This is a genomic window from Pseudomonas sp. MG-9 (genome assembly GCF_018729515.1).
Classification (GTDB): Bacteria; Pseudomonadota; Gammaproteobacteria; order Pseudomonadales; family Pseudomonadaceae; genus Aquipseudomonas; species Aquipseudomonas serboccidentalis.
Window position 1 is genome coordinate 399,443 of sequence record NZ_JAHHZH010000006.1, and the last position, 57,671, is coordinate 457,113.

39 protein-coding genes and 2 pseudogenes (2 of these 41 running past the window's edge) are annotated in these 57,671 nt (G+C 60.8%); 14 read left to right on the plus strand and 27 right to left on the minus strand.

Annotation, left to right across the window (positions count from 1 at the left end; translation table 11 throughout):
• Window positions 1–1,295 carry the 3' portion of an ArnT family glycosyltransferase gene (locus tag KKQ10_RS18355; RefSeq protein ID WP_215501893.1) on the plus strand. It extends 145 nt beyond the left edge of the window, so the window shows 1,295 of its 1,440 coding nt (coding positions 146–1,440); its start codon lies beyond the left edge, outside the window; its stop codon occupies window positions 1,293–1,295.
• Window positions 1,296–1,371: 76 nt separating this feature from the next.
• Here the strand turns inward: KKQ10_RS18355 and pmrG are convergent, their stop codons facing one another.
• Complete coding sequence (gene pmrG, locus KKQ10_RS18360) at window positions 1,372–2,043, minus strand: lipopolysaccharide core heptose(II)-phosphate phosphatase PmrG (protein WP_215501894.1); 672 nt, start codon at window positions 2,041–2,043, stop codon at window positions 1,372–1,374.
• Between the two features lie 287 nt (window positions 2,044–2,330).
• On the opposite strand from pmrG, the pseudogene KKQ10_RS28810 reads away from it, so the two are divergent.
• From KKQ10_RS28810 to KKQ10_RS18385, 6 genes and pseudogenes are all read left to right on the plus strand, one after another.
• Window positions 2,331–3,359: pseudogene (locus KKQ10_RS28810) on the plus strand (methyl-accepting chemotaxis protein); the annotation flags it as partial.
• 261 nt (window positions 3,360–3,620) lie between these two features.
• A pseudogene (locus KKQ10_RS28815) lies at window positions 3,621–4,217 on the plus strand (methyl-accepting chemotaxis protein); the annotation flags it as partial.
• A gap of 166 nt (window positions 4,218–4,383) precedes the next feature.
• Window positions 4,384–6,948 carry a Tc toxin subunit A gene (locus KKQ10_RS18370; RefSeq protein WP_215501896.1) on the plus strand — a complete coding sequence of 855 codons (2,565 nt, stop codon included), beginning with the start codon at window positions 4,384–4,386 and terminating at the stop codon, window positions 6,946–6,948.
• Between the two features lie 29 nt (window positions 6,949–6,977).
• On the plus strand, window positions 6,978–11,516 hold the full coding sequence (locus tag KKQ10_RS18375; RefSeq protein WP_215501897.1) for a Tc toxin subunit A-related protein: 4,539 nt from the start codon (window positions 6,978–6,980) through the stop codon (window positions 11,514–11,516).
• Window positions 11,513–15,997 carry a SpvB/TcaC N-terminal domain-containing protein gene (locus KKQ10_RS18380; protein WP_252191657.1) on the plus strand — a complete coding sequence of 1,495 codons (4,485 nt, stop codon included), beginning with the start codon at window positions 11,513–11,515 and terminating at the stop codon, window positions 15,995–15,997. The genes KKQ10_RS18375 and KKQ10_RS18380 overlap by 4 nt, the downstream gene beginning before the upstream one ends.
• Window positions 15,994–18,828 carry an RHS repeat domain-containing protein gene (locus tag KKQ10_RS18385; protein WP_215501898.1) on the plus strand — a complete coding sequence of 945 codons (2,835 nt, stop codon included), beginning with the start codon at window positions 15,994–15,996 and terminating at the stop codon, window positions 18,826–18,828. Before KKQ10_RS18380 ends, KKQ10_RS18385 begins: the two co-directional genes overlap by 4 nt.
• A 62-nt stretch (window positions 18,829–18,890) precedes the next feature.
• Here the strand turns inward: KKQ10_RS18385 and KKQ10_RS18390 are convergent, their stop codons facing one another.
• From KKQ10_RS18390 to KKQ10_RS18415, 6 genes are all read right to left on the minus strand, one after another.
• Entirely contained in the window at window positions 18,891–20,264 is a 1,374-nt protein-coding gene (locus tag KKQ10_RS18390; protein ID WP_215501899.1) for a DUF1329 domain-containing protein, read from the minus strand.
• Between the two features lie 163 nt (window positions 20,265–20,427).
• Window positions 20,428–22,383 carry a DUF1302 domain-containing protein gene (locus tag KKQ10_RS18395; RefSeq protein WP_215501900.1) on the minus strand — a complete coding sequence of 652 codons (1,956 nt, stop codon included), beginning with the start codon at window positions 22,381–22,383 and terminating at the stop codon, window positions 20,428–20,430.
• A gap of 47 nt (window positions 22,384–22,430) precedes the next feature.
• Window positions 22,431–23,726: a phospholipase C/P1 nuclease family protein gene (locus KKQ10_RS18400; protein ID WP_215501901.1), complete on the minus strand. Its 1,296-nt coding sequence runs from the start codon at window positions 23,724–23,726 to the stop codon at window positions 22,431–22,433.
• Between the two features lie 229 nt (window positions 23,727–23,955).
• Complete coding sequence (locus KKQ10_RS18405) at window positions 23,956–25,524, minus strand: FGGY-family carbohydrate kinase (protein ID WP_215501932.1); 1,569 nt, start codon at window positions 25,522–25,524, stop codon at window positions 23,956–23,958.
• 20 nt (window positions 25,525–25,544) lie between these two features.
• A complete protein-coding gene (locus KKQ10_RS18410) occupies window positions 25,545–27,137 on the minus strand; it encodes a glycerol-3-phosphate dehydrogenase/oxidase (protein WP_215501902.1) in 1,593 nt (530 codons plus the stop codon).
• Window positions 27,138–27,142: 5 nt separating this feature from the next.
• Window positions 27,143–28,738, minus strand: a complete 1,596-nt coding sequence (locus KKQ10_RS18415) for an FAD-binding oxidoreductase (RefSeq protein WP_215501903.1) — start codon at window positions 28,736–28,738, stop codon at window positions 27,143–27,145.
• Window positions 28,739–28,949: 211 nt separating this feature from the next.
• Between KKQ10_RS18415 and gliR the strand changes: the two genes are divergently transcribed.
• Both gliR and KKQ10_RS18425 read left to right on the plus strand, forming a co-directional pair.
• Window positions 28,950–29,966 (plus strand): AraC family transcriptional regulator GliR, encoded by a 1,017-nt coding sequence (gene gliR, locus KKQ10_RS18420; protein WP_215501904.1) that lies wholly within the window; start codon window positions 28,950–28,952, stop codon window positions 29,964–29,966.
• Window positions 29,967–30,447: 481 nt separating this feature from the next.
• On the plus strand, window positions 30,448–30,813 hold the full coding sequence (locus KKQ10_RS18425) for a DUF6124 family protein (protein WP_127650120.1): 366 nt from the start codon (window positions 30,448–30,450) through the stop codon (window positions 30,811–30,813).
• Between the two features lie 60 nt (window positions 30,814–30,873).
• Here KKQ10_RS18425 and KKQ10_RS18430 read toward each other — a convergent pair whose 3' ends face one another.
• From KKQ10_RS18430 to mdaB, 7 genes are all read right to left on the minus strand, one after another.
• Entirely contained in the window at window positions 30,874–31,242 is a 369-nt protein-coding gene (locus tag KKQ10_RS18430; RefSeq protein ID WP_127650122.1) for a glyoxalase superfamily protein, read from the minus strand.
• A 151-nt stretch (window positions 31,243–31,393) separates the two neighbouring features.
• On the minus strand, window positions 31,394–32,851 hold the full coding sequence (locus tag KKQ10_RS18435; protein WP_215501905.1) for an N-acyl-D-amino-acid deacylase family protein: 1,458 nt from the start codon (window positions 32,849–32,851) through the stop codon (window positions 31,394–31,396).
• A gap of 1 nt (window position 32,852) precedes the next feature.
• Window positions 32,853–33,713: a MurR/RpiR family transcriptional regulator gene (locus KKQ10_RS18440; RefSeq protein WP_215501906.1), complete on the minus strand. Its 861-nt coding sequence runs from the start codon at window positions 33,711–33,713 to the stop codon at window positions 32,853–32,855.
• 15 nt (window positions 33,714–33,728) lie between these two features.
• Window positions 33,729–35,078: a GntP family permease gene (locus KKQ10_RS18445; protein ID WP_215501907.1), complete on the minus strand. Its 1,350-nt coding sequence runs from the start codon at window positions 35,076–35,078 to the stop codon at window positions 33,729–33,731.
• 366 nt (window positions 35,079–35,444) lie between these two features.
• Window positions 35,445–36,338 carry an NAD-dependent epimerase/dehydratase family protein gene (locus KKQ10_RS18450; RefSeq protein WP_215501908.1) on the minus strand — a complete coding sequence of 298 codons (894 nt, stop codon included), beginning with the start codon at window positions 36,336–36,338 and terminating at the stop codon, window positions 35,445–35,447.
• 103 nt (window positions 36,339–36,441) lie between these two features.
• Window positions 36,442–37,353 carry a LysR substrate-binding domain-containing protein gene (locus KKQ10_RS18455; protein WP_215501909.1) on the minus strand — a complete coding sequence of 304 codons (912 nt, stop codon included), beginning with the start codon at window positions 37,351–37,353 and terminating at the stop codon, window positions 36,442–36,444.
• A gap of 125 nt (window positions 37,354–37,478) precedes the next feature.
• Entirely contained in the window at window positions 37,479–38,069 is a 591-nt protein-coding gene (gene mdaB, locus KKQ10_RS18460; protein ID WP_215501910.1) for an NADPH:quinone oxidoreductase MdaB, read from the minus strand.
• 182 nt (window positions 38,070–38,251) lie between these two features.
• On the opposite strand from mdaB, the gene KKQ10_RS18465 reads away from it, so the two are divergent.
• The gene (locus tag KKQ10_RS18465) at window positions 38,252–38,566 is read left to right on the plus strand and encodes a putative quinol monooxygenase (protein ID WP_215501911.1); all 315 of its coding nucleotides are present in this window, start codon (window positions 38,252–38,254) and stop codon (window positions 38,564–38,566) included.
• Here KKQ10_RS18465 and KKQ10_RS18470 read toward each other — a convergent pair.
• Complete coding sequence (locus KKQ10_RS18470) at window positions 38,556–39,320, minus strand: sulfite exporter TauE/SafE family protein (protein ID WP_215501912.1); 765 nt, start codon at window positions 39,318–39,320, stop codon at window positions 38,556–38,558. The two genes, KKQ10_RS18465 and KKQ10_RS18470, sit on opposite strands and share 11 nt — an antisense overlap.
• A 214-nt stretch (window positions 39,321–39,534) precedes the next feature.
• On the opposite strand from KKQ10_RS18470, the gene KKQ10_RS18475 reads away from it, so the two are divergent.
• The 3 genes from KKQ10_RS18475 (at window position 39,535) to KKQ10_RS18485 (ending at window position 41,658) form a co-directional block, all read left to right on the plus strand.
• On the plus strand, window positions 39,535–40,416 hold the full coding sequence (locus KKQ10_RS18475) for a LysR family transcriptional regulator (RefSeq protein ID WP_215501913.1): 882 nt from the start codon (window positions 39,535–39,537) through the stop codon (window positions 40,414–40,416).
• 55 nt (window positions 40,417–40,471) lie between these two features.
• Window positions 40,472–41,047 carry an NAD(P)H-dependent oxidoreductase gene (locus tag KKQ10_RS18480; protein WP_127650140.1) on the plus strand — a complete coding sequence of 192 codons (576 nt, stop codon included), beginning with the start codon at window positions 40,472–40,474 and terminating at the stop codon, window positions 41,045–41,047.
• A 200-nt stretch (window positions 41,048–41,247) separates the two neighbouring features.
• Window positions 41,248–41,658, plus strand: a complete 411-nt coding sequence (locus tag KKQ10_RS18485; RefSeq protein WP_215501914.1) for a MerR family transcriptional regulator — start codon at window positions 41,248–41,250, stop codon at window positions 41,656–41,658.
• Window positions 41,659–41,727: 69 nt separating this feature from the next.
• On the opposite strand, the gene KKQ10_RS18490 is transcribed toward KKQ10_RS18485, so the two are convergent.
• From KKQ10_RS18490 to KKQ10_RS18540, 11 genes are all read right to left on the minus strand, one after another.
• The gene (locus KKQ10_RS18490; RefSeq protein WP_215501915.1) at window positions 41,728–44,343 is read right to left on the minus strand and encodes an efflux RND transporter permease subunit; all 2,616 of its coding nucleotides are present in this window, start codon (window positions 44,341–44,343) and stop codon (window positions 41,728–41,730) included.
• A 33-nt stretch (window positions 44,344–44,376) separates the two neighbouring features.
• On the minus strand, window positions 44,377–45,213 hold the full coding sequence (locus KKQ10_RS18495; protein WP_215501916.1) for an outer membrane lipoprotein-sorting protein: 837 nt from the start codon (window positions 45,211–45,213) through the stop codon (window positions 44,377–44,379).
• A gap of 72 nt (window positions 45,214–45,285) precedes the next feature.
• Window positions 45,286–46,581 carry a DUF1302 family protein gene (locus KKQ10_RS18500; RefSeq protein WP_127650148.1) on the minus strand — a complete coding sequence of 432 codons (1,296 nt, stop codon included), beginning with the start codon at window positions 46,579–46,581 and terminating at the stop codon, window positions 45,286–45,288.
• Window positions 46,582–46,583: 2 nt separating this feature from the next.
• Window positions 46,584–47,348 carry an SDR family NAD(P)-dependent oxidoreductase gene (locus KKQ10_RS18505; protein WP_215501917.1) on the minus strand — a complete coding sequence of 255 codons (765 nt, stop codon included), beginning with the start codon at window positions 47,346–47,348 and terminating at the stop codon, window positions 46,584–46,586.
• Window positions 47,345–48,082 (minus strand): 3-oxoacyl-ACP reductase family protein, encoded by a 738-nt coding sequence (locus KKQ10_RS18510; protein ID WP_215501918.1) that lies wholly within the window; start codon window positions 48,080–48,082, stop codon window positions 47,345–47,347. The genes KKQ10_RS18505 and KKQ10_RS18510 overlap by 4 nt, the downstream gene beginning before the upstream one ends.
• 9 nt (window positions 48,083–48,091) lie before the next feature.
• On the minus strand, window positions 48,092–50,962 hold the full coding sequence (locus tag KKQ10_RS18515; RefSeq protein WP_215501919.1) for an aminotransferase class III-fold pyridoxal phosphate-dependent enzyme: 2,871 nt from the start codon (window positions 50,960–50,962) through the stop codon (window positions 48,092–48,094).
• Between the two features lie 54 nt (window positions 50,963–51,016).
• Window positions 51,017–52,225 carry a beta-ketoacyl synthase N-terminal-like domain-containing protein gene (locus KKQ10_RS18520; protein ID WP_215501920.1) on the minus strand — a complete coding sequence of 403 codons (1,209 nt, stop codon included), beginning with the start codon at window positions 52,223–52,225 and terminating at the stop codon, window positions 51,017–51,019.
• Complete coding sequence (locus tag KKQ10_RS18525) at window positions 52,222–53,517, minus strand: beta-ketoacyl-[acyl-carrier-protein] synthase family protein (RefSeq protein WP_215501921.1); 1,296 nt, start codon at window positions 53,515–53,517, stop codon at window positions 52,222–52,224. Before KKQ10_RS18525 ends, KKQ10_RS18520 begins: the two co-directional genes overlap by 4 nt.
• Window positions 53,514–54,572: a beta-ketoacyl-[acyl-carrier-protein] synthase family protein gene (locus tag KKQ10_RS18530; RefSeq protein WP_215501922.1), complete on the minus strand. Its 1,059-nt coding sequence runs from the start codon at window positions 54,570–54,572 to the stop codon at window positions 53,514–53,516. Before KKQ10_RS18530 ends, KKQ10_RS18525 begins: the two co-directional genes overlap by 4 nt.
• A 1-nt stretch (window position 54,573) precedes the next feature.
• Complete coding sequence (locus tag KKQ10_RS18535; RefSeq protein WP_215501923.1) at window positions 54,574–55,848, minus strand: beta-ketoacyl-[acyl-carrier-protein] synthase family protein; 1,275 nt, start codon at window positions 55,846–55,848, stop codon at window positions 54,574–54,576.
• Between the two features lie 8 nt (window positions 55,849–55,856).
• Window positions 55,857–56,426 carry an acyl carrier protein gene (locus tag KKQ10_RS18540; protein ID WP_215501924.1) on the minus strand — a complete coding sequence of 190 codons (570 nt, stop codon included), beginning with the start codon at window positions 56,424–56,426 and terminating at the stop codon, window positions 55,857–55,859.
• 522 nt (window positions 56,427–56,948) lie between these two features.
• Between KKQ10_RS18540 and KKQ10_RS18545 the strand changes: the two genes are divergently transcribed.
• Window positions 56,949–57,293, plus strand: a complete 345-nt coding sequence (locus KKQ10_RS18545) for a cupin domain-containing protein (protein ID WP_003177747.1) — start codon at window positions 56,949–56,951, stop codon at window positions 57,291–57,293.
• Between the two features lie 277 nt (window positions 57,294–57,570).
• On the opposite strand, the gene mmsB is transcribed toward KKQ10_RS18545, so the two are convergent.
• Window positions 57,571–57,671, minus strand: partial view of a 3-hydroxyisobutyrate dehydrogenase gene (mmsB, locus tag KKQ10_RS18550; RefSeq protein ID WP_127650167.1) — the 3' portion only. Its footprint extends 787 nt past the window's final position; 101 of the gene's 888 nt are visible here — the last part of the coding sequence; its start codon lies off the right edge, out of view; its stop codon occupies window positions 57,571–57,573.

Genomic DNA, 57,671 nt, shown 5'->3' on the forward strand with positions numbered 1-57,671 from the left:
CGCGCCTGTTCGGCGAGCCGTTTCTGGAAAAACCGCCGCTGAGCCTGTGGCTGGACGCCGGCGCCATGCGCGTGTTCGGCGTTTCGCCGTGGGCGGTGCGGCTGGCGTCCGCGGTGGCCGGGCTGCTCAGCATAATGCTGCTGTACGGTATGTTGCGCCGCTTCGGACGGCCGAAAGCGGTCGCCTGGACGGCGGGGATTCTGCTGGCGACCATGGCCAGTTACTGGAGCAACGTGCGCGGGGTCGGCGAAGATGCTTTGCTCGCCCTCGGTGTGAGCATGGCGTTGCTGGCGTTTTTTCAGGCGCAACGGGCTTCGACGCCAAGCAGTTCGCTGCTGTTTATCGCCGGCATCGCGATTGCCACGTTGAGCAAGGGCGTACTCGGGCTGGCGATGCCGGGGGTGGTGATTTTCGCCTACCTGCTGGCCGATAACCTGATCGACAAACGCCTGAAGATCGGCGCCTGGCTGCGTCCCGGCCTGCTCACGGCGGTGGGTCTGATTCCGCTGCTGATCTGGCTCGCCGTGCTCTATCAGCGCGGCGGTTCGCACGCCGTCGCGGAAGTGCTGCTGACCAACAGCGTCGGTCGCTTCAGCGGCTCATTCGTCGAGGCGGGGCATTACGAGCCGTTCTATTACTACCTGGCCAAACTGCCGGAAGCGTTCCTGCCGTGGAATATCCTCGTGTATCTAGGGCTGTGGCATTTGCGCAAGGAACTGAAGACCAACCGTTACCTGTTGTTTTTCAGCCTGTGGATCGTGGCGCAGTTCATCATGCTGACCCTGGCCTCCAGCAAGCGCACGGTGTACCTGATGTCGATGACCCCGGCCGCCGCCGTGATCGCTGCCGAGTACGCGCGGGTGTTGTTTGATCGCTTGCGGGCGCATGAAAACGCCAGCCGCTTTATAGGAAAAGTCGCCCGTCATCGTCAGGCGATTGCCGCTGGCCTGCTCACGGTGGTGATCGGCAGCTACCTGGGCGCCGCTCAGTGGGCCTTGCCCAACGCCGATAAAGAACTGTCGTTCCTGCCGCTGACCGAGCACATTCAGACCCTGCAAGCCAACGGCCAACAGGTCGCGCTGTTCCAGGCCAATGAGCGGGTCGGCGGCGCCAGCGTGTTCTACACCCAACGTGTGCTCAAAGGGCTGGATACCGACGCGCAACTGCACGACTTCCTCAGCGCGTCGCCCTCGAACGTCGCGGTGATCTCGGCAGACAGCGAACCCGTCGCGCCGCTCAAAGTGCTCAAGACCATGATGGTCGGGCGACAGGCGTACTACTTCGTCGGCTACTGACGCCCGTCGCGCCAGACAAAAAAAACCCGCCATCACTGGCGGGTTTTGTTTGTGCTGACGCTATGGAAATGTCGGTTCATCGGGTGGTCACTGAGTGCCAGTCGGAGGCTTCGATAAAGCCAAGTATGCGCGGGTCCGCCTTATTCGCGGCGGAGACGAACAGCGAGGAGCCGTAGCCAGGGGCCGAAACCGGTACATTCAAGTCCTTTTCCAGCTCCGCCATGCATTCGCTGTGGGTCACCAGGATCAGATTGCGCCCCGGAAGCTTGTGCGCCAGCGCTTCCTGCAATATGCGGTCCTTGCAGCTGATCAGCCAGTCTTCGCCGGTGGCCGCACGGTTGAACATGTAACCGGCGGTCTGCACGGTGCGCAGCATCGGGCTGTTATAGATATCGGCGTGGTTCAGGCCCAGATGCTCGAATTGCGCACCGACACTGACCGCAATACTGCGCGAACGGTCAGTAATGCCATCATCGCCGCTCAGGCACGGCGCCGGGGAGTGGTCGCAGCGCTCGACGTGACGCACCAGCACAATCATGTCGCCCTTGGCCCACCCGGCCGCCAGCGCCCGGGCACCGGACACATTGCCATGGGCCAGGTCCGGCACCGCCGCCGGGGCGAGCAGCCACAGGGTCAGCGGAATCACCAGCAGCAAGGCGCCGAGCACGACCCAGGTGTTGCGATATCGGGCCAACCCGCTCAGGGAGAACGAGCGTTTGACGCCGAACAGACTCAGTCTCAATTCCACATCGGGCCGCCTCGTCGGCATGCATCACAGTCAATACGATGCGGCGAGGGTAGAAAAGAGCGCGTAAGTGGTCGGTGAAACGTATGTGAAAAAAGTCTTTAACAGCCCTTGTTACAAATTCCGCGGGACAAAATCCTTTCAGCTCTCGTGTTTGCGGCCGATACAGACCTGTTAACACCCTTGCTGGCTCAAAAAACAACAATCTTCCAGCCTGACCGACGATCAAGTAGCTCTACGTTCCTGGAGGAATTGTGATGAATAGCTGGTTCGGCAACATCAGCGTGAACATGAAATTGGGTCTGGGCTTCGGCCTGGTCCTGGCCCTGACCTGCGTACTGGCTCTGACCGGCTGGACCAGCCTTGGCGGTCTGATCGACCGCAGCAACTGGATGAGCGACATCACCCAGCTCAACGCCGGCCTGACCAAGCTGCGCGTGGTTCGCCTGCAATACATGCTGACCAACGGCGACGAAACCGCCGCGCAGAACGTGCAGACCACCCTCGAAAGCTTTGCCGCGCAACAACAGGCGCTGATCAACAAGTTCAAGAGCCCGGAAAACGTCAAACTGCTCAAGGAGCAGGCGGCGACCATCGCCGAATACCAGGCGTCGCTGAACAAGATGCGCAACGCCTACCGCACCGGTAACAGCGCGCGCGACGTGATGGGCACCAACGCCGATACCGCCTACGGCCTGATCGAAACGATCAGCAAGCGCGTGCAGCAGATGGACATGAGCGAACAGCGTTTCGAGCAGTTCCAGGCCATCACCGAGGCCAAGGAAGCGTTCATCCTGGCCCGCTATGAAGTGCGCGGCTACACCGCCACCACCAATGCTGAAACCGAGCAGAAAGCCGTCCGTCAGCTGGACGTGGCGATTGCCAGCCTCAAGCAACTGAACGTGCATTTCGCCGCGACCCAACAAGACGCCCTGCGTCAGTTGGAAACCGCCCTGACCAACTACCGCAGCGCGTTGCAGGCGTACAAAAACGCCAACAGCGAAGCGGTGCAGGCGCGTAAGGAGATGACCGATCAGGGCGCCGCCATCGTCACCACGAGTGAGCAGCTGTACCAGATCCAGCTCGACCGCCGCGACATCGAGAGCGCTCAGGCGCGTACTTTCCAGTTGATCAGCACCCTGCTGGCGCTGTTGGTTGGTGTGATTGCCGCGGTGATCATCACCCGTCAAATCACCCGTCCGCTGCAAGACACCCTGGCCGTGGTCGAGCGTATTGCCAGCGGCGACCTGACCCAGAACGTGACGGTCACCCGCCGCGACGAACTCGGCGTGCTGCAACAAGGCATCGCACGCATGGGCGTCACCCTGCGCGACCTGATCAGCGGCATCCGCGACGGCGTCACCCAGATCGCCAGCGCTGCCGAAGAACTCTCGGCCGTGACCGAGCAGACCAGCGCCGGCGTGAACAGCCAGAAGGTCGAGACCGATCAGGTCGCCACCGCCATGCACGAGATGACTGCCACCGTGCAGGAAGTCGCGCGCAACGCCGAGGAAGCCTCGCAAGCCGCTGCCGCCGCTGACGGCGAAGCCCGTGAAGGCGACAAGGTGGTGAATGAAGCCATCGCGCAGATCGAGCGTCTGGCCAGCGAAGTGGTGCGTTCCACCGAAGCCATGAGCGTGCTGCAACAGGAAAGCGACAAGATCGGCAGCGTCATGGACGTGATCAAGGCCGTGGCCGAACAGACCAACCTGCTGGCGCTCAACGCAGCCATTGAAGCGGCGCGCGCCGGTGAAGCCGGTCGTGGTTTTGCCGTGGTCGCCGACGAAGTCCGCGGCCTGGCCCAGCGCACACAGAAATCCACCGAAGAAATCGAAGGCCTGGTCGCCGGTCTGCAGAACGGCACCCAGCAAGTGGCTGCCGTGATGAACAACAGCCGCGCCCTGACCGACAGCAGCGTGGCCCTGACCCGCAAGGCTGGCGACTCCCTGGAAAACATCACCCGCACGGTGTCGAACATCCAGTCGATGAACCAGCAGATCGCCGCCGCTGCCGAACAGCAGAGCGCTGTGGCCGAAGAAATCAGCCGCAGCATCATCAATGTGCGCGACGTATCGGAACAGACCGCTGCGGCCAGTGACGAGACCGCCGCGTCCAGCGTTGAACTGGCGCGCCTGGGTGGTCAGTTGCAGCAGATGGTCAGCCACTTCCGCGTCTGACACTCGTTCAGCGCTGAAACATCAAACCAGTCGCGGGCTTGCCCGCGATTGTGTTGCCCCCCATCAATCGACATTTCGTACACCCATCCAGCCGTCTCCCTACTGCTCCGCTTCGATAGCCGTCGATAAGATCAACTCCTGCTCACCCACAGGAGATTGGTAAGACATGGATGTTTCGAAACCTTCACACCTGCAGCGACTGATTGATTTCAGGGGCAGTACACAAGACGCCAGAATCGATTTCGAGCTGGCGATGCAAGACCTGAAAATAACCTCAGTCTTCGACATTGTGCGCCGCAGCAAAGAGCAGTTCATCCGCGAATGTGTGCTGTACAACGCCAGCGATGCCGAGCGCATTTATCACCGTGCCTGCAATCACGCCCGGCAGGTCGGGCGTCTGTATCAACAGCGGCAAATATCATCCGACAGTGCAAAGGGCCGTGAGCGCCGCAGTTCTGCTGCCGGCTCGACATCAGCTGTGACCTACCAGAACCTGTTCAAGGAAAACTGGAAGCAATTCTGTGAAGAAGGCGATGTCGCGGCCATCGACTCACCCGTTGCCTATCTCAACGCCCTTTATCTGTTTGCCGGACAGCTGGAGAACACCTCCATACAGACAGACAGGATCACGCTGGATAAACGACGTCCGGATATCCAGACCCTGCTGATGGATCATCAGAGCGCGTTCGTGGCACAGCCGATGCTCAACATCGTCAATAATGTGTTGAGCAAAAACATCGAGACCTACCTGAGCCATCAGGCTGAAAGAACCAGCCTCCATCAGGCCCTGGCCAGCGCGCATTACCCATTCTCGCTACCTTACGACATCCATCATCAACAATGCCTTGCCGGCCTGGGCGTGGACAAACCCGCGCTGGGTGCCTTGAACTACCTCATCAGTCCGGCCCTGCCGTTTTCACCGGATAAAATCCAATACGGTTACATTGAAAAGTCGCGACTGCACGCGCAAGAAATGCTCTGCGGCCTGAGCCCCGAGCAGCAGAAAATATTGCTCAAACCGCTCGCCTCCGATACTGACGATGCGGCGTTGAAAAAAGCATTTGGCGTCAGTCAGCTCGCGGGGCTGGAAGAGGTAAAGACTTTCAAATCAAAAACAGGGCTCACAAATGACCAACTTGACCAACTGTTGGCCCGAGGCAAACACAGCCCTTGCCAATCGCGCCATGAAACGAATCCTGCGGCTACTTACGCCACGGCATACATCAACGGGGATTCGTCAGGCACTCGCCTGACAATCACGAAAGGCAAAGACGGCGAGCTGCTGTTGAGTGACGGCTCAAAGCCACGCCTTGATCGCCTGCAGCGCATGATCCGACTGCAGCGCTGGGTGGCCACTCCCTTCGCTGAACTCGACACCCTGATCGTCAATGCCATGCGTTCGGAAGGCAATGTTTCGCGGGTGCTCAACCAGAACACCCTGCGCACTCTGGGCGTCTATCGGTACCTGGCGCAGCGTTATCCGATTGCTCCAGAGGAGTTCGCCGCTTTTTTGCACGACATGCCGACCCAGGCCTGCGGTGAACGAATGCCGTTGTTTGATCAGGTTTTCAACCACAGCGCGATATTCATCAATTCGTTGCAAGCGTCTTCTTCCAGGTCATTGGACAACGTGGACGCCAGTTCGCAGGTGATCTACAGCCAACTGAGCGCGGGGCTGGCATTGACGCAGGACGAATTGATGGCGCTGATACAGCAGACCCGAACCTGTTTCCCCACGCTCAAGCAGGACTTGCCCTCGATCTCATCACTCTATCGTCAGGCGCGGATTGCAAGGATGTTCGGCTTGTCGCCCAGGGAGTGCACATCGTTGGCGAAGCTCATCGGTGGGGAAACGTTCTACACGTTGCTGGTTCACGGGACCCTGTCTGCAACGCCCGCGGCAAACATCGACATCCTGGATGTGTTGATGGCCCTGGACTGGGCTGTCGAGTGGTTCAAACATACCCGGCACGACGTTCCATCAATCCAGCGAGTGCTGGATCCTGCGCCAGGCGACTGGACGTTCGATCAGTCGTTGCAAGATCGCCTGAGCTCTATCGCGCACCAGGCCGACGCCAATGCAGCGCAGCAAGTACGGCTGCTGGAGAACCTTCTGTATGAAATGACGGAAGTGCCCGCCTCGCACTTGCCCTGCGTACTGAAGCTGGCAGGGACTACCCATGCTCAGGTTTGGCAGAACCTCAAGTCCCCCGTCTCCGGTGGTGCAATGCCAGACTGGTTGCTCGATATTCTTCGCGCGGCCATTGCCTGCCGTGATCTGCAACTGAGCGGCCGCACCCTCACCCGGTTACTGGACAAGCCCGAGTGGCTGGCATCCGGTAATACGCCGACGCTGACCCTGCAAAACGTTTACTTGCTCGAAAGCGTCAGCCATTGGGTCCATACCAGGGGACAGTCCGAAGAGAGTCTTCTGCACTTCCTTCAGCTCGCCCATCAAACCGAGCAAAACCTCTCACCGGCTGAACTCGACCAGATGCTGGCGCGGTTGCTCGACTGGACTGCCGATCAAGTTACGGTACTGATAAATGCCTCGGACGCCAGGGACGTGATGTCGATGGCGGTACTGGACTGGGTCATGCGCTGTCAGGCGTGCTGCAACGCCACCGGTCTGTCGGCAGCAACCTTGATCAAGGCCTGCGCATTGACGTCCGATAGCCCTGCAACGGATTGGCACACGGTGGGCGCAGCATTGATCGCTGCCCGCCACTGAGATTCTCCCTCTATATTCAAGGACCGAATATGACCATTGCTCTCAAGCAGCAGCTTGATGAAAGCCTGCGTGATGCCATGCTCGCTTACTGCCTGCACCACGTAATAGCCAGCGACGCCACCGCCGCAAACCTCGACATCAAGACTGCGCAGGATCTCTACGATTACTGGTTGCTGGATGTACTGATCAGCCGAGATGTACCCACGACTGCGGTCGCGTGTGCAACTTCCAGTCTGCAACAGTACATCAACCGGATTCTGATGAATCTGGAACCCGGCTATGACTCAGTGGCATCGATGCCGGAACTCACTCGGGCATGGCAAGACGAGTTGCACCAGTACTCGACATGGGCCGCTCATCAGCGCCTGGAGTGTTTCCCTTCGACGTACCTGAACCCGGACCTGAGAACCAACAAGAGCGATAACTTCCGGCAACTGGAAAACGACCTCAGCCAGAACCGGATTCAACCCGACGCCGTGCAGGCTTGCGTACTGGCCTATCTCACCCGGTTCGAAGCCATCACCAACCTGAACATTCTCAATGGTTACATCGACGGCGAAACATTTGCCGAGAGTACCTATTACCTCGTTGGCAAATCCCGCTCGGAAAACAGTTATTTCTGGTGTTCGTTGAACATGGCTGCACGGCCACTCGTCATGGATTCTTCGACACCCACCGCACCTCAACCCAAACAGGATCAACCGGTCCCTTATGCCTGGTCGCAATGGCAGAAAGCTGACATTCCGATCCCTGAAAATGCCATTGAGCACACCATCCGCCCGGTGTGGTTCAACAATCGTCTGTTTATTGTCTGGGCTGAGCTGATCTTTCAGAACTCGGCGCAGGCCGGGGCGTCGTTATCCGGTAACAGCGCCACAACACCCCAAAACCCACTGGCGCGTCTGAACTTCTGCTTCCGCCGCCACGACGGCAATTGGAGCGCAGTGCGAACTCCCATAGAGGATCACATCGAGATTGGCAGTCTCGTGGACAAGTCCCCCGCTTCGCTAAAAAAACTGACAGACACCGTTGCGATCAATCACAAGGAAAACAATCAGGACTTCCTGTTCATTTCCCTGCAGGTCAAAGCAGGCAACAACAATAACGTGACGCACGTCCTGCGCACGGACAGGTATATGGATAAAAACCTCTCCATTTACCTCGACCTCAGTCAGACCGAAAACACACAGCAGAAGCTGTTCCTGACCAGTCAAATAAAAAAATTCACCGAGAAGACTGACTCGCGACTTTTTCAACATACAACGCGCGCGTCTGACAAGTTCAAAGTCAACTACAGCGCAACCTACCTGTCGCCTGGGGCATCGTCGCAGATCAGAAAACTGCGGAATCATATCCTGTTACCCAAGGAACAGTTCGTGGAGGACAGCCTCAATCTGGACTTTCGATTCGCCGCTCTTCCAGAGGAAATATTGGGGCTGACATCAAGAACACTCAGCATCAAATTCGCAGATGCAGACCTGACGCTGGTTATTCCCCACACTCTACCCAGCACACCGTTTATGCCTTTGCTTCGTGGCTCGAGCCTCAAACATCCCCAGCTCATCTCGGGAGCCCTCTATGTGCTGGCGTTAGAAAGGGCTTGGGAAGTAAACGATACCGAAAGCACCAACCTCAGGTTCGCGCTCAAAGATCGAATCAACTCACTGAACTTTACCTTTGCAAACGATGGAGATCTTGAGAACAAGCTTATTTCGACACTCGCCTTGAAGGCGTTGATTGGCTTCGCCGACCGTAACAACCCCGGACAGGTAGTCATTTACAGTCGCGACCGCGAGGCGCGCATTGTCGGCGCCCCTGCACATACGACCTTGCGCAGCAGCAGACTGAACGTGGAATTCGTCGTTGCCGAGTCCTCGACAGACACACCCTCAGATTTCACCGAAACTATCAAAGCCATCCCGCCGCCCCTCTCGGGCCAATCCAGTTTCAACTACAGCTGGAAAACATCGCAGCTCACTTCGAAACCAGCATTCATCTTTTATGGGTTCAAGGTTAGCTCGCTTGATACAGAAGACGGTTTCCCGGTCTTCATTTGCAAAACCATAGAGCTCACGGAAAACACCACAAAGAACATTCCGCCGGCAATCAAAACCACGCCGGACCTGAACGGTGCGCAATACATCGACTTCTCCGGCTCTGCGATCGCCAGAAGCGACGACGACCAGCAAGCGCGTCAGCCGATAAGACTGACGACCACGTTTGCCGCCGAACTGATCAAACGCAGCGAAAACAGCCTCGATGAGCTGTTCTCCCTCGACACTCAACAGCTGTCGGAGCCGGCGATAAACGACGAGACACGCCAGACTCTCGACTTCCATGGACCCTATGGCCGTTATTTCACCGAATTGTTTCTTTACCTGCCGTGGCTGGTCGCTCATCGGCTGAACGCCGAAGAGCAATACGACGCAGCACATCGTTGGCTGGGCCATGTTTTTTCGCCTCGGCACCGACTTGCCGATTGCTGGCGCGCGATTCCATTACTCGACGCGCACGCCTCTGCCACCTACTCGGTTCAAGCGCCGCACGACCCTCATCAGATTGCCCTCAGCCACCCCGTACACTTTCGCAAGGCGCTGTATTTCCTGTATCTGGATATTCTGATCAATCGAGGTGACAGCGCATTTCGCGAGCGGACGCCCGACAGCCTCGCCCAAGCCAAACTCTGGTACATGCAGACCCTGGAGCTACTCGGGCAGCGTCCTGCGGTCGAGCTGGTCGACCAATGGAAGCCGGTTTCACTGCCAAAACTCAGTCTGGCCGGCAACGCAAAACTGCGCCGCTTCGAAAGTCTTCTGGACAACGTGGCGGGCAATGAAATCCAGCCTACTGAAGACATCCCCTCGGCCTCTACCCCCTCGGTTGACAACCCGCGTTGGCGCATCCCTTTCCATCCACATCTGCTCCGACGTTGGGATATCGTCGAGAGTCGCTTGCATAACCTGCGGCATAACCTCGACATCGCCGGACGGCCTCTGCACCTGCCCCTCTATGCGCCCCCCAGCGATCCTCGGGGCTTGCTGACGGTGCGCGCCTACGCCAGCGCAGTCAACGACAAAACCGGCAGGCAAGCGGTGCAGATCCCCCACTATCGCTTCAGTGCCATGTATGGCCAGGCGTTGAACGCCGTGGAGACCGTCATTCAGTCCGGAGCCATGTTGCTCTCATTGATTGAACGCAGGGAGCAGGCCCAATTGCAGGAAATGCAGCAAGAGCAGTTGTGGCGTCTGGCAGGTACGGCTGTTGATCTGCACAACCAGACACTGCAGGCCGACCGGGCGAACAGAGAAGCGTTGCTGGCCAGTAAAGCCATCGTGCAGAAACGCCTGGAGCATTACCGCCAGTTGCTCGAGCAAAACGTCAACGCGCACGAATCCGCCGCCGGTGAACTGTATCTGCAAAGTGGCACCTTCGAAGAACTGGCCTCGGCCTCTCAAGCTGTTGCAGGGGGCATCATGTTGCTGCCCAACATCGCCGGTACAAGCTTTGGCGGCTGTCGTTTTGAAGGGACGGCGCACGCCGCCAGCGCGCTCATGCAGGCCGGCGCCTCGAATGCACGGACACAGGCCGGTCAACGGGATCGATCCGCCCAGTTCCAGCGCCGCCGGGAAGAGTGGCTGCTGGCTCGTGAACAAGCAGAACTGGAAATTTCCCAGATCGACAAACAACTGCAATATCTGGGTGAAGTCGAAACCGGCACCCGTCTGCAATTGCGTCAGGCGGAAACGACCCTGAGTCAGGCCCGCGCGGTACACGAGTTTCTCGGCAAGCGCTTCAGCAACGCGCAAATGTACCAATGGCTGAACAGCCAGTTCAGCGCGATGTTCTTCCAGGCCTTCGACGCGACACTTGCGCTGTGCCAGGAAACGGAAGCCTGTTGGCGTTACGAAACCGCCGACTTCGATACTGGTTTTTTCCAGCGTGGTGTCTGGAACGCATCCTGCCGCGGCTTTGGCGCTGGAGAACAGTTGAAAATGAGCCTGCTGCACATGCAGTCCGCCTACGTGCAGCGTCATCAGCGCGACCTGGAAATTCGCAAGACCCTGTCGTTGCGTACGCTCAAGCAACAGGACAGCAACAGTACAACGAACAAGGTGTGGGACGAGATTGCGAAGAGCCTGAAATCGGGAGTGTGTGATTTCGAACTGACGCAAGCCATGTTTGACAGCGACTACAAGGGCCAGAGTCATTATTTGCGCCGCATCAAGACCCTCAGTATCTCCTTGCCGGCAGTGCTCGGCCCCTATGAGAACGTTCGCGCGACGCTGACCCAGACCTCAAGCCAGGTACATCTGGACACAACCATGGCGCCGCAGATCATCGAGGGCCGGCGTGCCAATCAGCAGATTGCGTTGTCCGGCGGTGTCGATGACAGCGGCATGTTCACGTTGAACTTCAACGATGAACGTTATCTGCCTTTCGAATACACCGGCGCGATTTCCACATGGCGTCTGACCTTCCCGAACCCGCAGGCCCAGCAGCAACTGCTGACTTCGCTGAACGACATCATCGTGCACCTCTGCTACACCGCTCGGGCAGGTGCGGCATGAAGACCACGCAAAAGCCAATGGCCTTTTCCGCCCCGTCGCTGCCCAAGGGGGGCGGTGCCATTCAAAGTATCGGCAAGGGTCTCGCAGAGCTCGGTACTCACGGTACGGCTGGCTATGAGATTGCCTTGCCGATTTCTCCCGGTCGCGGTTTCTCTCCCGCACTCTCCCTGAATTATGCAAGCAATGCCGGCAACGGCGTCTTCGGCATTGGCTGGGGCATTTCATTGCCCACCGTCGCTCGTCGTACCAGCAACGGCGTACCGGCCTATGAACCCGACGATGAAATCGCCGGGCCGGGCGACGATCTCTGGATGCCCGAACGCGATACCAAAGGGAACGTGATTCGCCAAACTGTCGATGCCTACAAGGATCTTCAGCTCGCAAACACCTACAGCGTCGTGCGCCACTTCCCGCGCGTGGAAAGCACGTTTGATCGAATCGAGCACTGGAGTTCAAATCAAGACACGCCTGGATTCTGGCTGGTCCACGGTGCCGACGGCAGCCTTCACCTGTATGGAAAAAGTGCCGACGCCCGACGGTCAGACCCGCAACAGCCAGAACGGGTCGGCGAGTGGTTGCTGGAAGAAAGCATGAATGCCCATGGCGAGCACATTCGCTATCAGTACGAGACCCGGCATGGCCAGTGCTATTTGCGGCGTATCCACTACGGCAACTTCGAGGCTCAGGCGAACTTATATGCATGGGCAACCTCAGGCACCGCTGATGTGCAGTGGCATTTCGAGTTGCTGTTCGATTACGGCGTCTTGAGTACCCGTCTGACCGAGAAACCCGTTCCTGTGCAAAAGGCCTGGCCGGAACGTAGCGACACGTTTTCAAGTTTTGTCTTTGGCTTCCAGTCAGACACCCGACACCTGTGCCGACAGGTATTGATGTATCACCATTTTCCCGAAGAAACCGGCACTGATCCGACGCTGGTCAGGCGCCTGTTGCTGGAGTATCGCCAATCGCCGCTCGGCTACCAGCAACTCAGCGCCGCCCACGACCAGGCCTTCGACGAATCCGCCAGGATCGACAGCCGCCCACCGGTCGAATTCGGCTACAGCGAATTCAAATGTCCTGATCCGGCGCAAGCCTGGCAACCGTTTGCTCATATGCACGGGCTCAACGACGGGCAGCACTATCAACTGCTTGACCTGTATGGCGAGGGAATGCCTGGCATCCTCTATTGCGCCGAGGAGGACTGGCACTACCGCGAGCCTTGTCGGGTCAAGGGTACAAGCGATGAAGTGGCTTACGCTCAGTGGCATTCTCTGCCGCGATTACCCGACCGCCACAATGCAGAACGCGGGCGAATGTCCCTGTGCGACCTGACAGGTGACGGTCGACTGGACTGGCTGATCGTAGAGCACGGGATTGCGGGTTTCATGTCGCTGCAACCGGGTCGCGGCTGGTCAGGATTCGTCCCGTTTGATGCGTTTCCCTTAGAGTTTTCAAGCCCTCAGGGGCAACTGGCCGATGTGATGGGCAACGGCCTGAATGACTTCGCCCTGATCGGCCACCGCAGCGTGCGTCTGTATGCCAATCGACGAGCGCAAGGTTTTGCTCCGCCGCTGGACGTGCTCCGCGGCGACGACGATGACGAATTGCCAGTGATCAGCGCCTCATTGTCAGAACTGGTGGCATTCAGCGATGTGCTCGGCAGTGGTCAACAACACCTGTTACGCATTCGCCCCAACGAGGTGAAGTGCTGGCCAAACCTGGGCCGTGGGCGTTTCGGCAAAGGGATCGTACTGGGCAACCTGAACCTGAATGCTGAAACGTTCGACGCGTCGCGGCTGCGTCTGGCGGACCTTGATGGTTCTGGCGCCGTCGATGTGGTGTATCTGCTGGGAGATCAGCTCCAGATATTCATGAATCGTGGCGGCACCGGTTTTGCTCCCCCGGTATCGGTGCCCTGGCCGCAAGGCACCCGTTACGACAGTCGCTGCCAGGTCAGCGTGGCCGACTTGCAAGGTATCGGTTGTTCGAGCCTGATTTTCAGCGTCACTCAGGGTCAAACCCGGCATTGGCGCTATGACTTTGTCGCGCAGAAACCTTATTTGTTGACGAGCACGAACAACAACATGGGGCTTGCCGAACAGGTTCTGTATCGCAGCTCGGCACAAGAGTGGCTGGACGAAAAGGAACAACTGCCCGACGAGGAACAAACGCCCGTCTGCCACATGCCCTTTGCCATGCATCTGGTTTCGCAGCAGATACGTCTGGACGAGGTCAGCGGCAATCGGCTGACGCAGTGCTTCCGCTATCGGCAGGGCTACTATGACGGCATCGAGCGTCAGTTCCGAGGCTTCGGCCTGCTGGTGCAGACCGATCGGGAAATCGGTGAACACGCCGATTCGACCTCCGGTACAGCACCCTGTCTACTGAAGAAATGGTTTCATACCGGACAATCGGTAGTCCCCCCCCATCGCGGGTACGATCGCTCTGACAAAAATGCCCTGACACCCGGCAAGACGCTAGTCACCCGTCATACCCCCGACGACGGCGACAAACCCGTTGAGGCAGCGAATGCCTGCAGCGAAACTGAACTCGCACGCGCCCTCGGCGGGCGTCTGTTGCGCACGGAACTGTTCGGGGCAGACTCACAATCCAACCCCACGACACTCTATCGCGTCGAGCAGTACCGCTACGCCGTTCGAGTCCTGCAACCTGCCGTGCATCCCCAGCGGCACGCCAGGCTGCTGCCGCTGGCGTGCGAAGCCGTGTCATATCAGTACGATGGTTTCACCGACGACCCGCAAGTCGTGCATACCTTCAATCTGCAGCACGACACCTTTGGCTGCGTCACTCACTGCGTCAAGGTCCACTACGCCCGGCGCCTGACCACCGGCGATACCTCGCCCTTTACCGACGCTGACGAAAAACAGTGGTGGCTCGATGCTCATGATCCGGCTCAACAGCACTTTTATGTGAGCGAGACACTGGCCGAGTTCATTCATCTGGAAGAGTCCCAGGGGTGGCGTCCAGCTCTGCCCTGGCGACAGCGAACGAACGCGCTGAAGTTCTCCGCAGTTCCTCTGGATGGCGGGCTGCAGGCGGCAGACATGAGTCTCGAAAAGCTGCTGGAGCGGGTCAAGACAGACGCCTGGGTGAACGGCCGCGCGCTCACTTCAATGACCGCTCAACGCTATCGCGACAGCAAGACAGGCGCGGTTCTGGCTGATGGTGTCGCGCATTTTGAAGCGTTGGTCGATCATCTCGAATCGGCCGAACTGGATGAAGACGCTCTCGGCGCCTTCGATGTATTGGTGGAAAAAGATCGCCCTGGAAAAACCATGCTTGAGGCCAGCGGTTATCACCGCATGGCGTTTTTCTTGCCGTCATCGGCGTCAGGTTCAACCGTCTGGTCGGTCAAGAGTGGCTTCCAGACCTATTCAGGTCTGGCAGGCTTTTATCGGGCAATAACCCTGCAGACGCATAAAAGCGTCGGGGTCACCGAAATCACCTACGACGCCTACTGGTGCTTGCCGACGCAATTCAAATTGCCTGATGGCTGCAGCACTCACGTCACTTACAACTATCGGACCTTTCAGCCCAGGCAAATCACCGACCCGAACGGCAACATCGAGGAAGGTATTTTTGATGGCTTTGGCCAGATGCTCGTCAGAAGCTTCTATCGGAAAAAAGATCAGACCCTCATCGGCTTCAAACCCGTCGCCGAGTACCGGCAACCGGTTTCAAGCGATCCGGCCAGCGTTATCGAAAACCCACAAGAGGCACTGCAAGGCATGGCCAGCGCGATGTTTTACGCACCCTGTGGCTGGATGGGCCGATTGTCCGCCGAAGCCCGGGCGGATAAGGCGTGGTTCAAGCGCTGTGTGACCCGTCAGGACGTCCTGCCAGACGGGCATGTCCGCGCAGCGACCCGATCGCGTCTGACGACGGCGCAGAGCCGAAATGCCGATGAGGAAAAACTGTACCGGGAACTCCTCATCTCGACCCGGACACCTGTGCGAATTATTTGCCTGTCCGCCGATCGGTTTGCCGATGACGACGCTCCCCGACAGATCCGGATGAACCTGACGGACCTCGACGGATCTGGACGTACGCTGCAGCACATACAGAAAGTTGAATCCGGCCCTGCGTATGTCATCGACGAGCAGGGCCGGCCGTCCCTCGAGGGAGGAAAAACAAAAGAGGCCTTCGCCCCCCAACGATGGAAGGTCAGCGGGCGCGTCGAATACAACAACAAAGGTTTGCCGGTGCGAACCTGTCGAGCGTTTTTTGCCGACCGGCATCACGGCCTCGACCATACGTTTGCGGGCACCCCGGATACTTGCGACGAACATCACTACGACGCCTTGAATCGCCTGACTCAGGTACGCCTGGCCAATTCGAACGGTGAAGTCTGGCTGCACAGGACGACGCGCCACCCCTGGTACACCGTCGAAGAAGACGCGAACGACACTTTCGATGAAATGTCAGCCACTCCGGCGGGTTCGACGGGAGATGCAGCATGAGCAAAGGGATTCACGCCAGGACGCCGACAGTCAATGCCATCGATAGCCGCGGGCTGAGCGTGCGACACATTGACTATTACCGATGCAAGGCCGAAGAGCGCGCACAGGCACGTATCACTTCATCACACCACGACACCGCCGCACGCTGTTCGCAACAATGGGATGCGGGGCAAACCAGCACGTCCATACCCCCCGGGCTGACCAGCATCAAGAGCTTTTCCGGCCAGGTGCTGCGGCTGCACAGTGCCGATGCCGGCTGGCGTTTGAGCTTTCCCGGCGAAGCCGGCCAGTTGCTTGAGCAATGGGATTCGCTCGGAGGGCACTGGAAGACAGCTTTCGATCACCAGCTACGCCCGGTCTCCATCACCCAGGCCTCACCGCAACAGCCCGCCCGTGTCATCGAGCGCCTGAGTTACGGCGACAACTCGCCTGCCTGCGCAGCACTCAACCAGTGCGGTGAATTGATCAGACACGATGATGATGCAGGCACGCTGCTGATCGAGGAATACACCTACGGCTCGCAACCTGTCCGTCAGACGCGGCACTTTCTGTGCAGCGAGACCCCCGTGGACTGGCCGCTGGAGCAGGCGCAGCGCAATCTGTTGCACGAGGCAGGCCCCGGCTACCAGACCCATTGGCGCTATGACGCGGACGGTGCGGTCATCAGGCAAACCGATGCGGGACACCATCAGCATTGCTTTGCATTCGACGTTGCCGGGCAGCTCAAATCCGTCAGTCTGAAACTCAACGCCAGCCTTGAAGAAATAACGCTGGCAAAGGCGTTCGTCTACAACGCGGCCGGACAGCTGGAGTCGCAGACCTCGGGCAATGGCGTCATCAGCAACGCCACGTTCGACCCGGCCAACGGCCGGCTGCGCTCACTGACAGCCACGGCATCGGGCACCACGTTGCAGGACCTGCATTACCAGTACGATGCGGTCGGCAACGTGATGCAAATCGAAGACAAAGCTCAACGCGCCAGGTTCGGCAACAATCAAAAGGTCGAAGCCATCAGCCGCTTCACTTACGACAGCCTCTCCCGGTTGACCCGTGCCAGTGGGCGCGAAGCGGCCAGTCACTTGGCCCCCTTACAGCTGGCTACCTCGCCCACAATCCCGATCGACGCCAGCCAGTTGTTCAACTACACCCGACACTACGACTACGACAGCCGCGGTAACCTGATCAAACTGCAGCATGTTCGCGAGGGCCATCAGTACACCCGAACCCTGAGCATTGCCGGCGACAGCAACCGGATGCTCTCCTGGAATCAGGGGGACAACCGGCCCGATGCGGCCGCCACTTTCGACGCCAACGGCAATCTGCAAAACCTGCAACCCGGAAAAAGCCTGCAATGGAATCCACGCAACCAATTGAGCAGCGTCGTACTGGTGCAACGCGAAGATGGCCGAAATGACCATGAGCGTTACCACTACGACAGCAGTGGTCAGCGAGTACGAAAGATCCATACGACTTACACCTCTTCGGTAACTCATGACCGTGAAGTGCGTTATTTACCGGGGATTGAAATCAATAGCAGCACAGGCCAGCGACTCGAAACCATCCACATACAAACCGGTCGCGGAACCGTTCGGTGTCTGCACTGGCGTGAAGGTCAGCCCGCCGGGATCGAGACCGATCAGCTGCGATACAGCCTCGAAGACCATCTCGGCTCAAGCACGCTGGAGTTGGACAATCAGGCCTTGCTGATCAGCCAGGAAGAATACTTTCCCTTTGGCGGTACGGCGTGGTCCGCAAGCCGCTCTGCGGTGCAAGCCCGTTACCGGACCCTGCGCTACTGCGGCAAGGAACGCGACGCCAGCGGGCTGTATTACTACGGTGCGCGCTATTACGCCCCCTGGCTGCAACGCTGGATCAGCCCCGACCCGGCGGGGGTCATTGATGGACTGAACCTGTACGTCATGGTCGGGAACAATCCGCTGCGCTACACCGATCCTCACGGCAACCAAAAGGAAGAATCCAGCTTGCGCCAGGAACTGGCGACTTACCCGAGCATTTTGTCCGAAGTGAACAAACGGGTCGGCACGCTGAACTACCAGCTTTACAACAGCACGCGAAAAAGGGACATCATCAAAAGGCTGTTTCAACGTTACGCCTACAACGCCGGCAGGCACATCCTGGCGCTGGGGGCAGGCTTGCTGGCCTTGCCAACGGGGCCCGGCGGAGCCGTCATCGCGACCGTCGCCACCTCGTTGTCGATCGATGCTGCGGCAGGAAAAGCCGAAGCGACCCGCCATCTAACCGTTGCTCTATACCCTCAAACCCGACGGCTGGATCCCGAAGAGATAAAGCATGAAGGACAAACCGCCTTCTATAACGTAACGGCCAAACTGCAGTATGCAAAAGACGTGACGTTGAACCCCCGATCCGAAACCGGACAGAAAAACCTGTCGGTGATGGCTACCGGTTTCCTTCTGACGAAAGTGCTGGAGGTCAAAGGCGCGTGGATTCCCAACTTCGAAGCCTCCACCCAGGCCACTAAAGCGCTGGATGGCCTGCCCGGACAAAAGATCGAGCGAATGAACAACGCACTGGCCCGACTCGATGACTTTCTGGAACAGGACAGCCATGCCATCAACGCTGCATTCGATGCATTGGGCGTGGATGAGTTCTACCCCGAAGGGCTCAAGGGGCGACTGGGACAAGCCACTGATCGAGCGGCTGATGCCGTGGGCGTTGATAGCTCGAACCTCATCAGTCGGACATCACTGCAGCGCGACATCGCCGTCTCGCGAGCCACGATACAGCGGGGACGAGAACTGCTGTTCAGACACAATGAGCGCAACAAATCACAAGGGCGTTTCTTCGTATGAAGGCCGCGAGCCAGGCCTGTCGGGAGACGACAGGCCTGGCTCGCCACGAACATGGCCCAGCCTCACCGCGTCCCGCGTTGGCGCAACGCCGACGGCATGAAATACGCGTCTTCCGGCACCGGTTGCGAGAAGTCCACGGTGGAGGCTTCTTCGTTGTCGAGGTTCTGCACGTAGTAACGCCGCGCCTGCAAATCGTGGAACACGTCCAGCGCGCTCCAGGTGGTCGGCAGGTCGTAGAAGTTTTTCAGGTAGGCCATCGACACCCGCCACAACTCCCCTCGCCCGTCGTATTGATCGACCAGTGCCGCGCCCCAGCTGTCCTCGTCGAGAAACAGCACACGTTTGGAATAGATATGCCGCGCGCCCGGCTTGAGGTTGCCTTCGACCACCCACACGCGGTGCAGCTCATAGCGGGTGAACTGCGGGTTGAGATGGCCCGGGGTGAGCAGTTGCGCGTACTTCACATCGGGGCTGCCGACCTTGTAATTGTTGTAGGGGATATAGATTTCCTGCTTGCCCTTGAGCGTCCAGTCGTAGCGGTCTGGCGAGCCATTGAACAGGTCGGTGTCGTCGGCGGTGCGCAGGCCATCGGACGAGGCGATCGGCGTGTCATACGCAAGGTTCGGCGCACGGCGCACGCGGCGTTGGCCGGCGTCGTAGACCCAGGCCTGACGCGGATCCTTGAGCTGGTCGAGCATCTCGTGCACCAGCGCCGCACCGCCGGCCAGCCGCGCCGGACTTTTCACGAAGGCGAGGTAGTAGAACAGGATGTTTTTCAGGTCAGCGTACTGCCCGCCCGGACGGTAGAAATTGAACAGCGCTTCCTGCTGCGAGGTGAGCAGCGCAAAGCTGCCGTTGCGCTGCACCGGGGCTTCGGACGCGCGGCGCACCACGTAGATGCCGCGATAACGGGTGATGTGGTTCCACAACACCTCGACGCCATCCTTGGGCACCGGGAACGGCACACCGCCGTAGGCATCGGCGAATCCGCTGCCACCCTCCAGCAGCTTGGCCGAGGTCGCGTTCTTCAAGGTGTTGTCATACAGCCACTGCGGCGCCGACCCCGAACGACGCGACGGATAGACCGGCATCTGGAACGTGTCGGGGTAGCTGTTGAACAGCGCGATCTGCCCGGGACTCAGGTGCGCCTTGTACTGCTCCAGATTGGCCTTGGTGATGGTGAACAGCGGCTTGTCCGCGGCGTACGGGTCCGGGTGATGTTGCCCCGGTTTGTAGCCGGCCGGCGCCTGGGTGATGCCACCGGTCCAGGCCGGGATGGAGCCGGCGGCGTTGCCCGCACGCTCGGCGCCCATGGGCGTGAGGGTGGTTTTCAGTTGTTCGGCTTGTTGCGGGGTGATGGCGGCGAGTGCGCTGCCAGCGGTCAGGCCCAGAACAAGCGCCAGCATGGTTTTGCTGAATCGTGATGAGTAAAACATGATCGATCTCCGAGATGGGAGTGAGGTCTGAAAATCACCGAAAGTCCGTTGTAGGAGTGAGCCTGCTCGCGATAGCGGTGTGTCAGACAACCTCTACTGCGACTGAAAATCCGCTATCGCGAGCAGGCTCACTCCTACAAGGGGTGCGCCTGTGTTCTGGCTATCAAAGGAAGTACTTGAGGTTGAACCCGACGTTGTCGCGGTCGCGAATGCCGTTGTTCTGCCCGCCGCCCCAGAAGTTGGTGTATTGCACCTCGGCCTCGAGCTTGTTCTGGTAGTTGGCCTTGATCCCCAGGGTGTAGGCCTTGCGCCCTTCGATGGCGTTGCCGGCCTGATAACTGTTGCCCTTGAAGTCGTCCTTGTAGACGACGTAGGGCGAAACGTTGACCCCGGCGTACACGTCGTTCCAGGTGCCGTTGAACATCACCGTGTAGCTGTAGGAATTGCGGTTGACCTGATCGTCACGATCACCGCCGGACACATAAGAAGTGTTGCCGGTGCCGGCGTAATACCGCGTGCTGCCGTCGTAGGCGGTGTATTGCAGGCTGCTGCCGCGCAGGTGCTCGGAGGCCAGTTCGAAGATGCCGAACATCGAGTCGAACGACAGCGTCGGGCCGAAGTTGTAGATGCTGCCCAACGAAGTATTGAACGCCTCGACGCGTTCGGCGTTGTTGATCTCGCTGTCGAGGGTGACCATCTGCCCGCCGACGTTGATCGCTTTGCCGGTCACTGCAGTCGCAGCACCGTTAGCCAGGTCGCCGATCAAATCGTTGGTGGCGGCCACACCAATCGGCAGGTTCGGCCGATAGGCAATTTCGCCGAATACCGAGGCCTGGCCCAAGGTGGTGTTGAAGCTGAAACCGTACATGCGGATGTCTTCGGCATAACGCCGATGCGCCTGGATGCTGCCCATCACATCGGCGGTGGCCAGACCGTTGGCCAGTGCCCCGGCCTGACTGCCGGCCACGCTGGAGAGCATGTTGGTCAGGGCATTCATGTCGATGCCCTTGTAGCCACCGAGGTCAGCGGCGATGGTCGGTTCCTTGGCGTGGTAGTTGACCATGTACAGGCCGAACTCGGTGCTGTTGAGTTCTTCGGCGATGTAGCGGAAGGCAAAGCCGAACTGCCCGTCGTTGCGCGCGTTGTAGTCCTTGCCGATCGACGCCACTTTCAGCGTATTGCCGTAGGCCGGGGTCACGCCGTTGGCGTAGAGGCCGGTGCTTTTCAACGCCGGGCCGAGCAACGGGTTGTTGCCCAGCGCGCTGTACAGGCCGATGACGTTGCCGAAGCCCGGCACCGGGGTGTCGAGCGCCGTGCCGCTGAAGTTGTTGTAACCGGTGTTGCCGCCATCGGCGAACAGGTCGGTCTGCGAATAGAAGGTGCCGACCGGGTCGATGCGGGTTTCCTTCCAGTTAGTCTGGTAGAAGCTTTCCATCGTCAGCGAATCCGTGAGGCCGATGTTGAAGCTCACGGCCTCCACCGGCATCAGCACTTCCTTGACCTCGGCGCCCGGCAACCGGTACTTGGCGGCGTCCACCGGGTTGGTGGTGTTGATCCCGCCACGATAGAAAATCCCCTCGCCCCAGTTGAACACCTGACGCCCGAGCCGGGCGGTCACCGGCATCTGCGCCACGTCCCAGTTGCCGTAGACATAGGCATCGAGCATCTCGATCCGGCTGCCGGCGATGTCGCGGGTCTGGCGGGTGAAGCGGTCGTCCTGCGGGTAGCTCTGGCTCGGCTGCGACGGGTTGTTGTTGCGGTAGTAATCGTTGCGCTTGTCCATCAGTTGGGTGTCGTAGAACGCGGTGCCGCGCAGGAACATCCCGTAGTTCTGATAGTTGGCTTCCAGCTCCGAGGTGATCTTGTACACCTCGGAAACCAGCCCGGTGTCGAAGTTGCGATTGCCGTCGTTGGTGTTGACGTCATCGTTGTTCTTGTCGCGACCCTGCACCCGCCACAAACGGCCATAGGACAAGGTCGTGTCGATCGAGCCGGTGACCTGATTGTCCAGCACACTGAACTCCTTGGCCTGCACACCATCGACGGCGCACAGTTGCAGCAGCCCTGCCAGACCGACGCCGGGGAGCGCTACGCCAGACAGGCGAAATCGAGCTTTCATGATCTGTTCCTCTTTCCCTGGTTTTATTGTTGTGGGGTGCATTACCGCTATGGCCGGGGCGTCAGTGCGGCGCTGACATAAATCCGGCTGTGCGCGCCGAAATGCCCGAGCAACTTGAACAACTGCTGATTGAGCGCCGGATGCTCGAACGTCTCGCGCTGCAGTTGGTTGCCGCGGCGGAAATCGCTGGTCGCCGGCGCCGTCTGCAGCCATTGGCCGATGGCGTCATCGAACGCGGCGGAATCGTCCACCGACTCGGCGCTGACCACCTCGCGCAGGTAGTCCACCGAGTAGGCTGGATAACGTTTGTCCTCGGCCACATCGGCGTAGGCCGCGAGCATCGGATGCGGTTGACCGGCACGCAGCACGCGGCGCAACCAGGTCGCCTGGTACTTCTCGATTTCCATGTGGCGGGTGGCGACGCGTTCGATGGAGGCTTGCTTGTCATCCGCAAAACCGGCCAGCGCCTTGCCCTCCAATAACAACAAACTCGGCAGCTCGACCCCGGGCAATGGCTTGGCGTGATAGGGCTGGGTCAGGTCCTGCACGTGGTGCACGCCCCACCCGAGAAAGCGGTAGCCCCAGTAAGAATGGCCAGTGGCGAACGCCAGTCGCGCCAGCCCCATGTACTGATAGGCGCGCCAGTCCGGCCAACTGCGCTGAAGAAATCCGGCGGCGGCATACACCACCGCGCTCTCATGGAAGAAGCCCATGTGGAACGGCGCCTGCGAGCTGTACTGAAAGCGCTCATCGCCGAACGGCTGCGGGCCGAAGCCGTACAGTGCGCCGACCTCGCCGGGGTTGTCGCTGAACAGGTTGATGTCGTGACCGTAATCCGGCTCATCGGCAGCGCTCGCCACCACCGCCAGCGGCGCGACGGTCTCGCCGTCGGCCACGCGAATGAAGCGCTGGCGATTCCACGGCGAAAGCGTCTGCTCGACCATCACCTGATCGGCCGGCAGGTGTTCACGCTCGGGCAGGTCCTGACCCGGCAGCGGTTGAATGACCATCGCCAGATGAATGCGCGGATTGAGCCGCAGCGCGGTGAGAAAGTCGTGGCGCAGATTGTCGCCCGGCACGGCGGGCAACTTCAGATTGTCGGGGCGTGGCGGGTACTGGGCGAAGTGTTCACGAGCGAAGCTTTCCTGTTGCTCCAGCAGCGCCACCACGGCCGGATACTGCTCGGTGAGAAAGCGCTCCAGCGGCTCGACCGCAACCGGTGGCGCATCGCGCAGGGCCGGCAGCGCCTGCAACGCCAGATAGCTGCCCACCGTGTGATTCGACCAGCCCCACGCCGCCGGGGCCATTGCACAAAGCAGCAACAGGAGAAAGGTCAGCTTCATTGCTTTTAGTTCTTATTGGAGGTGCTGTGGGGGTTGAGCCTAACAACCGCCCCCGGCGCTGACACTGTCCAATCTCACCAGAAAAAGTCTCCGATAGCGCCATATGAGGCTCACCCCGCACCTGTGTAGGAGCTGCCGAAGGCTGCGATCTTTTGACTTTGATTCTTTAAAAACAAGATCAAAAGATCGCAGCCTTCGGCAGCTCCTACAGGGGATTTTCGGTGTCTGGTTAAGCGGGGTAACCGGTGATCTTGCGGATGCTCTGGTACAACGGCTTGAGCTGGCGGTACATACGCAAATACACCTCTTTGTATAAGCGCTCGTAAACTTGCTGCGCCTCGGGTTGCGGAGTGAATACCGCCCCGACTCGAGTCATCGCAGCTATCGCCGCCGGGAAATCCGCGTACAACCCCAACCCCACCGCACAGCAGATCGCCGCGCCCAATCCGGACGCTTCATACACATGCGGACGCTCCGCCGGCAGGCCAAAAATATTCGCCGTGAGCTGCATCGCCGCATCGCTCTGCGAGCCGCCACCGGCCACCCGCAGACGCTTGATCGAGACCTTCGAGCGCTTCTCGATCTTCTCCATGCCCTGACGCAACGCGTACGCGAGCCCCTCCAGAATCGCCCGGTAAATGTGCGCGCGGGTGTGTACATCGCCGAAGCCGATCATCGCGCCTTTGGCCTCGACGCCCGGCTCGCGAATCCCCGGCGACCAATAGGGTTGCAGCATCAAGCCCATCGACCCCGGCGGCACCGCGTTGACCAGTGCATCGAACAGCTGCTCGGGCTCGATACCCTGCTCTTTGGCCTGCTGCATCTCGCGCAGGCCGAACTCGTTCTTGAACCAGCTGACCATCCAGTAACCGCGATAAATCATCACCTCGCAGTTGTATTGATCCGGCACTGCCGACGGATACGGCGGGATCAACGGGACGATTTCCAGATAGCGCGAGCGGGTGCTGGTGATCGTCGCGGTGGTGCCGTAGGACAGGCACACCGTGCTCGTGTCGACCACGCCGGAACCGACCACTTCACAAGCCTTGTCAGCGCCCGCCGCAATCAGCGGCAAGCCCTCGGGAATCCCGGTGTGGCGGCTGGCTTCGGCGCTGATGTAGCCGAGGGTTTCGCCAGGTTTGTGCAAGGTCGGCAATTGCTCGGGACGCACCGCCAGCGCCTGCCATTTCCAGTCGCTGGGCGCGGCCCATTTCAGCCGTTTGAAATCGAATGGCAGGTAGCCGACGCAGCAGCCCACCGAATCGACAAAGCGTCCGCACAGGCGATGGGTGAGAAACCCCGAGAGCAGCAAAAACTTGTCGGTCGCCGCCCATACATCAGGCTGGTGTCTGGCGATCCAGTTGGCCTCGGCCTGGGCGCGAAAATAATCCACGGTGGCCTGCGCGCCGACCAGTTTGAACAGCCAGCCCCATGGCCCCTTGATTCCGCCCTCGACTTCACTCTGGCGCTGATCGAGCCACAGAATCGCCGGGCGCAGCGGCTTGCCCTCGGCATCGACGTTGATCACCGTGCCGCGCTGGGTGGTCAGCGATACCCCGGCAATGTGCGAACGATCAATCCCGGTTTGCGCCCACACCTGTTGGCAAGCCTCGCCGAGTTTCGCCCAGTAATACTCCGGATCCTGCTCAGCCCAGCCCGGTTGCGTCGAGAAGTAAGCCTGCAACTCGACCTTGCCTTTGCCCAGCAGATTGCCCTGCAGATCGAAAAGCAATGCGCGCACGCTTTGGGTGCCGTTGTCGATCGCCAGCAGGTAACGCTTGTGCGGGTGGTTATCCATGGCGCTCTCTTCAAGGGGCATCAAGGCGTGGCCTCCGGCAAACCGTGATGGCGCTGCCACAACGCTCGGTAACGCTGCAGCTCTTGCTGCCAGTGTGCATCGTCCCAGCCCAGGCGTGGCTGGCACAACTGGCGAATGGCGACGAAATGATCTTCGCCACCACGCGCCAGCAACAGGCCCAGACGGGTGCGGCGCAGCAACAGATCATCGAGGTGCAGGACCATTTCCGCTTCACAGGCAAACGCCAGTTCCGCCCACAAGGTGTCGGTGTTGCCGACGGTGTCGTGGCCCAATTCAGTGATCAACTGCGCCAGCCTCGGCAAGTCGCGGCCATGGCGTCCGGCCAGGCGGCGCCACTGTTGGGGGCTGAGTCCGGGAATAGTCAGTGGCGGCACGGCAGCGAATACCGGCGCAGCGTCATCCACGAAATGACGACCGAGCATGCCGGCGCACGCCTCGAGCACTTCGATGGCTTGCGGGCGAAACGTGGTCAGTTTGCCGCCGGCCAGAGTCACGCAACCCGGCTCCTGCCACAGCACGTGCTCACGGGTTTCGTTCGACGGTTTGTCTTGAGGCGCGCTGGCACTGCCGACCACCGGGCGTACGCCTGACCAGGTCGAGAGCACATCGCTGGCGACCACTTCAGCGCCGGGAAATTGTTGCTGGCAAGCGGCGAGCAGATAGTCCAGTTCTTCTGCGCTGATGCTCGCGCTCTGATCCAGATCCTCGCGATGATCGAGATCGGTGGTGCCGACCACGGTCGCGCCTTCCCAGGGAAAAACGAATACCGGCCGACGGTCGCGCTCATGCAGAAAAGTGAACGCCTGCGCCACCGGCAGGCGCCAGCCCGGCAGCAGCAAATGACTGCCCCGCAGCGGGCGCAATTGCCTTGGCGCCTCGGGCAAACGCAGGCGTTCCGCCCAGGCACCCGTCGCCACCGCCAGCACGCCACAGCGTAATTGCAGCGACCCGCCGGCTTCGCAGTCTTCAATCTGCACCCCGCACACCCGCCCGTCTTCGCGCAGCAACTGTTCGACACGCACGCCGTTGAGCACCACCGCCCCATCGGCCCGCGCTTCGCTCAACACGCGCATCACCAACCGTGCGTCATCGGTCAGCGCATCGACGAAACAGGTGCCACCGAGCAGGTCGTTTTCCTTCACCCCCGGCGCCAGAAAACGCAGTTGCTGCGCGTCATGAAAACAATGGCTGCGCCGCCCCGCCAACGCGTCATACACCGACAACAAACCACCGAGCACCCGCGGCCCGGGAAAGCCGCCGCGATAGTGCGGCATCATGAAACTCATCGGTTCCACCAGCCCCGGCGCTTCGTCGAGCAGACGCTGACGTTCGCGCACCGAATCGCGGGTCAGACGCCACTGGCCCTTGGCGATGTAGCGCAAACCGCCGTGAACCATTTTCGACGATCGGCTGGAGGTGCCCCAGGCGAAGTCCCGTTGTTCCAGCAGCAGACAACGCCAGCCACGCCGCGCCGCTTCGCGCAGGATGCCGGCACCGCTGATGCCGCCGCCGATGACGATCAGGTCCCAGGTTTCGGCCGCCAATGTCGGCAGAATCTGCTGGCGCCACGCGGCGTTCCAGTCCTGATTCATGGTCGTCACTCCGGCAACAACGTGCCGGGGTTGAGGCGCCCGGCCGGATCGAAGTGCTCGCTCAGCGCCCGCAAGGTGTCCATCGCCAGCGCGCCTTTTTCGCGCAGCAGGTACGGCGCGTGATCCTTGCCCACGCCATGCTGGTGGCTGATGGTGCCGTGGTTGTCGACGATGGTCTGGCTGGCCGCGTGCTTGAGCGCCTGCCAGCGCACCAGCGTCGCCGGGTAATCCGCCGCCGGACGAAACACGTAGGTGGTGTAGATACTCGAACCTTCGCCGTAGACATGGGACAGGTGGGTGAACACATGCACCCGCTCGCCCTCCGCCGCCAGGGCGTCGCGCAGGCTGTTTTCGATCAGGTTGAGCAGGTGGTCGACGTTGCTCCAGTCGGTGGCGGTTTCCAGGGTGTCGACCACGTAACCGGCGTTCCACAGGTTCTCGCGCAGGTAAGGGAAACGGAAGCGGTTCTGCGCCCACTTCTTGCCGAGCAAGGTGCCAGTGAATACGCCGCCGAAGGCTTTCAGATGCTGCCGGGCCTGGGTCAAGGACAACGCGTTCTGTCGACGATTGCCGGTCACGCCGAAGGTCAGCAGGCACTTGCCCTCACCGGCGCCGCGCAGGCTCAGGTACTTTTCCAGCCAGGCGATTTGCTGCGGATGGCCGGCCAGCGCCAGTTGGGTTTCGGTTTCCACCGCATTGGATAAACGCAGCATCGACAGCGGCACCCGCGCCTGCGCCAACTGGCGGATCGCTTGCAGCGCCTTGCTCCAACTGGGCAGGAACACCCCGTAGAAACGCTCATCGGCAGGCAACGGACTGACCCGCACCTTCACCTCGGAAATGATCCCGAAACGGCCCTCGCAGCCGAGCACCACTTCGCGCAGATCAGGCCCCGCCGCCGAGGCTGGGAAAGTCGGAATGTCCAACGGTCCGGCAAAGGTTTCCAAGGTGCCGCCGGCGAACAACTGCTCGATGCGCCCGTAGCGCAACGACTGCTGACCACTGGAGCGACTGGCGACCCAACCGCCCAGCGTCGACAGCTCCCACGACTGCGGGAAATGCCCCAGCGTGTAGCCCCGGGCGCGCAGCTGACTTTCCACCTGCGGGCCACTGGCACCGGGGCCGAACGTCGCCAGTTGGCTGACCTCGTCGAGGTCGATCAGGCGATTCATCCGCGCCAGCGACACCGTCACCACCGGCCGCGCCGAGTCCGGCGGATTGATGTGCCCGGCCACCGAGGTGCCGCCGCCGTAGGGAATCAGACACAGGTCGCACTCATGGGCCAGCGCCAGCAACTGGCGGATCTGCTCGGCGGTTTCGGGGAACGCCACGGCGTCGGGATAGTTGCCCAGTGCGCCCTCGCGCAGCGCCAGCCAGTCCGGCAGGCTCTGGCCCCGGGCGTGCAGCAGTCGATCATGGGCATCGACGCTGTACAAGGCGTGCGGCGCCAGCCGCGAGACTGGCACCCGCGTCAATGCCGCCTCCAGCGTGGCATCGGGCAGCGCGCGCCCGGCCCCCAGCCGTTCATTGAGAAAACTCGCGCCCTGGGCCGGCAGTTCGACCACCGTGGTTGCATCTCCCCAGCCGTTCCAGCGTCGCATGCGTGTGTCCTTCTTATGCTGTCTGATCAGTGATGTGGCAGGCCTCCATACTAGTCAGCGGCCAAAAAGTGTCACGGTCGCATCCGGCCAGTTCGAGTAGCCAATTGAGTCAAACGTCGCGCAAGTGCCAGCCATTTACTTTAGCCGTGGTTTCAAATTACCTTTCAGCCATTCATTCGCTCATGCAGGCCTTGATCAAGGGAACTGGATCATGCAATCGCTCGGCTTCACCTCCGTTCCGCCGCTGCTCAAATACGTGCGCCATGCCGAGCAATTGGGCATGGCCATCGAGCCGGCGTTGGCGGCGGCCGGTTTGCAGGGGGCGCAGTTGAGCGACAACACCCTGCGCCTGCCGGGTGAGGTGCATGAGCGCCTGCTGGATTACTTCTGCGAACACTCGGGCGATCCGCTGTTCGGTCTCAACGCGGCGAACTTCGTCTTGCCCAATTCCTGGAGCGTGCTGGGTTACATCACCATGAACTGCGCGACCCTGGGTGAGGCCATGAGCCGGATCATGCCGTTCGAAAAGCTGGTGGGCGACATGGGCGTCAGCCGTGCCGAAGTGCAGGACGGCCACGTGCACCTGATCTGGACTTGCCGCTACGAGCGCCCACGGATTCGCCGGCATCTGGTGGAAAACGTCCTCGGTTCGTGGCTGCACTATGCGCGCTGGATCGCCGACACGCAGATGTCGCCCGCCGCCGTGTGGCTGGAACATTCCTGCCCGGCCGAAACCACCCCGGCGCAGTACGAAGCCTTTTTCGCTTGCCCGGTTTTTTTCGATAAACCTTATTCAGCGCTGATCGTGCCGCTGCCATACCTGCAATTGCCGTTGCGCCAGGCCGATGCGCAATTGCTGCGCACTCTGGAAGAACACGCGATGGGCCTGATGGCGACGCTGGAGGATGCGTCGCTGCAGCAGCGGGTCAAAAGCATCCTGCGCCAGTTGCTCAAGGAAGGCTTGCCGCGCAAGGAACAGGTGGCCGAGCAACTGGCAGTGTCGGTGCGTACGCTGCAACGCCAGTTGCATCAGGCGGGGACGTCGTATCAGCAAATCCTCGATGACCTGCGCCAGGAGTTGGCCGAGCATTACCTGTTGAACAGCACACTGCCGATTCAGGACATTGCGCAGTATCTGGGGTTTACCGAGCCGAGGTCGTTCCACCGCACGTTCAAGAGCCGGCGCGGGATGCCGCTGGGGGAGTTTCGGCAGATGCATCGGGGGTGACGGGACTGGCGCCATCGCGAGCAGGCTCGCTCCTACAGTTGAACTTCAGTGAACGCAGATTTTGTGTTCGGCACAGCTCACTGTAGGAGTGAGCCTGCTCGCGATGAGGCCAGCCGCCATAACGCAATAAACATTTTTTTGCGCAGATGTTTAAGGACACTCAGCGTTACGCGAAACCACCCACAAATCCTTGCGCCGCTGCCTACGGCTAAGCCAGAATCCGCCGGCTTGTGCGCCTTGGAGCCCATCGGTAACTTGATTCCGTCACTGATTCCCAGTGATCGGGTTTAGTAGCCCGAGGTAATTCGGTTGGTCGTACATTCATCACAGGTGCTGCATACCTGAGCTTGATGGTGGCTGTACGTAGGGCGCTTCGGCGCGCCGGCTTAAGCTGAGTTCCCCGGTCTACTAACCTGCGTACAGCTGCCACCCTTTCGTTTAGTAGCAAAGGGGCTGGCGCTCAATAACGGGAACACAGCCTATGTTCAAAGTTACGCCAAACCCACCGGACACCGATCCGGCCTCCCCCTACGAAACACCCGAATCAAAGAAATTCCACGAAGCCGCCGAGCGCGCCCTCGATCACTATCTCGGCCCGCCGACGCCCGCCATCATGGCCACCCCTTACCAGCCCAATCGCCTCTACATGGCCAACCCGGCCAGTGGCACCGAACCGTTGCTGGCCGACGCTTGCGAAACCCTTGGTTCGGCCACCGTCATGCTCAACGACTTCGCCGGCCTGCTGGAAGGCTCGCACCGCAAGACCCTGCAAGGCATCGCGCAGGTGGTGATGGTGGCGGAAATCGCCGTTAATCGCGTGCTCGATACGTTAGTGCCGACCGAATAACGAAAAAGCCCGCTGCCAGACCTTAATGGTTGGGCAGCGGGCTTTTTTGTATGGCTCGGCTCAGAGACTGATCGCGTTGGTAAACACCAGTCGATTACCAAACGGATCAGCAATCGTCATGTCCTGACTCCCCCACGGCATCGCCTGAATCCCCGGGTGCGAGAACTTGTAATCCTTGGCCAGCAACTGCTGCTCAAACGCCTCCAGCTCATCGGTCTCGATGCGCAACGCCGAACCCGGTGTCGCATCGCCATGATGCTCGGACAGGTGCAGCACGCACTCGCCACGGGACACCTGCAGATACAACGGGAAGTTGGCTTCGAAGCGATGCTGCCAATCGATCTTGAAACCGAGGAAATCAACGTAGAATTCCAACGCCTTGGCTTCATCGAAGATCCGCAGGATCGGGGTGGTTTTGCCGAAGCTCATGGGGTGCTCCCTGACTGATTGACCCAAGAGTGTCACTGGGCTGGATGTCAGCGATTCGGCTTGGTTTCGACATTCTTTAATCTCAGAGTGCCACTATGGGGCGCAGATCAAAAGATCGCAGCCTGCGGCAGCTCCTACAGGGGCTTGACAATCAATTGAAACCTTCGCGCAAATCTCCGTCCCGCGCTAAAAACCGCCCTTCCCGGCGACCACTGGCCTGTCCGTCGCGATAGCTCAGCACGCCATTGACCCACACCCCATCGATCCCCTGCGCCGCCCGCTGCGGGTCGTGGAAATCCGCCACGTCACGCACCGTCGCCGGATTGAACAACACCAGATCCGCCCAATAACCTTCACGAATCTCGCCGCGCGCCTTCAAGCCAAAGCGCGCCGCCGACAGACCGGTCATTTTGTGCACGGCAGTGTGCAGTGGAAACAACCCGACATCGCGACAGAAATGTCCGAGCACCCGTGGGAAAGCACCCCACAGGCGCGGATGCGGGAATGGGTCTTCCGGGAGTCCGTCAGAACCGACCATCGACAATGGATGCGCAAGGATTTTTCGTACGTCCGCCTCGTCCATGCCGTAGTACACGGCGCCCGCCGGTTGCAGGCGCTTGGCCGCTTCCAGCAGCGGCACATTCCATTCGGCGGCGATGTCGATCAGATCGCGACCGCTGACGTGCGGGTGCGGTGTCGACCACGTGATGGTGATGCGATGGGCATCGGTGACTTGCTTCAGATCCAGCGTCGAAGAACTCGCCGCATAGGGATAGCAATCGCAACCCACGTGCTGGGTTTTCGCGGCCTCCTCCAGCGCCGCGAGCAACTGCGGACTACGCCCCCAGTTACCGACACCGGCGCATTTGAGGTGGGAAATGATCACCGGGGACTGTGAGTGGCGGCCGATGCTGAACGCTTCGTCCATCGCCTCCAGCACCGGTTCGAACTCACTGCGCAGGTGGGTGGTGTACACCGCGCCGAATGCCGTCAGTTCTTCGGTCAGTTGTTTCACTTCATCGGTGGACGCGTTGAAAGCGCTGGCGTAAGCCAGGCCTGTGGATAAACCCAAAGCGCCATGCTCCAGGCTGTCGCGCAATTGCTCGCGCATGGCGGCGATTTCGTCTGGCGTGGCGGTGCGGAACAGGTCGTCGAGGTGATTGCTGCGCAGTGCCGTGTGGCCGACCAGTGCGGCGACGTTGAGCGTGGTGTTCGCCGCTTCGACGGCAGCGCGATAATCGCTGAAACGCGGATAGACGAAGGCCGCCGCCGTGCCGAGCAGGTTCATCGGGTCCGGCGGATTGCCTTTCAAACTCACTGGCGAGGCGCTGATCCCGCAGTTGCCGACAATCACCGTGGTCACGCCCTGGCTGAGCTTGGGCAGCATCTCGGGCTGGCGGATGACCACGGTGTCGTCGTGGGTGTGCACGTCGATGAAACCCGGTGCGAGCACGCGGCCGGTGGCGTCGATTTCTTCTGTGGCGCGGGCATCGCGCAGGTCGCCGATGCGCTCGATGCGGCCGTTGAGAATCGCCACATCGGCGCGGTAGCCCGGTGCGTTGCTGCCATCGATGACCAGGGCGTTGCGAATCAGCGTGTCGTACTGCATGTCAGTCTCCCAGCGGCAGGTGATCGTCGCCGCCACGGTATTCGTCGAGGGCGAGTTTGATCCGTCGCAGACGCTCTTGATTGTCTTCAGGACAGGCCAGCGCCAGCTCGGTGGCGAGCACGTCGATGGCCAGCAGCATGCCGTAACGCGCCGCCGTCGGTTTGTAGATGAACGAGGTTTCCGCGCCTTGCAGCGGCAGGAGGATGTCGGCCAACTCGGCTAGAGGCGAGTCGGCGCGGGTGATGGCGAGGATGCGGGCGCCGTAGTTGCGCGCCAGCCCGACCGTTTCCAAAAGCTCCGGGGTGATGCCGGTCAGCGAGCAGACAATCAGCACCTGTTCGGCGTTCAGGCTGGCAGCGGTGACGCGCATCATCACCGCGTCGTGACACACCGCAATCGGGTAGCCGAGACGCACCAGCCGCACCTGCAACTCATCGCTGCACAGGGTCGAGCAACCGCCCAGGCCGAACGCATGAATCATCCGCGCCTGGCCGAGCATTTTCACCGCATCGGCGAAGCGTGATTCGTCGAACCCGGCCAGATGCTGGCGCAGCGTGGTTTCGATATCGCCGACAATCTGCCCGTAGAACGCCGACTGTTCAGGCGTACCCGCCGGGTCGAGAAAACGGCTGCCAACGCCGCTGGCCTGAGCCAGTTGCAGGCGCAGATCACGCAGGTCGCGGCAGCCAACCGTGCGGGCGAAACGCGACAACGTGGCGGTGCTGACCTCGGCCCGTTGCGCCAGATCTTCGAGGCTGGCGCTCGCGGCAAAGCCAACATCGTCGAGCATTAACCGGGCAATACGCCCCTCGCCGGCGCTGAAGGAGTCCTGACGGGCGCGGATCTGATAAAGGATGTCCATGGCGGCTGGCTCCGGTTACAGCAGGTAAGAAAGGCCGACGGTCAGACCGAAAGCGACCAGTGAGATCAGCGTCTCGAGCACGGTCCAGGTCTTGAACGTCTGCGCGACCGTCATGTTGAAGTATTCCTTGATCAACCAGAAGCCGCCGTCGTTGACGTGGGAAAAAATAACCGAGCCGGCGCCGGTCGCCAGCACCAACAGCTCCGGGTGTGGATAACCCAGACCAATGGCCACCGGCGCGACCACGCCGGATGCGGTGGTCATGGCCACGGTCGCCGAACCGGTGGCGACCCTCATCAACGCAGCGAACAGCCAGCCCATGATCAGCGGCGACAGGTGAAATTCGTGGGCCAGACCGACGATCTGATCGGTCACGCCGGCGTCGACCAGAATCCGGTTCAAGCCGCCGCCGGCGCCCACCAGCAAGGTGATGCTGGCGGTCGGTGCCAGGCACTCGTTGGTGAATTTGAGGATCGATTCACGGTTGAAACCCTGGGCGATGCCCAGCGTCCAGAAACTCAACAACGTGGCCAGCAACAGCGCGATCACCGAGTTGCCGATGAACAACAGGAACTGGTTGAAACCGCTGCCCGGCGTGGAAATCAGGTTGGCCCAGCCACCCATCAGCATGAGCACTACCGGCAACAGAATGGTCGCCATGGTGATGCCGAAACCCGGAAGTTTGTCGCGCGGTTCGCGGTCGAGGAATTGTTTTTCCAGTGGGTTATCCGCCGGCAGTTGAATGCGCGGCACGATGAATTTGGCGTACAGGGGGCCGGCGATAATCGCGGTCGGAATGCCGATGGCAATCGCATACAGCAAGGTCTGCCCGACCGATGCCTGATACGCCTGCACCGCGAGCATCGCCGCCGGGTGCGGCGGCACCAGCGCATGCACCACCGACAGACCGGCAACCATTGGCAGGCCAACCATCAGAATCGACACACCCACCCGCCGCGCCACGGTGAAGGCAATCGGCACCAGCAACACAAAGCCCACCTCGAAGAACAGCGGCAAGCCGACCAGAAACGCGATACAGACCATCGCCCAATGCGCATTTTTCTCGCCGAATTTCGCGATCAGCGTGCGCGCCATCTGCTCCGCGCCGCCGGATTCGGCCATCATCTTGCCGAGCATCGTCCCCAGCGCGACCACCAGCGCAATATGCCCCAGCGTCTTGCCTACCCCGGCCTCATACGCCCCCACCACAGCCGACGGCGGCATCCCCGCCACCAATGCCAGACCGATGGAAATCAGGGTGATGACAATGAACGGATTGAGCCGGTAACGGGCGATCAACACGATCAACGCAATGATGGCGACGGCGGCATACATCAGCAGCCAATAGCCGAAGGAAGGCGTCATGCGGTACTCCTCGAAAGGGTCACGTTCGAATGGGTTGTGAAACTCATAAATCATTTCGAGATCGAGTTTTCAAACGCCATGAAAGTAATTTTCGTAGAGAGATAAGGCGTGTCGCTAACGGATATGTCTTGTCGTGATTAATGAAAATCACGGGGCGGGATTTACATGTTCCTCTGCCGAACGCAAAAACCTGCAGGAGTGAGCCTGCTCGCGATAGCGGTGCGTCAAAACATGACTGTTTGACTGATACACCGCTTTCGCGAGCAAGCCCGCCCCCACAAGTGAACCGCATTCTGGCCGAAGGAATGCGATCAACCTATGGGAGCGGGCTTGCTCGCGAATGGCTTCACACGGTGTAGCGTGGACTCACACCATTTCGTTACGAATCCAGTCCACCACCGACGTACGCTTCGGCGCCCAGCCCAGCAGTTCGCGGGCGTGTTTGCCGCGTACGCGGCTGTTGGAGCCGAGGCCGTAGTTGGCCATTTCGTAACCCCATTCGGCTTCGGCGTCTTTCAGCGGCCAGTCTTGTGGCTGGCCGAGGTTCAGGGCTTGGGCCATGGCGGTGGTCATGTCGATGAACGAGGCTTCGCCGCTTTCGACGAAGTAGAAGGTGCCCGGCACGTTCCTGGTCAGCGCCAGCAGGTACAGGGCGACGACGTCTTCGATGTGCACGTTGGACCAGATGTTCTGCCCGGTCCCGACATGGCGCACCACACCGCTCTTGCGGGCCTGTTTCAACAGTCGCGGCAATTGCACGCTGTCGCGATGCACACCCAGGCTGTGGCCGTAGATCAGCGTGTTGCAGATCACCGCCGAGTTCACGCCATCCTTCGCCGCCGCGAGGATCAAGTTGTCGATCGCCACGCGGGCAGCTTTGTCGACAGTAGGCTCCGGCAGGTTGTCTTCGAAATAGATGACGTCGCTGGATTTGCCGCCCGAGGCATCGCCGACGATGCTCGATCCGCTGGTGTGCAGGAACACTTTGTTCGATCCGCGCAAGGCGTCGAGCAAGGCTTCGACGGCGCCACGATGGTCGCTGCTGGCGGCGTTGATCACCGCGTCAGCGGCGCGGGCCTGATCGGCCAGCAGCGTGCTGTCTTCGAGGGTGCCGATCACCGGAGTGATGCCCAATGCCTTGAGCTCATCAGCCTGTTCGGCGCTGCGCACCAGGCCTGTGACAGTGTGCCCGGCCTGGACCAGGCCGGTGGCGATGGAGCCGCCGATAAATCCGGCAGCGCCAGTGATGAATACATTCATGGAGAAACTCCCTGCGTGAATAAGTGATGCAGCGAGTATCGACCGGTAACCCTGGCGGAAAAACCCGCCACCGGCCAATTCACTCTTGCGCAGGGGTCACGAATCAACCTTTGAAGTCGGCGCTGGCGTAGGCCGCGAGTTTGCTCTGGATAAAGTCGAGGAAGCATTGAATACGCAGCGCCAGTTGCGAGTTACGGTAGTACACGGCGTTGATCGGCTGGCGATAACCGCTGTTGAACTCCGCCAGCAGCACCTTGAGGCGCCCGGCGCGAATGTCGTCGATGGTCATGAAGTGCGACAGGCAGGCAATGCCCTGCCCTTCCAGCGCCAGATGGCGCACGGTCTCGCCGCTGGAGGCGCTGATCGCCGGGGAGATCGGCCAGCGGTCGCCATGCACGTAACGCAGCGGCCATTGGTTGAGGCCTTCGTTGTGGGTGAAACCGAGCAAGGTGTGTTCGCTCAAGTCGGCGACTTGCTGCGGTGCACCGCGCTTCTCCAGATACGCCGGACTGGCGACGATCAGCAGCGGACTGCAACCCAGCGAGCGCGCATGCAACGTGGAGTCGGCAAGGGTGCCGATGCGGATGGCGACGTCGGTGCTTTGTTCCAGCAGGTCAATGATCAGGTCGTTGCTGTTGAGTTCGAGCTGGATGTCCGGGTACAGCCCGCGAAACTCGTCGATGTAGGGCACGATGGCGTGCAGCATGAAGGGCGATGCGGCGTTGATTCGCAGGCGTCCAGACGGAGTTTGCTGGCGAGAGGACAGACGCTCTTCGAGCGCATCCATCTGATCGAGGATCAGCTTGGCCTGCTCGAAGAAGTACTTGCCCTCCTCGGTCAGGTCCATGCGCCGCGTGGTGCGGTTGATCAGTGTGGTGTCGAGCTTGGCTTCCAGCCGCGACAACGTACGGCTGACCGCCGACGGCGTCTGCCCGACCTGCTCGGCGGCGGCGGAAATCGAACCGCACTCGATCACGCAGACGAAAATCTGCAACTCATCGGATCTGGCTTTCACGGGTATCCTCTTTGACATCGCCAAGATCGCAGCCTTCGGCAGCTCCTACATGGAAAGGGGTTCCTGTAGGAGCTGCCGAAGGCTGCGATCTTTTGCTGTTACCACCGATAGTAGCCCGAAACCACTCAGGCCTTCAGACCAAACACCTCAGTCAAATGCTGCTCATAACGCGCCACATCAGCCTCGATGTTCGGACGTTTCATCACATCCACACAGAGGAACGTCGGCAAACCGCTCATGCCGAGGAACTCGTTGGCCTTGTGAAACGGAAAATATACCGCGTCGACCCCCTTGGCTTCGAAGAAGTCGGTCGGGTCATCAAAGGCTTGCTGCGGTGCGTTCCAGGTCAGCGACAGCATGTATTGCTTGCCCTGAATCAGGCCGCCGCTGCCGTACTTCTGCGACGCGTCGGAACGGGTACGACCATCGCTGGCATAGAGGCTGCCGTGGCCTTCGGTGAAGACTTCGTCGAGGTACTTTTTGACGGTCCACGGCGCGCCCATCCACCAGCCCGGCATCTGATAGATGATCACGTCGGCCCAGAGGAATTTGGCGACTTCTTCAGCAACGTCGTAGCCCTCGTCGATGAAGGTGGTTTTGACATCCAGGCCGCCGCGATCGAGCACGCTCAGCGCGGTTTCGTGCAGGGTGGCGTTGTAACGACCGTCGGAGTGGGCGAATTTCTTGCCGCCATTGAGCAACAACACTTTTTTCATGAGAACGCCTCGCGCAGCCATTGGGCTGGAGAAAGATGGGAAAACGAATGGCGGCAGGTTAACCACCCATCTCGCGCGGAATAAGCCGCGTCGGCGCAAAATACATTTGATCAAAAAGCACGAATCGAATGCCGATTGTTGCAATAGCATTCTCGGCCATCTGCATTTGAGGAGTTGTTTTGATGAGTGAACGCCACGGTTTCATCCTGCACGCCAAGACCCGCCCGGAAAAGGCCGAGGCCTTCGAAGCGCTGTTTCGCGCCTATGTCGAGCCGAGCCGCGCCGAACCCGGCTGCATCGAGTACCACATGCTGCGCGACAAGCAGGACCCGACGCTGTTCATCTTCTACGAGATCTGGGAAAGCCAGGCGCACCTGGACGTGCACTCGAACCTGCCGCACATGCGCGAGTTTTTCGACAACCGCATGGCGTACCTGGAGCGCGATTTCGATATCCGTCGGATCGACATGCTCAGCGCGTCGTCGGCTAACCGCTGATCAGCAGATGGGCGCCGAGCGCGCCCAGTCCGAGAAAAAACACGCGCTTGAACAGCACGGCACTGATCCGCTGGCGCAGCCATTGGCCGAACCACATGCCCAGCAATGCCGGGATCAGCGCCAGCAGCGAGGCACTCAGCTCGCCACCGCCCAGCGCACCGCGCCACAACAACCCAGCGGCCAGCGCCAGGGTCGAGACCGTGAACGACAGGCCCAGCGCCTGCACCAACTGATCGCGGTTCAAGCCCAGCGCTTGCAGATACGGCACCGCCGGGATCACGAACACCCCGGTGGCCGAAGTGATCACGCCGGTGATCACTCCGCACACCGGACCGAGCCACGGTTCATGCCGAGGGCTGACCTGCAGCGTCGGCAGCAACAACCCGCTCAACGCATACAGCAGCAACGCCGCGCCCAGCCCGCGCACCACCCAATGTCCGCCCGCCATGCCGATCGACAAGGTGCCAATACCGGTGCCGAGAAAGATCATCAGCAGCATCGGCCACAGGCGTTTGATCAATCCTCTCAAATGCCCGCCGAATGCCAGTTGCCAGACATTGGTCAGCGTTGCCGGAACGATCAGCAGTGCCGCAGCCTGCGACGGCGCCATAGCCAGACCGAGCAGCCCCATGGCAACCGTGGGCAGGCCGAGGCCGATCACACCTTTGATCAGGCCGGCCAGGACGAACGTGACGAGGACCAGCAAGGACAAGGCCAGGCCGAGGTTTTGGTAGAAATCTGCGAGTGTGTTCATGGCGCTACTGTGCGCCTTGGGTGGTGGGTTGAAAATCTGCCATATACTGAGGGTGCCTCTGCCAATGCAAGAGGCTTAATAATTCATTGAGGCGACTGGCCCCATCGCGAACAGGCTCACTCCTACAAGTTTCGTGCTCGCCGCCAATCCAATGTGGAAGCGAGCCTGCTCGCGAAGAGGTCTGTCCAGACACTACAAAAACCACAGGCTGCCCATGCACTTCGACCTCAACGACCTGCGCCTCTACCTGCACATCCTCGACAGCGGCAACATCACCGCCGGCGCCGCCCGCAGCCATCTCTCGCTCGCCGCCGCCAGCGCCCGCATCCGCGCCATGGAAGCCTCGCTGGGCACTGATTTCCTGCAGCGCGGGCGCCGTGGCGTAACCCCGACACCGGCCGGCAAGGCGCTGGCCCGCCACGCGCGGATCCTCCTGCAACAGGCCGAACGCCTGCAGCAGGATCTGGCCGACTATGCCAAAGGCGTCAAAGGTCAGGTACGCCTGTTGTGCAACACCACGGCCATCACCGAATACCTGCCGGAGGTGCTCGCAGACTTTCTGCGCGACCATCCCAACCTTGACATCGATCTGCAGGAGTTACCCAGCGCCCGCATCACCCATGCCCTGCGGCAAGGCGCGGCGGACCTGGGGATCGTCTCCGATGCGGTCGATACCCGCGATTTGCAGACCCTGGCCTTTCGCGCCGATCCGCTGGTGCTGATCGCGCCGCGCGGCCATCCGCTGGCCGCGAAACCCTCGCTGAGCTTCGCCGAAACCCTGAGCCATGACTACGTGACCCTGGGCACCGACAGTGCGCTGGCGATTCATCTGGAAGAACAGGCGCTGCATGTCGGCCAGCGCATGGCCATCCGCATTCGCGCTGACGGCTTCGATGGCCTCATGCGCATGGTTACGCGCGGGGTGGGTCTGGCGATCGTGCCCAGGGTCGCGGTTGAGCGCTGGCCTTCGACGGACGCGTTTACCTGTGTGCCGCTGAACGACGCCTGGGCCAACCGCACGCTGCATCTGTGTGCACGCGATTTCGCGCACCTGCCGGCCTATGCGCAGGCCCTGCTGAATGCGTTGGCGCCTTGACTCTACCGCTAGGGGCAGACTCTATGCTGTGAGCTTCTTTTCAGGAGTACACACGATGAGCAAACGAATGCTCGTGATTCTGGGTCACCCCTCCAACGACAGTTTTTGCGGAGCATTGAGCGATACTTACGTCCAGGCGGCCAAAGACGCCGGGCATGACGTGCGCCTGATGCGTCTGGACGCATTGGACTTCGACCCGGTCTTGCACGAGGGCTACAACAAGGTTCAGCCGCTGGAGCCGGATCTGCTGCAGGCGCAGGCCGACATCACCTGGGCCGAACACCTGACTTTCGTTTATCCGATCTGGTGGGGCGGGATTCCGGCCCTGATGAAGGGCTTCCTGGACCGCATCTTCCTGCCCGGATTTGCCTTCAAGTACCGCGAGGGCAAAGCCTTCCCGGACAAACTGCTCAAGGGCCGCACGGCGCATCTGCTGGTGACCATGGACACGCCGTACTGGTACTACAAATGGGTCTACGGCATGCCGGGGCTGCACCAGGTGCGCAAGACCACGCTGGAATTCTGTGGGATCAAGCCGATCAAGACCCTGACGTTCGGCCCCATGATCGGCTCCAAGCCCAACCAGCGCGACACCTGGCTGGAGCAGGCCCGGGCCAGCGCCGCTTTCTGACGCTGGCGCACCTGTTCACCTGACGGCGCAGCCGCCGCCGTCAGTCCCTTTCGCGGGCTCTTGCCGACCCCGTCCGTCAGCTGTGCGCATCATTTACGCGCAGTTGCAACCTGCCGATGCTATTCACCCTATAATCGCCCGCCGATCAGGCTTCAAACCTGGTCCCGCTACGCCCTGTTTGATCATCGAGACGGATCTTTATGTATATCGGCAAAGCCGCCCAGCTGTCGGGCACCACAGTCAAAAGCATTCGCCATTACGAGGAAATCGGCCTGCTGCCGCAGCCCAAGCGCGAAGGCAAATACCGGATCTACAGTCAGGAAAGCGTCGAAGTGCTGACGTTCATCAAGTGCGCCCAGCAATTGGGTTTCAAGCTCAAGGAGCTGCAGGTCATCCTCAACAACTACCGCGGCGACGAATTCCCCTGGGACATGGCCCAGCATGCCATCGCCCAGAAAAAAGCCGAGCTGGTGGCCCAGATCGGCGATTTGCAGCAGTTGTACGATGGTCTTGAAGCGTTTGAAACCAATCTTCACGAAGCGCGACAGGAATGCCAGTTCGAGCGCATCGCCCGGCAAGGGGAAAAAACCCCGGGCGCTACGCTGAACTGAAAACCCTGTTGCGACGCCTGACCCGGTTCGCCTGTCGTATCAGGGCAGGCGGACCCGGCTTATCGGCACTCAGCCCGGCACTGCCTCGCCGACCTCTGGTTGCGCTTGAGCAGGTCGGGCAACCGGCGCAATCGCCGCAAAGAACCACGGCGACACCAGCGTCACCAGGACAATGGTCATGACGCCGCTGGAGAACAGTGCCATCGCCACCAGCGCCCCCAGGTCGACAATCGGCTTGAAGTCGGAAAACAGCAGCGCCATGAAGCCCACGGAAAAGATCACCACGTTGATCACCGTCGAGCGGCCGACGCTGTGCATGGCCTGCAGGATCGCCGCATCGATTTCGATGCCCTGCTGCACCAGCAGCTTGATGCGCGACAGCAGGTGCACCGCGTAATCGACCACGCCCACCACCAGGAACGTCACCAGCGTCGTGCCGATGTTCAGTTCGATATTGAACAGGAACATGAAGCCGTAGACCGTTACCGACGTGGTCAGCAGGGTCAACATGCCGAGGATGCCGAGCCGCACCGACTTGAGCCAGTACATCATCATCAGCGTGACGACCAGCAGCGCCAGGGAAAAGCTCAATACCTGGCCCTGGGTGATTTCCTGCAGTACGCCGGTCCAGATCAACGGGGTGCCGGCGTGGGTCACTTCCAGGTTGGCCGGTTTGTTCACCAGCAGCCAGGCGTCGAGGCGATCGAGCATGCCTTGATAGTCACTGGCGACCGACGAGGTCATGGTGTACAGGGTCAAGGCCTTGGAGAAGTCGGCGTTGAGCACGTTGTTCAGGTCCGAGCCGCCACCGTTTTCGAACAGCATCACGTGCTGCTCGATCAGTGAATTGCCCGGTACTTCAAAACGTTCGACCTGCCCGTCGTCATTGACGGATGTCACCTTTTCCATGGCGTTGGGAACGCGCAGGTAGTCAGGGTTCATGTCGTTGAGCACCAGGTTCATGCGCTTGACGTAGGTGGCCAGCGAGTAGCCGTAACTCACGTGCGGCTGCTGCTTGATGAAGTGGTCGAGCTTGTCGATGAACTGCACCACTTCGGTGGTCAGCACCCCGCGCGGTTCCTTGCTGTCGATCGCGATCCAGCCCGGCGCCGTGCCCGCGACCTTCGCGTGGTTGATGAATTGATCGGATACGCGAATGTGGCTCTCAGGCTTGAAGTAGGCGATGCCCGAGTCTTCGATATCGACGCGGAAGGTGAACACCGTGGCCAGCGCCAGCAAGGGCAGCATGAGCATGAGAATCGGCTTGCGAAAGCGGATCATCCAGGCGCAAAACGCCACCAGATAACGCGAGATGATCGATTCCTTGTGGGCCTCGACCTTGGCCTGCGGCGCCTGATCCTTGCCCCAGATGGAAATCCACGCCGGAATCAGCAGCAGTGAAATGATCAGTGCCGCCGTCAGGCCGATGGACATGAACACGCCGAAGTTGCGGATGCTGACGATGTTGTTGGTGGTGGAAATCATGAACGTGGCGATGGTCGTCACCGTCGTCAACACCACCGGCACCACCATCAGGCGCTGGGTTTCGCGATTGGCCTCACGGTTGCTCTTGCCGGCGTTTTTCTGCTCGTAATATTCGGCCATCACATGGATGGCGTCCGAGCAGCAGATGGTGAACAGAAACACCGGCAGCACGCTGGTCAGCAGATCGAACGGCACCCGCAACAGCGCCATCAGCCCCAACGTCCAGATGGTGCAGAACAGGATATTGAACAGCGGCAACAGCACGCCCAGCGGCTTGCGGAAGAAGAACATCAGCAGCAGGGTGATCAGCAGAAACACGATCGGAAACAGCACCGCCAGGTCATGGTCGATGATTTCCTGCTGGGCGGCGATGAAGATCGGCATGCCGGCAATGAAAATATCGTCCTTGTACTCGGGATGCTCGGCCTGGTACTGCGCGACGATGCCACGCACGATCTGATAAGCACGCAGTTGCGCCTGGGCGTCGTCCTGCTTGGTGCCGAGCTCGGCCACCAGCATCGCGACTTTCTTGTCCTTGGATACCACCCCGTCGACCATCAGCTCGTTGCCCATGATCTGCGACTCGACCACGGCCGGGTCCATGTCGTAGGCATTGAGGGTCTTGTGGATCAACAACTCGCCGTCGTCGGTCAGGACGATATTTTCCAGATCCCCCATCGAGGCCATTTCGCGGATCGGGTTGATCCGCTCGGCGAGGAAGGTCAGGAACAGCTGATCATGGGCATCCCAGTTCTGGCTCTGCGCATGGTCACGCAAGGCCTTGGCCTGGGCGTAATCGTTCTGGGAAAAGCCGTCCTCGAGGATGTCCCGGGTCAACAACTGCGCGCGGCTGTCGTTCGGGTACCTGGCGACGATTTGCGCCAGCTGCTCCTTGTCGGCATCGTTGGCCAGAATCATCTTGCGCACCGACTGCGACATCGAAAACAGCGCGTTGAGCGTCTGTTTGTTGAACACCGTCTGCGGATTGTTCAGCGCCACCATCACCGAGTCGAACGTACCGGTGAATTCACCCTGCAAATCGATGATGGTCTTGCGCGCCGGATGGCTTTCCTTGAGCAGATAAGGGTTGGTGTCCGAAACCAGCGCGCCCAGCGTATAGGTGAAATACGCGGTAATCGCCACCAGCAGGAAAACAATCGCCCGCGCATAGCGCTCGACGAAATTCAGATATCTTTCCATGATCATGTGTTCCAGGGTCGTCGGGAGCGGCGCTTAGCGGGCGGACACGGAAAATTCCGGCAGGTCACCGGTTTTCAGGCCGCGCTTGATCGCGGTCTGGGTAAACAGTCGGTCTTCCAGCGGGACGTTGTACTGCAGCTGGTTGAAGCGCATTTCCGAGCGGGTGCCGTCGATGAAGTGCTCGGTTTCACTGAGCACGATGCTGTCGATCGTGTCGATGGTCTCGACCTTCTGCGTACGCATCTGCTTGATCAGCACGCCTTTGACGTCGAAGAAGTCCTGACGCATGACCAGGAAATTCTGCTTGTCGATCCACACCTTGAGTTTGTTGTAGCCGGTCTTGGCCAGCACTTCGGGGGATGCCGGTTCGCGCTCGATCACGTAGCAGTCGCGGCCCTTGATCTGCTCCTCGCCAACGAGTTTCTGCGAGTAATCCTTGACCCGGATCTTGTCCAGGTCGGCATAGGAATACTCGCTGCCCATGAACGAACCGCGCTTGTCGGTGGTGGAGATGCGGCGCGTCTGGCGGCTGACCGGCAGGTACATCCACTGGCTGTCTTCCAGGCCCAGAGTCTCGTGGGGGTTTTCGATGTGGAACGCGACATCGCGCACGTCGGTGGGCGCGGAGAAATACATGCTGAATTTGTCGCTGTCCGGGTAGTCCTTCTGCAGGTAGGTGAACTCACGAACACGGGTATTGCCCTTCTTGTCGTGGAGAATCAGCGAGACCTGGGACATAAAGCTTTTACCGTCATTGCGTTCGCGCACCTGACGAATGATTTCATCGGCATTGCTGCCATCGGCAGCGCTGGCGCAGACGCCACTGAGGATCAACGCGGTGGCGGTCAGACTTTTCAAAAGCGGCAACATTGGAATTCCCTTTTCGTCGGATAAGTACATTTATTGGCGCCTGCGCCACCGGCGGCAGGCAGGTGTCACGGGTTAAAACAGATAGCCGGCGGACAGCCGCACTTGATCGCGCTTGCTGTACGCGCCGAAGGTCCTGTCGGGCTTGCCGAAGAACACGTCCACTTCCAGCCCGAGCTTGATGTAGTCCACCGGTTTGTAGGTGAAGATGCCCTGCAACAACGCGTTGTCCTTGAGCGGCGGCGAGGCGGCCGCCACCAGTCGGCTCTTGAGCCGGTCTTGTAAATGGGTGCCCTCGGCCGACAGGGTGAACAGCGGCTCGCGCTTGTCCTGCAACATCCCGTCCTGCCAGTCGAGCAACACCTGCTCCTGCCATTGCGCGGAGATCAGCCAGTCACGCCACAGGTAGTCGACCCCCAGCAGTGATTTGACCATTGAGGTGCTGTCGGCCCCGTAGGCGCGGGTCGGATTGGTCACGCGCCAGTTATCGAACCAGGCGACTTCGCTGCGCACCACGATGCTGTGCCCGGCATCGATCGCCAGCCCCGCACCGCCCATGGTGTAACGCGGGAACTGCCGTTCGAGGCGCGTGCGGCCGTCATCGGCCAGGCCTTCGACGGCGTACACCGGGTCCTGCTGGCGCGCGCTCAGCGCCACGAAACTGGTGTCCACCGCACCGATCCGGCCATTGGCGCTCAGGCCGTAGGAATAACCCTTGTCGCCGTCATAACCGGGTTTGGAATCAAGCAGGAAATACTCGGCATCCGGTGCCGCAAACAACGGCGCGGCGAATTCGCTACCCGCCACTGGCGGCCGGTTCTTGACGAAGTCAGTGATCCACAGCGCCTCCAGCTCCCACTCGCCCACGGGCTGCGCCACGCGCACCATCGGCACGGCGATGCGGCTGTCTTCGAGCAGCGGGGTCAGACCGTCGCGGTAGTCCAGCGGGTTGATCTGATCGAGCACGCGCAATTCATCCGCGCGCCCCCAGACCACCTGTTGCCAGCCGACCGTCACTTCACCGTCGCCCAGCGAATGGCCGACATACAGATGCCGCCAATCGGCGTCGAAGCGATACTTTTCCCGGGCCCGTTCGCTGTACGGATTGTTGCCGTCGTAGCGCGCGTCATAACGCACACGGCCCTTGGCCTTGTAATAGCCGCCGTCCCAGTTGTCCTCCAGATTGGCTTTGAAATACATGGCCTTCTGCGTGACCTGATCGTCACCGTGCAGGCGCAGGGCCGTGGCCACGCCGATTTCGGCGTCGGCGTAATCGGGCTTGAGGTCGTCGACTTCCAGGGCCGCGAAGGCCGCCGGAGCGGCCACGCATGCCCACACCGTCCACGCGATGCGGTTGATAGATCCTGGCATCGCTACATTCCCAACCCGACGCCGCCATCGATCACCAGGCTCTGGGCCGTGACCCCTCCCGCTTCAGGACTGGCCAGATAACGCACCATCGCGGCCACTTCTTCGCTCTGGATGAAGCGGCGCATCGGCAGTTTTCTCTTCGCGTTGCGCACGATCTGTTCCTGGGTCAGCCCGGCAATCGCCGCTTGCGTCGCCAGTTCGCCCTGCAGCATCGGCGTATCGATCCACGCTGGCAGAATCGCGTTGACCGTGATCTGCCGCGACGCCAGGTCCAGCGCCAGGGCCTTGGTCATGCCGACGATGCCGTGCTTGGACGCGCAGTACGCGGTATTGCGCACCTTGCCGGCACGGCCGAGGATCGAGGACATGTTGATGATCCGCCCGCGATCCGGCATCAGCGCCAGGCACAACGAGGTGACGTAGAACGTACCGTTGAGGTTGACCGAAATCACCTTGTGCCAGTTATGCAGATCCTCAGGCTCGTTTTCGTTGCAGATACCGGCGCTGTTGACCAGCACGTCGACCTGCCGGACCTGGGTGCCGAGTTGCTTGAAAAACGCTTCCATGGCCGGCAGGTCGGCGATGTTCGCCGCATGGGTCTCGACCCGCGCCTTGATCCGCTCCTGCTGCTCATCCACCCAGGTCTGCAGTTGCGGCAAGTCGAGGTCCAGCAGGATCAGGTGATTGTCGCCATTGGCCGCGAAGTCCTCGGCGACGGCACGGCCGATGCCCTTGGCCGCACCGGTAATCAGAATGGTGCGGCTCATGGCATTTTCAACCCGCCGTTCACCGGCAGGACCTCCCCGGTCAGGTACAGGCCACGGTCGGCGAGGTACAACACCGCTTCGGCAATCTCCTGCGGTTCGGCATAACGCTTGATCAGCAGCCGCGACTGGATTTGCTCCTCCTGGCTACCGATCAGCGCGGTGCTCATCTCGGTCTTGACGATCCCCGGTGCCACCGCATTGACCCGGATGTTGCGCGGCGCCAGCTCGACCGCCAGCGCGCGGGTCATGGCCTCGACACCACCCTTGGCCGCAGCGTAGTTGCTCTGGCCCTTGCCGGGCTTTTGCGCCGCCACCGAACTGATATTGACGATGCAGCCACTGCGCTGGCGCAACATGCCCGGCAGCACTTGCTGACAGCAGAGCAAGGTGCCGACCAGGTTGGTCTGGATCACGTCCACAATGTCACGGGCGGGCATCGTCGCCAGCAAGCCGTCACGGGTAATGCCGGCGTTGTTGACCAGCAGATCGACACGCTGGAAATGCGCCTCGACCCGCCCGAAGAACGACTGGATGCTGTCGCCGCTGCTGATATCGCATTGCAGCGCCAGACAATCCACACCCGATGCCTGCACCTCATCCCGCAAGGCCATCGCGGCCACTTCATCGCGCACATAACTGAACGCGATGTGATAACCGGCTCCTGCCAGCGCCAGGACAATGGCCCGGCCGATGCCACGGCTGCCGCCGGTCACTACTGCTACTTTGTTCGGCATGACCGTTCCTTACAGCGAGTTGTCGGTTTTGAACTGGGCGAGGCTGAAGCCATGGGTCGCGGCCAGCGCACGGATCTGCTGCACTTGCTCGCGGCTGATGTCGCCGAAGGAGTAGTGCTGTTTCATACCGGACAAGCCCATCAACACCGACTCCGCCATGCAGGCATACAACTGCCCTTGTTTGAGGTAGGCGCGCACGTTGTTGGCCAGACCGTCACCCATCGGCGTCTGGACAATCCCGCCATGCATGTACAGCACGTCGGAACGCTGGCTCGCGAGGTTCTGGTCGACGTTCAGCGGTACCGCGATGTCGCAGATCACGCTGTTCTCGGCAAAGTGCTCGGCACCGAGAAACGCCTGCGGAGCATTCGCCGCGCAGAGCACGATGCGCGCCTGCTTCAGAACACTCAGGTCGTTGCTGACGGTAATGAAGGCGTTGCTCCCCAGTTGCTCGTCGACCAGTTGCGCCACGCGCTGACCGAGATCGGCGCTGTTGCCATGGGCCTGCAACAGGGCATCGATACCCCGCAGTTGCTGCAAGCGAGTGGCCAGTCGATCGTGCTCGACGAGGCCCTTGAGAATCGCGCGGGCGGCTTCGGCGTAGATCTGATGCGCAGTTTTCTCCAGGCGCCGCAGCGAACCGTCGCGACCACTGCCGATCAGGATCAGGTGTTCAACGCTGGTGGACAGCAGCGAGGCGTAGGTCGAGGCAATGTTGCCGGCGGCGCCGACCACAGCTGCAGTCTGTTGGCCCAGTTCAAGCCCTTGTTGCCGGCAACCCTGCTCGATCGCCTCTAGGCCCATGCCGATGGTCAGCGCGTTGCCCGAGGTCAGCGCCATGTCAGGAATTTTCAGGGCCTGGCAGTTGTTGGTGACGATCGAGGTGTACATGCCCAGCCCGGCGACGCTGTAGCCATCGGCGCGAGCATCCTTGATGCGATTGCCGACTTCCTCGCGGATGGTGTCCAGATCGCCGCTGGCGATGTAGGCCGCCATCGCATCGGAATCCATGCACAGCGGATACAAGGTGAACTCCACGGCGGTGCCCAGTTTCGAGCGAATCTGCACCGGGCCGATCGGCGCGGCGCGGCGTTCCGGGGCCATGCGTTTGATGAACTCGCGCTTCTGCTCGGCAGTGAGGCTCGACAGCGAAGGGTCGACGTCGCTGAGCATGTCCGCATCGATCAGGTGGTTGATGAACGCCACGCGGGCTACCACGCGGACGTTCTCGTCAGGCTTAGGGAGGCTTTCGGTCTCCGTGAAGCTGAGGTCGCGCGCTGACACCTGGGCGATGCTGTCGGCACACACCCCGGCGGCCAGCGGGAATGCATCGCGACGACGCAGCATGTCGCAGACTTTCTGCAGCGAAGCAATCAGGCCATCGATTTCCTGGAAGGTGATGCACACCGGAGGCTCCAGGCGAATCACATTGGCGTTGCTGCCAGATGGCGCGACGCGCAGCGACTCGAACTGTAACAGGTAGCCGGCGATGATGTAGCCCAGCGCATCGTTGTACTGCGCCGACGCCTGAACCAGTGAGCGGGTGCCGGTCAGATCGTGCAGTTCGAAACCCAGCAGCAGGCCGCGCCCACGCACATCGGCGATCACGTCCGGATAAGCCGCCTTGAGCTCCAGCAGCGACGCCTTGAGGTATTCGCCCTTTTTGTTCACGTCCTTGAGCATGGCGCTGTCGTTCTCGAACAGCCGGCGCAGGGCCGCCAGCGCGATATGGCAGGACGCATCGTCTTCCGCGAAGGTCGAGCTGTGGATGTAGCTGAAATCGTTTTCGTAATGACTGGCGCGAATCACCGTGGCCGCGATTTTCATCAGGCCGCCGCCCAGCGCTTTGGACAGGCAGTAGTAGTCACCCTGCAGATTGAAATGGCTGGCGCCAAGCAAGGTGCCGGTGCGACCGAAACCCGACTGCACTTCGTCGATGACCAACGGGCATTGCTGCTCGTTGCACAGGCGACGCAGGCCCAGGTAGAACTCTTTGGCAAACTCGTTGATCCCGCCTTCGCCCTGAATCGGCTCCAGCAGCACTGCGGTAATTGCGCTGAACGCTTCACGGCGCACGCGCAGGGTTTCACCGCTCCATTCCAGGCTCAGCCAGTGGTGCTGGTGACGGGCTGGCAGGTCTTGAAGCTGCTGGGGTTGATGCGGATCGATGAACTCGACATTCAGCCCGAACCGGGCAAACGGCTTGCGGTATTGCTTGCCGTAAGTCAGTTGCACGGTGTTCACCAGTTTGCCGTGGAAGCTGCCGCGTACGGCGAGGAACACCGGCTCGACATGCAACTGCGCGAGGTTGTGCTGACGCACCGCCTCGGCCACTTGGCGTACGGTCACGCAGGACAGGTTCGGCGGCAGCAGGCCGGCCGGCAGGTCGAGATCATCGACGTCCAGCTCGACATACGCCTTGTCACTGGCCACCAGATTGGCCAGTTCGAAATCGCGCTCGTCGAACTGCTTCTGCAGGTTTTTCTGACGACGGTATTCGGCATGCTTGACGGCGATTTCCACCGACTCGGCGCCGCTGTTGGAGAACGTGGAAATGTAGCGCTCGGTGTTATTCAACTCACGGTTGAACGCTTCACTGAGCTCGCGCCCCAACTGCCCTGCTGCCCCCCGCACCGACATTTGCGCGTTGAACGGCACGTCTGCGCGCAACAGCCCACAGAGTTGATCGACGAACTGCGGATCGTTGTGACCGTACAGCGCCGCACCGTAGCCACCGAGAAAGTCGGTGACGGTCACTTCGTCACCCTGCTTGTCGCGGTAAAACAGTTTGCTGCCCAGCGCTCGATGAAACTGGCACTCCAGGCCCAGGGCCTGCATCAGTTCAACGAATTTCGGCCGAACGTAATCGCGGTAATCCATGACAGTCATATCCCTTGAGTAAAAAATCAGAAGCGATGTAATGCCTTCAAACGGTCAGTCGGCCGCCTGGAAGTCGAGTTGGTAACAAGCACTGAAGCCGTTGTCGTCGCGATTGATCACCAGGCAATCGTGCAGGACGGCGTCCCGTGGCGCGCCCAGCACAAACGGCAGGTGCGCATCCACCGGCTGCGCCAGCCCGGCGATTGGTGGAATGCTTTGCGCCTGCAATGTTTGCCGGGCCAGGATCAGATCGACCAGGCTTGGCGCACCGCTGAGGATGCCGGTCAGTGCGGTGCTGCTGGTGATGTGCGCGGCGCCGGTGCGGGTCAGCGCGCGGGCCAGATCGGCGTCCTTGTGCGGATCGCCGGTGGCACTGCTGATCAGCAGATCCGCTTGTTGGTCCGGGAGGCTCAGCGAGTCCAGACGCGGATGCGCGAACAGCGCCGACAGGCAGGTCTGCGGCCCTGGCGGCAGGTCGTCGGCACGGCGCAGCACCAGCGCTGCGGCGCCTTCGCCAGCAATTGCGCCCGTGCCCTGGCGATCGAATGCGCGCATCTGCTGTGAGCCATCGGTGCTGATCACACCCGCTTCAGCCAGTGCAGCCAACGCCAGCGGATCGAGTTCACTGCCGGCCCCGACCACGATCGCCACATCGATTCGCCCGCTCTGCAGTGCGCTGTGCGCCTGCCGCAATGCCGCCAGATTGCCGGCCACACCTTGCATATAGGCGTTGCACTCACACTCCAGTTTCAACGCCAGGCTGACCACCCCGAGCAAACCGTTACTCAGACTTTTGAGCACCAGAAACGGGTCGAGCGCACGTTCCTGCAGCACCCGCTGGGCGAGGCGACGCATGTCGGCGCCGCTGTCGGTCTGGCACTCATGAAGCAGTTCGCCGTAAGACGCCACGGACGGATGGGTATACCCGCCCTGACAGCAATAGAGGCCATAGCGCAAGCCGTCCTGACCCGGTTCAACAGCGGCTTCGGCCAGCGCTTGGCGCGCCGCGCTCACACCCCAGATCACCGCCGGCGGACAATAACGCTGCAGGTTTTGCGCAACGTCCTGACGACTGCGCTGGTGCGTGGCGTCATCGATTTGTCCGAACGCGGCGATGCGTTCACTGCGAAACAGCGGCGATTGCAGGGGCGCAATCGCGCTGCGACCTTCGCGGGCCGCCGACCAGAAACGCTCGATGCCCCAACCGCTGGGCAACACACAACCGCTGCCAGCGATGGCAATACGCGCAGTGGCGTTAGTCATTGTCCGTGCTCCCGATATTTGCCAAGGGCCAGCGAGGTATTCAGGCCACCGAAGCCAAAGGAGTTGCTGAGGGCGTAATCCACACGTCGGCTGACAGACTGGCCGGCGCAATAATCCAGATCGCAGCGCTCATCGGCCGCATGCAGGTTGACAGTCGGTGTGACCAGATCATTCAGGCAGGCCAGCGCCGTGACGATGCACTCCGGTGCCCCGGCGGCCGCGATCAGATGACCGAACTGCGATTTATTGGCACTGACCGCCAGCGCCTGGTAGTGCTTGTGCTGAGCGAATACCTGCTTGATGGCCAGGGTCTCCGCCACATCATTGAGCGGCGTCGAGGTGCCGTGGGCATTGATCAGGTCGATCTGCTGCGGCTGCAGGCCGGCATCGTCCAGCGCCGCTTGCATCGCCAGCGCGGCGCCTCGGCCTTCAGGCTGCGGCGCGGTGACCTTGTAGGCATCCAGGCTGCTGCCGAAACCGAGCACTTCGGCATACGGTGTCGCGCCGCGCGCCAGAGCATGCTCAAGGCTTTCCAGTACAACGAAACCACCGCCCTCGCCGGCAATCAGGCCACTGCGGTCGCGATCGAACGGGCGGCACAGGTCGGCGCCCCAGCGTTGTTCGCCCGAAGCGGCGCCCAGCAGATACAGCGCAGCCATGGTGTCGAGGTTGAGCACCGAGTCGGCGCCACCGGCCACGGCCACCTGCACTTCGCCGCGACGAATCATCTGGAACGCGTTGCCGATCGCCTGCGAGGCGCCGGCACAGGCACTGCTGATATTGATGACTGGCCCTTCACAACCGAGGTCGTCGGCAATCACTCGCGCCAGCCGGTCGTTGCCCTGGCACAGGGAGCCTTCGGCGTTGACATGCGCAGCGCGCGTCATCAGGTGCTGCCAGCCCGGTGCACCGCCGTCAGGCGCCTGGGTCAGGAGCATGTCGGCGAGCATGTGTTGCGGTGCCCCGGAGGCGCACAGCACGGCGGCATCGCGCAGTTGCTCGGGGGCCAGGCCGCTGTCGGTAACGGCCTGGGTGGCGGCTACCCAGCCAAAGCGACTGCGTTTTTCCAGGGGCAGCGTCCAGGCTGGATGCTGTTGCAGGTGCCCGGGCAACAGCGCCATGTCCACGGGTGCCGCGTAGCGTACCGGGAACGCAGTGTCCTGCAGGTCTTGCGGCTGCCACGGGCGCACGCAATGTTCGGCGCCGAGCATTTTTTCCCAGAGGGTCTGCCATTCGAAACCGAATCCGGTTACCGCGCCCATTCCGGTGATCACAATCCGTGTCGCACTCATGCGTACTTCTCCAGGGTTTCACTGGCCAACAGCAATGCGCCCCAGTGACCGGCGCGACCATGACTGACGAGCAGCGTGTAACCAGGCACCGCACCCGCGGCGCGACTGTGGTGCAAGCTCAGCGCGACCTCGGTCAGCAAGCCGCTGGCCCCCAGTTCGCCGGTCATCGCGCGGACACTGCGCAGGCTGTGCGGCGTTGATTCAAACAGGCTCATCAGGTGCCGGTCGGCGGGATTGCCCACCACATTCACAACATCACCCACACGCAGTTTTTCCTGGCTCAGCGCCTGGTCGATCACGCGTTGACCGACGGCCAGTGCGCGTTGCGGATCCGCGCTGTAGCCCCGGGCAAACCCGGCGACGCGCAAAACCTGCGCAGCGTCCTGCGCTGCTGTCGAACTGAGCAACAGCGCCGCCGCGCCCTCGCCGTAGACCGGCTCGTCCGCCAGAACGGGTTCACGCAGGTACAGGGCCGGCGTCAGGTTCGGACTGCTGCTGACCACCAGTGCCGCATCGGCATGTTGTTCAGCGATCTGCTGACAGGCCTCGATCAGCGCATCAAGCCCGGCGTTGTCCTGAGAGCAGAAGCCGCCCATCGGTCCGTGGCAGTTCAATGCTTCGGCCACGTATGCCATCACGCTGCTGTTGAGCAGCGTCAGCGCATGCAGGGGCGGGGTGTTGGCCAACAACTGCGCGAGCTGTTTGTGCGGCTGTTCGAGGATCGCCTGCACCGCATCCCAGCAAGGGCTGGGTGCGTCCACTTCCGGAATCGCCGCGGTCAGGGCAATGCGTGCGGCGGGCAGTTGCAGTGCTGCCAGCGCAGGCGCCAGCCGTGCCGCGCAGTGCAGCAGGCGCAAGCCCTGCGGTTCGACGCTGCGCTGGATCTTGCGATCGAACAGATCGCTGGCCAGACGCGGCGTGGCCAGCGCAAAGGCGTTGCGTTGCGGGTCGAATGCCAGCGGTGGCGGCGACGGTGGCGTGCCAAGCAGGTCGGCACATTCACTACCGGCCGCATTCAGCACGGCAGCGGCATTGATGTAGATGGCTCTGTTCATGTCATGCCCTCCCCAGAACCAGCGAGCTGTTGACGCCGCCGAAACCGAAGGAGTTGGACATCACCACATTGACCGACTGACGCGATGGCTCGCTGAGGAACTTCAGCGACGGGTATTCGGCGCGCTCCGGGTCATAGTTCAAGGTCGGCAACAGCACGCCATCGCGCAAGGTCATCAGCGACATCACCGCTTCGATCGCACCGCTGCCTGCCAGCGAATGGCCAATGGCCGACTTGTTGGCGGTGAAGGTCATGAAGTCCTGGCATTCACCAAACAACCGTTGCAGGGCCAACGCCTCGCAACTGTCATTGGCTTGGGTGGAGGTTCCGTGGGTATTCACGTGTTGCACGGCACTGCGCAGCAGCCCGGCATCTTCGATTGCAGCGTCCATGCATTCCTCGTACTTGCTGCCATCCCGGCTACTGGAGGTCATCTTCTGCGCTTCGCAGACATTGGCGTAACCCAGCACGCGTCCCAATGGCCTGGCCTTGCGTCGCTGGGCATGCTCGGCGGATTCGAGAATCACCAGGGCCGCTCCCTCGCTCAATACAAAGCCACTGCGATCCGGCATGAACGGGCGACTCTGCTCGCCTGCCGGCAGGTCGGCCTGGCACAACGCGCCAAGGCTGTTGAACATGTAATAAGGCAACTCGTTGGCCATCAGTTCCACCGCACCGCAGATCGCCAGATCCACCTCACCGCGCTCGATCGCCCGGTAAGCGCTACCGATGGCCATGGTGCCGGCGGCGCAGGCATCGGAATGGGTCGAGATGCAATCGCGGATACCGAGCCAGTCCGCCAGGTGTTGCGTCTGCTGGTCGACCCGGCGCGAGAAGGCCCTGCCCGACGGCGCCGGAGCGTCCAGAAGACGATCCAGATCGACGCGCCCCTCGTCGTCCATGCAACGACTGACGCGCTGTAGATCGTGACTGTCGGCACAGTACTTATTGGCCCCCAGGAACAGACCGCTGCGGCTGTGGGCAAAGTCGGCCGGCGTCAGGCCGGCGTGCTGCAACGCCTGGCGCGCGACGTACTCGGCCAGCACGCTTTGCCGGGGATGCAGCGCCGCATTGCCGCCGAAACCGGCGGCGATCTGCTGCCACTGCGCCTCATCGATAAACCCGGCCGCACTGTTGCGAAACCCCAACGCCTGGAACCGGGGATGTTCGCGGACACAGGACTGCTTCCGGCAGATGCGTTCGAACAACGTGGCGGCGTCCAGCGCCATGGGCGCGACCAGGCCGAACCCGCTCACATAGACTTCTCGTGCCCGCATGAGAGCTCCTACACCGTCTCTTTGACGTGAGTGGCGACAAACTGCTCGACCAGTTGACGGGACACTTCGTCACCATCGGCCGGCACCAGTCGTGCGCTGCATGCACCGCAGACCACTTGCTGACGCTCGTTGAGCACCGCTTGATGAGCGCTGCAGTCAGGGCAGCTCGAGGGCAGGTAATTGAACAGGTTGCGGCACTGCTGCGCCCAGTTGAGCACCGTGGTGGCGGCGAACACCTGCGCCGGTTGCATGCCGGCCTTGAGCTGGTCGGGCGCATAGCCGCTCAGGCTTTGCTCCAGCAGGGCCTTGCCGTTTTCAGTAATGCGGCCATTGGCGAGAAACTCGCTGGCATCGCCACACACAGCGACGGCGTGGTCCAGCACGCTGGTCTTGGGCAGGGTGCAGCCATATTGGCGACCCAACTGGAAGCTCAGGTCGACGATATCCAGCGAATCCGCCCCCAGGTCTTCGACGATACTGCTGTGTTGATCAATTTCATCAGCACTCATCACCAACAACTGCGCCAGAATCGCACGAGTGCTGGTAACGACTTGTTCCAAGTCCAGTGGATTGTTCATTTTTATCTCCCTATAAGTCGTGACTGAGTCATATTTTCCGTATACGAGAAGTAACTTTTCCCACAGCAACTTCTCACGCGGCGGAAATCTAAACTCTGCCCTTAAGGGGAGAGTCAACGAACTATTTAAAGTTTTTCGATCATTTGAGACGAGCGTGCAAAACCCCGTAAATACTGCACTCGCTTGGTGCGATCTACCGGTCGGGAAGACATATTTACTTAACAAAGGCTGCGTATGGTGAGGCGTACCCCGTCGTGTCGGCGGTAACTATCCAGAGCAACTTAACGATGGCCACCTCGACTTATCAAACGCCAAGTTAATGCAAGTAATTTTGTTATAAGTTCATCACCCCTGCTCCAGATCAATACTGATCTTTAAATATGCTCCGGCGCAGTACGCTAACCATTTGGCGCAATCGGTCGCTGCGTTTATGAGCAACTGAATGTCGAGTACAGACAACCGGCAAAGTACGCGGCGCTATACGGTGCAGCTTCCGTTTGAAGGCCTGCCTGGAGCTCACCCATGACCGCACCCATCACCGTTTTGCGCGACACCCACCCGCTGCCGGTACTCGACGCCTGCAAATGGGAAAAACTCGAAGGCGACCCGCACACCGTCAACCTCAACGCGTACACCAGCGAAGACGGCAGCAAGATCATGGGCACGTGGATCTGCACGCCGGGCAAGTGGCGAGTCGACTATGTGAAGTGGGAGTACTGCCATTTTCAGGAAGGCTACTGCGTGATCACGCCGGACGGCATGGCGCCGATTCACTTGCGTGCAGGGGACATCTTCGTGGTTGAACCGGGGATGAAAGGTACTTGGGAAGTGGTCGAGACTGTGCGTAAGTATTTCGTCTTCGCCTGACAAGCAAAAGATCGCAGCCTTCGGCAGCGCCTACAGGGTGTACATCTACGCCACCTGTAGGAGCTGCCGAAGGCTGCGATCTTTTTTGCCTCCGATAAAAAAGCCGGGAAACCACCTGTGGCGAGGGAGCTTGCTCCCGCACGACTGCGCAGCAGTCGGAAATTCAGTAAATGCGGTTTCTCTGAGCAACCGCATTTACCGGGTTTGGGTCTGCTGCGCAGACCAGCGGGAGCAAGCTCCCCCGCCACAGAAACTCACCCCACTATTCGATGCCTGTTTACTGCGGCTTGCGGTAGCTGTTGATGATCGCCGAGAAATCCTTGCCGCCTTCGCCGCGCTGGCTCATCGCCTGATACAACTGCTGCGCCACGGCGCCGA

Bases quoted from the DNA above. Each gene is read 5' to 3' on its own strand.
- KKQ10_RS18545 (WP_003177747.1), top strand. From the start codon at position 56,949: ATGACCGCACCCATCACCGTTTTGCGCGACACCCACCCGCTGCCGGTA.
- KKQ10_RS18410 (WP_215501902.1), bottom strand. From the start codon at position 27,137: ATGAATCAGGACTGGAACGCCGCGTGGCGCCAGCAGATTCTGCCGACA.
- KKQ10_RS18515 (WP_215501919.1), bottom strand. From the start codon at position 50,962: ATGGATTACCGCGATTACGTTCGGCCGAAATTCGTTGAACTGATGCAG.
- KKQ10_RS18415 (WP_215501903.1), bottom strand. From the start codon at position 28,738: ATGCGACGCTGGAACGGCTGGGGAGATGCAACCACGGTGGTCGAACTG.
- gliR (WP_215501904.1), top strand. From the start codon at position 28,950: ATGCAATCGCTCGGCTTCACCTCCGTTCCGCCGCTGCTCAAATACGTG.
- KKQ10_RS18520 (WP_215501920.1), bottom strand. From the start codon at position 52,225: ATGACTAACGCCACTGCGCGTATTGCCATCGCTGGCAGCGGTTGTGTG.
- KKQ10_RS18440 (WP_215501906.1), bottom strand. From the start codon at position 33,713: ATGGACATCCTTTATCAGATCCGCGCCCGTCAGGACTCCTTCAGCGCC.
- KKQ10_RS18475 (WP_215501913.1), top strand. From the start codon at position 39,535: ATGCACTTCGACCTCAACGACCTGCGCCTCTACCTGCACATCCTCGAC.
- KKQ10_RS18480 (WP_127650140.1), top strand. From the start codon at position 40,472: ATGAGCAAACGAATGCTCGTGATTCTGGGTCACCCCTCCAACGACAGT.
- KKQ10_RS18540 (WP_215501924.1), bottom strand. From the start codon at position 56,426: ATGAACAATCCACTGGACTTGGAACAAGTCGTTACCAGCACTCGTGCG.
- KKQ10_RS18500 (WP_127650148.1), bottom strand. From the start codon at position 46,581: ATGCCAGGATCTATCAACCGCATCGCGTGGACGGTGTGGGCATGCGTG.
- KKQ10_RS18380 (WP_252191657.1), top strand. From the start codon at position 11,513: ATGAAGACCACGCAAAAGCCAATGGCCTTTTCCGCCCCGTCGCTGCCC.
- KKQ10_RS18405 (WP_215501932.1), bottom strand. From the start codon at position 25,524: ATGGATAACCACCCGCACAAGCGTTACCTGCTGGCGATCGACAACGGC.
- KKQ10_RS18485 (WP_215501914.1), top strand. From the start codon at position 41,248: ATGTATATCGGCAAAGCCGCCCAGCTGTCGGGCACCACAGTCAAAAGC.
- KKQ10_RS18495 (WP_215501916.1), bottom strand. From the start codon at position 45,213: ATGTTGCCGCTTTTGAAAAGTCTGACCGCCACCGCGTTGATCCTCAGT.
- KKQ10_RS18425 (WP_127650120.1), top strand. From the start codon at position 30,448: ATGTTCAAAGTTACGCCAAACCCACCGGACACCGATCCGGCCTCCCCC.
- KKQ10_RS18400 (WP_215501901.1), bottom strand. From the start codon at position 23,726: ATGAAGCTGACCTTTCTCCTGTTGCTGCTTTGTGCAATGGCCCCGGCG.
- KKQ10_RS18445 (WP_215501907.1), bottom strand. From the start codon at position 35,078: ATGACGCCTTCCTTCGGCTATTGGCTGCTGATGTATGCCGCCGTCGCC.
- KKQ10_RS18470 (WP_215501912.1), bottom strand. From the start codon at position 39,320: ATGAACACACTCGCAGATTTCTACCAAAACCTCGGCCTGGCCTTGTCC.
- KKQ10_RS18535 (WP_215501923.1), bottom strand. From the start codon at position 55,848: ATGCGGGCACGAGAAGTCTATGTGAGCGGGTTCGGCCTGGTCGCGCCC.
- KKQ10_RS18450 (WP_215501908.1), bottom strand. From the start codon at position 36,338: ATGAATGTATTCATCACTGGCGCTGCCGGATTTATCGGCGGCTCCATC.
- KKQ10_RS18390 (WP_215501899.1), bottom strand. From the start codon at position 20,264: ATGTTTTACTCATCACGATTCAGCAAAACCATGCTGGCGCTTGTTCTG.
- KKQ10_RS18370 (WP_215501896.1), top strand. From the start codon at position 4,384: ATGGATGTTTCGAAACCTTCACACCTGCAGCGACTGATTGATTTCAGG.
- KKQ10_RS18385 (WP_215501898.1), top strand. From the start codon at position 15,994: ATGAGCAAAGGGATTCACGCCAGGACGCCGACAGTCAATGCCATCGAT.
- KKQ10_RS18435 (WP_215501905.1), bottom strand. From the start codon at position 32,851: ATGCAGTACGACACGCTGATTCGCAACGCCCTGGTCATCGATGGCAGC.
- KKQ10_RS18530 (WP_215501922.1), bottom strand. From the start codon at position 54,572: ATGAACAGAGCCATCTACATCAATGCCGCTGCCGTGCTGAATGCGGCC.
- KKQ10_RS18510 (WP_215501918.1), bottom strand. From the start codon at position 48,082: ATGCCGAACAAAGTAGCAGTAGTGACCGGCGGCAGCCGTGGCATCGGC.
- KKQ10_RS18375 (WP_215501897.1), top strand. From the start codon at position 6,978: ATGACCATTGCTCTCAAGCAGCAGCTTGATGAAAGCCTGCGTGATGCC.
- KKQ10_RS18465 (WP_215501911.1), top strand. From the start codon at position 38,252: ATGAGTGAACGCCACGGTTTCATCCTGCACGCCAAGACCCGCCCGGAA.
- KKQ10_RS18505 (WP_215501917.1), bottom strand. From the start codon at position 47,348: ATGAGCCGCACCATTCTGATTACCGGTGCGGCCAAGGGCATCGGCCGT.
- mdaB (WP_215501910.1), bottom strand. From the start codon at position 38,069: ATGAAAAAAGTGTTGTTGCTCAATGGCGGCAAGAAATTCGCCCACTCC.
- KKQ10_RS18490 (WP_215501915.1), bottom strand. From the start codon at position 44,343: ATGGAAAGATATCTGAATTTCGTCGAGCGCTATGCGCGGGCGATTGTT.
- KKQ10_RS18430 (WP_127650122.1), bottom strand. From the start codon at position 31,242: ATGAGCTTCGGCAAAACCACCCCGATCCTGCGGATCTTCGATGAAGCC.
- KKQ10_RS18395 (WP_215501900.1), bottom strand. From the start codon at position 22,383: ATGAAAGCTCGATTTCGCCTGTCTGGCGTAGCGCTCCCCGGCGTCGGT.
- KKQ10_RS18525 (WP_215501921.1), bottom strand. From the start codon at position 53,517: ATGAGTGCGACACGGATTGTGATCACCGGAATGGGCGCGGTAACCGGA.